Origin of the sequence: Anaerocolumna xylanovorans DSM 12503 (genome assembly GCF_900143645.1) — a bacterium.
GTDB lineage: Bacteria > Bacillota > Clostridia > Lachnospirales > Lachnospiraceae > Anaerocolumna > Anaerocolumna xylanovorans.
Window position 1 is genome coordinate 403,699 of the sequence record NZ_FRFD01000005.1, and the last position, 57,671, is coordinate 461,369.

49 protein-coding genes and 1 other annotated feature (2 of these 50 only partly in view) are annotated in these 57,671 nt (G+C 39.5%); of the genes, 41 read left to right on the forward strand and 8 right to left on the reverse strand.

Features of this window, described 5'->3' with window-relative positions; all coding sequences use genetic code 11:
• The 12 genes from BUF11_RS10170 to lspA form a co-directional block, all read left to right on the forward strand.
• On the forward strand, window positions 1-444 hold the 3' end of the coding sequence (locus tag BUF11_RS10170) for a radical SAM protein (RefSeq protein WP_073588719.1). 786 nt of this gene lie to the left of the window's left edge; only the last 444 of its 1,230 coding nucleotides appear in the window; its start codon lies off the left edge, out of view; its stop codon occupies window positions 442-444.
• Window positions 445-571: 127 nt separating this feature from the next.
• Window positions 572-1,663, forward strand: coding sequence for a glycosyltransferase (locus BUF11_RS10175; RefSeq protein WP_073588720.1), 1,092 nt, complete (start codon window positions 572-574; stop codon window positions 1,661-1,663).
• Between the two features lie 153 nt (window positions 1,664-1,816).
• Window positions 1,817-2,995, forward strand: a complete 1,179-nt coding sequence (locus tag BUF11_RS10180) for a class I SAM-dependent methyltransferase (protein WP_175562032.1) — start codon at window positions 1,817-1,819, stop codon at window positions 2,993-2,995.
• A 30-nt stretch (window positions 2,996-3,025) separates the two neighbouring features.
• Window positions 3,026-3,970 carry a glycosyltransferase family 2 protein gene (locus BUF11_RS10185; protein ID WP_073588721.1) on the forward strand — a complete coding sequence of 315 codons (945 nt, stop codon included), beginning with the start codon at window positions 3,026-3,028 and terminating at the stop codon, window positions 3,968-3,970.
• Window positions 3,971-4,036: 66 nt separating this feature from the next.
• Window positions 4,037-5,431 (forward strand): glycosyltransferase family 8 protein, encoded by a 1,395-nt coding sequence (locus BUF11_RS10190; protein WP_139243377.1) that lies wholly within the window; start codon window positions 4,037-4,039, stop codon window positions 5,429-5,431.
• 9 nt (window positions 5,432-5,440) lie between these two features.
• Complete coding sequence (locus BUF11_RS10195) at window positions 5,441-6,412, forward strand: glycosyltransferase family 2 protein (protein ID WP_073588723.1); 972 nt, start codon at window positions 5,441-5,443, stop codon at window positions 6,410-6,412.
• Between the two features lie 114 nt (window positions 6,413-6,526).
• A complete protein-coding gene (locus BUF11_RS10200) occupies window positions 6,527-8,785 on the forward strand; it encodes a hypothetical protein (RefSeq protein WP_139243379.1) in 2,259 nt (752 codons plus the stop codon).
• A 19-nt stretch (window positions 8,786-8,804) separates the two neighbouring features.
• A complete protein-coding gene (locus tag BUF11_RS10205; protein WP_073588725.1) occupies window positions 8,805-11,675 on the forward strand; it encodes a LicD family protein in 2,871 nt (956 codons plus the stop codon).
• Window positions 11,676-11,698: 23 nt separating this feature from the next.
• Window positions 11,699-12,445: an adenylyltransferase/cytidyltransferase family protein gene (locus BUF11_RS10210; protein WP_073588726.1), complete on the forward strand. Its 747-nt coding sequence runs from the start codon at window positions 11,699-11,701 to the stop codon at window positions 12,443-12,445.
• 102 nt (window positions 12,446-12,547) lie between these two features.
• A complete protein-coding gene (locus BUF11_RS10215; protein WP_073588727.1) occupies window positions 12,548-12,916 on the forward strand; it encodes a hypothetical protein in 369 nt (122 codons plus the stop codon).
• A gap of 427 nt (window positions 12,917-13,343) precedes the next feature.
• Window positions 13,344-14,366: a glycosyltransferase family 2 protein gene (locus tag BUF11_RS10220; protein ID WP_073588728.1), complete on the forward strand. Its 1,023-nt coding sequence runs from the start codon at window positions 13,344-13,346 to the stop codon at window positions 14,364-14,366.
• A 192-nt stretch (window positions 14,367-14,558) separates the two neighbouring features.
• The gene (gene lspA, locus BUF11_RS10225) at window positions 14,559-15,002 is read left to right on the forward strand and encodes a signal peptidase II (protein ID WP_073588729.1); all 444 of its coding nucleotides are present in this window, start codon (window positions 14,559-14,561) and stop codon (window positions 15,000-15,002) included.
• 126 nt (window positions 15,003-15,128) lie between these two features.
• Here the strand turns inward: lspA and BUF11_RS10230 are convergent, their stop codons facing one another.
• The gene (locus BUF11_RS10230) at window positions 15,129-16,745 is read right to left on the reverse strand and encodes a CTP synthase (RefSeq protein WP_073588730.1); all 1,617 of its coding nucleotides are present in this window, start codon (window positions 16,743-16,745) and stop codon (window positions 15,129-15,131) included.
• A 505-nt stretch (window positions 16,746-17,250) separates the two neighbouring features.
• On the opposite strand from BUF11_RS10230, the gene ftsH reads away from it, so the two are divergent.
• The 10 genes from ftsH (at window position 17,251) to BUF11_RS10280 (ending at window position 29,156) form a co-directional block, all read left to right on the forward strand.
• Window positions 17,251-19,260 (forward strand): ATP-dependent zinc metalloprotease FtsH, encoded by a 2,010-nt coding sequence (ftsH, locus tag BUF11_RS10235; RefSeq protein WP_073588731.1) that lies wholly within the window; start codon window positions 17,251-17,253, stop codon window positions 19,258-19,260.
• Between the two features lie 160 nt (window positions 19,261-19,420).
• Window positions 19,421-21,304, forward strand: coding sequence for an excinuclease ABC subunit UvrC (gene uvrC, locus BUF11_RS10240; RefSeq protein WP_073588732.1), 1,884 nt, complete (start codon window positions 19,421-19,423; stop codon window positions 21,302-21,304).
• A gap of 109 nt (window positions 21,305-21,413) precedes the next feature.
• Window positions 21,414-22,358, forward strand: a complete 945-nt coding sequence (hprK, locus tag BUF11_RS10245) for an HPr(Ser) kinase/phosphatase (RefSeq protein ID WP_073588733.1) — start codon at window positions 21,414-21,416, stop codon at window positions 22,356-22,358.
• Window positions 22,359-22,408: 50 nt separating this feature from the next.
• Entirely contained in the window at window positions 22,409-23,350 is a 942-nt protein-coding gene (locus tag BUF11_RS10250; RefSeq protein WP_073588734.1) for an ROK family glucokinase, read from the forward strand.
• A gap of 142 nt (window positions 23,351-23,492) precedes the next feature.
• Window positions 23,493-24,404, forward strand: a complete 912-nt coding sequence (gene murB, locus BUF11_RS10255) for a UDP-N-acetylmuramate dehydrogenase (RefSeq protein ID WP_073588735.1) — start codon at window positions 23,493-23,495, stop codon at window positions 24,402-24,404.
• A gap of 23 nt (window positions 24,405-24,427) precedes the next feature.
• Window positions 24,428-25,294 carry an RNase adapter RapZ gene (gene rapZ, locus BUF11_RS10260; RefSeq protein ID WP_073588736.1) on the forward strand — a complete coding sequence of 289 codons (867 nt, stop codon included), beginning with the start codon at window positions 24,428-24,430 and terminating at the stop codon, window positions 25,292-25,294.
• A gap of 3 nt (window positions 25,295-25,297) precedes the next feature.
• Complete coding sequence (whiA, locus tag BUF11_RS10265) at window positions 25,298-26,284, forward strand: DNA-binding protein WhiA (protein ID WP_073588737.1); 987 nt, start codon at window positions 25,298-25,300, stop codon at window positions 26,282-26,284.
• On the forward strand, window positions 26,259-26,513 hold the full coding sequence (locus BUF11_RS10270; protein ID WP_073588738.1) for an HPr family phosphocarrier protein: 255 nt from the start codon (window positions 26,259-26,261) through the stop codon (window positions 26,511-26,513). Before whiA ends, BUF11_RS10270 begins: the two co-directional genes overlap by 26 nt.
• A 288-nt stretch (window positions 26,514-26,801) precedes the next feature.
• Entirely contained in the window at window positions 26,802-28,196 is a 1,395-nt protein-coding gene (locus BUF11_RS10275) for a polysaccharide deacetylase family protein (RefSeq protein ID WP_073588739.1), read from the forward strand.
• Between the two features lie 123 nt (window positions 28,197-28,319).
• Window positions 28,320-29,156, forward strand: coding sequence for a helix-turn-helix domain-containing protein (locus BUF11_RS10280; protein ID WP_073588740.1), 837 nt, complete (start codon window positions 28,320-28,322; stop codon window positions 29,154-29,156).
• Between the two features lie 5 nt (window positions 29,157-29,161).
• Here the strand turns inward: BUF11_RS10280 and BUF11_RS10285 are convergent, their stop codons facing one another.
• Window positions 29,162-30,631: a sulfatase gene (locus tag BUF11_RS10285; RefSeq protein ID WP_073588741.1), complete on the reverse strand. Its 1,470-nt coding sequence runs from the start codon at window positions 30,629-30,631 to the stop codon at window positions 29,162-29,164.
• Between the two features lie 258 nt (window positions 30,632-30,889).
• On the opposite strand from BUF11_RS10285, the gene BUF11_RS10290 reads away from it, so the two are divergent.
• From BUF11_RS10290 to BUF11_RS10315, 6 genes are all read left to right on the forward strand, one after another.
• On the forward strand, window positions 30,890-34,378 hold the full coding sequence (locus BUF11_RS10290) for a DNA polymerase III subunit alpha (RefSeq protein ID WP_073588742.1): 3,489 nt from the start codon (window positions 30,890-30,892) through the stop codon (window positions 34,376-34,378).
• A 36-nt stretch (window positions 34,379-34,414) separates the two neighbouring features.
• On the forward strand, window positions 34,415-35,389 hold the full coding sequence (gene pfkA, locus BUF11_RS10295; RefSeq protein ID WP_073588743.1) for a 6-phosphofructokinase: 975 nt from the start codon (window positions 34,415-34,417) through the stop codon (window positions 35,387-35,389).
• Between the two features lie 128 nt (window positions 35,390-35,517).
• Complete coding sequence (locus BUF11_RS10300; RefSeq protein WP_073588744.1) at window positions 35,518-37,272, forward strand: ABC transporter ATP-binding protein; 1,755 nt, start codon at window positions 35,518-35,520, stop codon at window positions 37,270-37,272.
• A 75-nt stretch (window positions 37,273-37,347) separates the two neighbouring features.
• Complete coding sequence (locus BUF11_RS10305; RefSeq protein ID WP_073588745.1) at window positions 37,348-38,133, forward strand: Cof-type HAD-IIB family hydrolase; 786 nt, start codon at window positions 37,348-37,350, stop codon at window positions 38,131-38,133.
• A 154-nt stretch (window positions 38,134-38,287) separates the two neighbouring features.
• Window positions 38,288-38,803 carry a sigma-70 family RNA polymerase sigma factor gene (locus tag BUF11_RS10310; RefSeq protein WP_073588746.1) on the forward strand — a complete coding sequence of 172 codons (516 nt, stop codon included), beginning with the start codon at window positions 38,288-38,290 and terminating at the stop codon, window positions 38,801-38,803.
• Between the two features lie 2 nt (window positions 38,804-38,805).
• Window positions 38,806-39,684, forward strand: coding sequence for a hypothetical protein (locus tag BUF11_RS10315; RefSeq protein ID WP_073588747.1), 879 nt, complete (start codon window positions 38,806-38,808; stop codon window positions 39,682-39,684).
• A 43-nt stretch (window positions 39,685-39,727) separates the two neighbouring features.
• Here BUF11_RS10315 and BUF11_RS10320 read toward each other — a convergent pair whose 3' ends face one another.
• Window positions 39,728-39,994 carry a hypothetical protein gene (locus BUF11_RS10320; protein WP_073588748.1) on the reverse strand — a complete coding sequence of 89 codons (267 nt, stop codon included), beginning with the start codon at window positions 39,992-39,994 and terminating at the stop codon, window positions 39,728-39,730.
• Window positions 39,995-40,303: 309 nt separating this feature from the next.
• Between BUF11_RS10320 and sfsA the strand changes: the two genes are divergently transcribed.
• The 6 genes from sfsA to BUF11_RS10350 all read left to right on the forward strand — a co-directional run bounded on the left by sfsA (window position 40,304) and on the right by BUF11_RS10350 (window position 47,953).
• Window positions 40,304-40,987, forward strand: a complete 684-nt coding sequence (gene sfsA, locus BUF11_RS10325; protein WP_073588749.1) for a DNA/RNA nuclease SfsA — start codon at window positions 40,304-40,306, stop codon at window positions 40,985-40,987.
• A gap of 57 nt (window positions 40,988-41,044) precedes the next feature.
• Window positions 41,045-41,437 (forward strand): bacteriohemerythrin, encoded by a 393-nt coding sequence (locus BUF11_RS10330; RefSeq protein ID WP_073588750.1) that lies wholly within the window; start codon window positions 41,045-41,047, stop codon window positions 41,435-41,437.
• Between the two features lie 30 nt (window positions 41,438-41,467).
• Window positions 41,468-42,682: a glycosyltransferase family 4 protein gene (locus tag BUF11_RS10335; protein ID WP_073588751.1), complete on the forward strand. Its 1,215-nt coding sequence runs from the start codon at window positions 41,468-41,470 to the stop codon at window positions 42,680-42,682.
• A 98-nt stretch (window positions 42,683-42,780) separates the two neighbouring features.
• Window positions 42,781-42,980: a binding site (T-box leader), on the forward strand.
• A gap of 264 nt (window positions 42,981-43,244) precedes the next feature.
• Window positions 43,245-45,203: a threonine--tRNA ligase gene (thrS, locus tag BUF11_RS10340; protein ID WP_073588752.1), complete on the forward strand. Its 1,959-nt coding sequence runs from the start codon at window positions 43,245-43,247 to the stop codon at window positions 45,201-45,203.
• Window positions 45,204-45,414: 211 nt separating this feature from the next.
• A complete protein-coding gene (locus BUF11_RS10345) occupies window positions 45,415-46,248 on the forward strand; it encodes a deoxyribonuclease IV (RefSeq protein WP_073588753.1) in 834 nt (277 codons plus the stop codon).
• A gap of 115 nt (window positions 46,249-46,363) precedes the next feature.
• On the forward strand, window positions 46,364-47,953 hold the full coding sequence (locus BUF11_RS10350) for a peptide chain release factor 3 (protein ID WP_073588754.1): 1,590 nt from the start codon (window positions 46,364-46,366) through the stop codon (window positions 47,951-47,953).
• An 86-nt stretch (window positions 47,954-48,039) separates the two neighbouring features.
• Here the strand turns inward: BUF11_RS10350 and BUF11_RS10355 are convergent, their stop codons facing one another.
• Genes BUF11_RS10355 through BUF11_RS10365 form a run of 3 tightly spaced genes read right to left on the reverse strand, consistent with a single transcriptional unit; the run spans window position 48,040 to window position 49,757 of the window.
• On the reverse strand, window positions 48,040-48,678 hold the full coding sequence (locus tag BUF11_RS10355; RefSeq protein WP_073588755.1) for an NADPH-dependent FMN reductase family protein: 639 nt from the start codon (window positions 48,676-48,678) through the stop codon (window positions 48,040-48,042).
• Window positions 48,675-49,178 (reverse strand): flavodoxin family protein, encoded by a 504-nt coding sequence (locus BUF11_RS10360; RefSeq protein WP_073588756.1) that lies wholly within the window; start codon window positions 49,176-49,178, stop codon window positions 48,675-48,677. Before BUF11_RS10360 ends, BUF11_RS10355 begins: the two co-directional genes overlap by 4 nt.
• A gap of 12 nt (window positions 49,179-49,190) precedes the next feature.
• Complete coding sequence (locus tag BUF11_RS10365; protein WP_073588757.1) at window positions 49,191-49,757, reverse strand: TetR/AcrR family transcriptional regulator; 567 nt, start codon at window positions 49,755-49,757, stop codon at window positions 49,191-49,193.
• Window positions 49,758-50,249: 492 nt separating this feature from the next.
• On the opposite strand from BUF11_RS10365, the gene infC reads away from it, so the two are divergent.
• From infC to rplT, 3 genes are all read left to right on the forward strand, one after another.
• Window positions 50,250-50,744: a translation initiation factor IF-3 gene (gene infC, locus BUF11_RS10370; RefSeq protein ID WP_073588758.1), complete on the forward strand. Its 495-nt coding sequence runs from the start codon at window positions 50,250-50,252 to the stop codon at window positions 50,742-50,744.
• 171 nt (window positions 50,745-50,915) lie between these two features.
• Window positions 50,916-51,113, forward strand: a complete 198-nt coding sequence (gene rpmI, locus BUF11_RS10375) for a 50S ribosomal protein L35 (RefSeq protein WP_073588759.1) — start codon at window positions 50,916-50,918, stop codon at window positions 51,111-51,113.
• Window positions 51,114-51,141: 28 nt separating this feature from the next.
• Window positions 51,142-51,498, forward strand: coding sequence for a 50S ribosomal protein L20 (rplT, locus tag BUF11_RS10380; protein WP_073588760.1), 357 nt, complete (start codon window positions 51,142-51,144; stop codon window positions 51,496-51,498).
• A 203-nt stretch (window positions 51,499-51,701) separates the two neighbouring features.
• Here the strand turns inward: rplT and BUF11_RS10385 are convergent, their stop codons facing one another.
• Window positions 51,702-52,889 carry an Acg family FMN-binding oxidoreductase gene (locus BUF11_RS10385; protein WP_073588761.1) on the reverse strand — a complete coding sequence of 396 codons (1,188 nt, stop codon included), beginning with the start codon at window positions 52,887-52,889 and terminating at the stop codon, window positions 51,702-51,704.
• Between the two features lie 27 nt (window positions 52,890-52,916).
• Window positions 52,917-53,573 (reverse strand): TetR/AcrR family transcriptional regulator, encoded by a 657-nt coding sequence (locus tag BUF11_RS10390; protein ID WP_073588762.1) that lies wholly within the window; start codon window positions 53,571-53,573, stop codon window positions 52,917-52,919.
• Between the two features lie 274 nt (window positions 53,574-53,847).
• Between BUF11_RS10390 and BUF11_RS10395 the strand changes: the two genes are divergently transcribed.
• From BUF11_RS10395 to BUF11_RS10410, 4 genes are all read left to right on the forward strand, one after another.
• The gene (locus BUF11_RS10395; protein ID WP_073588763.1) at window positions 53,848-54,945 is read left to right on the forward strand and encodes a GntR family transcriptional regulator; all 1,098 of its coding nucleotides are present in this window, start codon (window positions 53,848-53,850) and stop codon (window positions 54,943-54,945) included.
• A 431-nt stretch (window positions 54,946-55,376) separates the two neighbouring features.
• A complete protein-coding gene (locus BUF11_RS10400; RefSeq protein ID WP_242952356.1) occupies window positions 55,377-56,255 on the forward strand; it encodes a carbohydrate ABC transporter permease in 879 nt (292 codons plus the stop codon).
• 10 nt (window positions 56,256-56,265) lie between these two features.
• Window positions 56,266-57,132, forward strand: a complete 867-nt coding sequence (locus BUF11_RS10405; RefSeq protein ID WP_073588765.1) for a carbohydrate ABC transporter permease — start codon at window positions 56,266-56,268, stop codon at window positions 57,130-57,132.
• Between the two features lie 31 nt (window positions 57,133-57,163).
• Window positions 57,164-57,671, forward strand: the 5' end (the start) of a protein-coding gene (locus BUF11_RS10410; protein ID WP_073588766.1) for an ABC transporter substrate-binding protein. 815 nt of this gene lie beyond the right edge of the window; only the first 508 of its 1,323 coding nucleotides appear in the window; the start codon lies at window positions 57,164-57,166; its stop codon lies off the right edge, out of view.

The following is a 57,671-nucleotide window of genomic DNA, read 5'->3' on the forward strand; positions in this document are numbered from 1 at the left end:
TTAAAGATACTATTTGATAATAATTCTATAAGGTATTTTGTAAGAAAATATGATACTTGGAACTGTTATGGGATTCTGCAGGACAGGGGCTATAGTGAAGAAGAAGCACAAAGGATGTTTACATATTGTAGTGCGAGAAATTGTTATACAATAAAGAAAGATAAATTATATAGGTGTCCTAGAAGTGCTCATGCTACAGAATTAAAAATGATACCGGATTATGCAAGTGACTATGTCGATATCCTAAAGGATTCAGTGAGTAATGAAGAATTGAAAATTCACATTAAAAACTTTCTTTCATCCGACCATTATTTGAATGCATGCCGATATTGTATCAGCGCAGGAGCAGAAGTAACAGAAGTTAAGGCAGCAATACAGGTGGAAAAGTCCATAGAGTATATAGATTTCAGCTTTGAACATATAATAAGGAATTCAGATGAATAATCATATGAAAATATTATCAATGGGAATTTATAAAAACTATTAAAGAATAGATGTCTTTAAGGGATACTTATGATATATTATACAGAAACTGTTCAGGTGCAGGAAATTATTGAAGCGGAGGAGGAAAATGATAAAAATTCTACATAAGATGCCAAATAATGACATACATGGTGGAATACAAGCTTTTGTTGCCAATTATGCAAGGTATATGGATAGAAATAAATTTAAGAACGATATACTGGTTTCATGTAAAGAATATTATGAGAGTGAGTGGAATGATTCTGATATAAAATATATAGAAAAGACATCAGATAAAGGAACATTGAAAAAATCGCTTACTAAAATTCTAGAACAAGACTATGATGTCTTTCATTTGCATACATCATATTGGATGGGGTATGAGATGGAAAGTATAGCAATGGAATTAGGAATTAAAAAGGTAATTGTACACTCCCATGGCTCTTCTATATATGTAAATAGTGATATTTTGAAATCCAAAAAATTAGAATTACATAATGAGTATAAAAACAGGTTTACAGTGAATGATGCAACACATTTTTGTGCGTGTTCTCAAAAGGCTGCAGACTGGCTTTATGGGACGCAAATACCTAAAGAAAGAATTAGAATAATAAAAAATGCAATTAATATTGATAAATTTAGCTTTAATATTGAAGCTAGAAACATTATGAGGAAAAGACTAAACTTTGATGGATGTTTTGTTATAGGGAATAGCGGGAGGTTTTCAGCTATAAAAAATCATAGTTTTATGATTGAACTTTTTAATAAAATATTTAAGGAAAATCGTAATGCAAGGCTATTATTGGTCGGAGAAGGTATAGAGAAGGATAATATTCGGTATAAAATTAAAAAATATGGCTTGGAAAATATAGTTAGTATTATTGACTGGACTGATAAGGTGGAATTGTATTTAAACGCAATGGATTTGTTTATAATGCCGTCTTTTTTTGAAGGACTAGGTATGGCGGTTATAGAAGCACAATCCACAGGTTTAAAATGCCTTGCAAGTGATACAGTTCCGGAAGAAACTGAAATTACGGAGAATATTAAAAGATTGCCCTTAGATTTAGAAATGTGGTATGAAGAGACAAAGAAAATAATGGGTGGTTATAATCGTAAATCTGCATTGGGGCAAATAAGACATGCAGGATATGACATTAAAGAGCAGGTTAAAATTATGGAAAAGTTATATAGTGAATAGCAAAAATAAAGGCTATAGCAATGTATTTGCCATAATTTTATAGAGATTTGAATATGTAATTATGTTACTAATAAAATGCATCGGTAAATTTATATGCTTTTTAACTTTAAAAATGTAGTGATAGATTGATTTATGATAGGAGCGACAATAATAATGTTGAATAATTTATTAATTGAAATTAAAGAAGCATATAATCTTGATAAAATTATAATATTCGGTGCAGGAAAAAGGGGAAAGACATTTTTACAGTACTTAAGAAGCTTACATATTGACGTATTTTGCTTTTGCGATAATGATATCAATAAACAATTTAAATCTATTGATGGGGTGATGTGTTATCCGCTAGATAAAGTACCTTGTAAGAACGATGAAAGTATTTTATTTATATCTCCTAAAAAGAGTAATGAAATTTTTATAGAGCTGAGTAAGAGATACAGGTGTGTCTTGCCATCAATGGCATTGGATATTATCATGTCAATACCGCAATCATATGCAGGCTTTTTTCCAATCGGACATTTTTATAGTTTATATCCGGAATTATCAGATATTAAGCAAAAAACGGAGACTTTATATAATATAGACAAACAGCTGCTGGATATAGATTTAAATGAGAGAGGCCAAATTGAGTTGCTGTCTCATATATTAAAGTATTACGCTGCAATTCCAGCGTGGAAGGATATCAATAATAAAGAAAAATCAAATTACAGATATCGTTATTATAATACAGGTTTATCACCGACTGATGCGATTGGTTTACATTGCATGTTGCAATATATTAAACCTAAAAGAATAATAGAAGTGGGGTCCGGATGGTCCTCTGCGGTCACCCTTGATACAAATGAGTATTACTTAAACGACAGTGTTCAATTAACTTTTATAGAGCCTTATCCTGATTTATTGAAATCCATATTAAAAAAGACAGACAATATTAAATTATTGGAAACAAAACTGGAAAAGCTGGATGTAAATGAATTTTTAAAGTTAGAAGAAGGAGATATATTATTTATTGATTCCACTCATGTATCAAAAATGGGATCAGATGTAAACTATTTGTTTTTTGAAATTTTACCCCGGCTTAAGAAGGGGGTATATATTCATTTTCACGATATATTTTATCCTTTCGAGTACCCATTGGAATGGATTGAAAAAGGTCAGGTTTGGAATGAGATATATTTATTAAGAGCTTTCTTGCAAAATAATAAGAAGTATAAAATTATATATTTTCAAAACATGCTGGAAAGAAAATGTCCTGAAGTTTTTCTTGATAATTGGCCCTTGGTTGATAAAAACATAGGGGGAGGAAGTTTCTGGATGCAGAAAGTGGAAGCCTAAATTTTGTGATTAATATTGGAGACGGATAAGATGAAACCCATGGTAAGTGTAATTATGCCTGTATATAACGCGGAAAATTATATCAGAGAGGCGATTGATTCAATATTAACACAGTCTTATGGTAATTTTGAACTAATTATTATTAACGATTGCCCTACGGATAATAGCATGGATATCGTTTATAAGTATACAGATAAGAGAATAAAAATATTCAATAACAAGGTCAATTCTGGGATAGCATATTCCAGGAATATTGGACTAGAGCATAGTCAGGGAAAATATATTGCGCTTATGGATGACGATGATATCTCGCTCCCTGAAAGATTGGAAATTGAAGTGGACTTTTTGGAAAAAAGGCCAGAGATTGATGTAATCGGCGGCAGGTGTGATATAATTGATGCTAATGGTGGCTTTATCCGTAGATCGGTTATTCCTTTTTATAATCCTAAATTTATAAAGGCGGTGTATCTTTTTAAAAATGCACACATGAATAGTACGGTGATGTTTCGGAGAAATATAATTGATCAATATGGTATACGGTTTCGGGATAATTATTTAGGTATGGAAGATTTCAGGTTTTGGATAGAATGTTCCAAAGTATGCAATATGAGCAATTTGGAAAATATCTTATTAAAATATCGGAAGCATTCAGAAAATGAAAGCAGCCGTATCATGGAGAAAAAATTCGAAGAACGTAAAAAGCTATATGCTGAATTACAGAGATATTCCTTGTATGAAAGCGGATTTCGATTATCGGAAAAACAGTTACAATTAATTAATAAGGTGATGACTGAAAAGAATGGAAATTGTGAATTCTGGGAGGAAGCAAAAGAGTTTCAAGCTGTGTTGCGGGATATAGTCAATCAAGCGAGACATCAGGACTTGGATTATTGTGATGAATTGCTGATTTTATGCAAGAAAACCTGGGCGGAAAAGCTGAGTAATATGAATCAGTTGTGGGAATTTGACAGATGAAAATTTGGATATGTCAGGGAATATTATGAGACATAAAAATATGGAGTTTATTGAATAAATAGGAAGGTGGATTTTTATATGATACCAGTTGCTTTTGGTGTTGATAGGGCATATATCTTACAAGCACATGTTGTTATGCTTTCTATACTAAAAAATTCAAAAGAGAATTTTGTTTTTTACATTATGACAGCGGACAATCTTCAAGATGATATAAATAGCCTAACAAATGAAATGAATGAATATAGAGAAAGATACACTATAAAAACAATAAAAATACAGGAAGATATTTTTGAAGATGCGGTTATTAACTGTAAGCACTTGTCTAAGGCTTCTTATAACCGTTTGTTATTAGCCAAGTATATAACGGAATGGGATAAATGTATCTATCTGGATTGTGATTTACTGGTAAATGGAGATTTAAAGGAGCTGTATGAAAAAAAAATTGGGGACAACTATATTACAGGAGTTTTGGATTGTCATATTATTGAAGATTCTGAACGCAATAAAATACATGAAAAATGCGTGGGACTAGCTTCCAGAGATACCTATGTAAATGCCGGAGTTCTAATTCTTAATTTAAAACGGATAAGGCAGGATAATCTTACATCTAAATTTATGGAGCAGGTATTTAAAGAAAATTGGTACGAAGATCAGGATGTTTTAAATAAATGCTGTTATGGGAAAGTAGGTATAATTCCATTAAAATATAATTTGTTTCATTTTTATCAGGGAAAAACGATCAAGCTATTAAAGCATTTAAAGTATACGGAAGAAGATTTTGATTTTGATTCGGACCGGCCATTTGTTTTGCATATGGGTGGCGTCTATAAGCCGTGGAACAGCAAAAATTACAAGGGAGCAAACACTTGGTGGAAGTTGGCAGAGGCTTTTAAACAAAATCCTTTATATGACGAGTGGGCGAAGAAATGTGAAGATAATATGGCCAATATGGATATAAGATACCTCATTAATAAATGCCGAAATTATAATAAAGTTATCATATGGGGGTTTACTAACAACGGTAAACAAATATGTGATGCATTGATGAATAATGGACTTGGGAATATATGTAGCTTTTGTGATAATGATTCAAGACATTCTAATCAATTCTACCGTAATATACCGGTTAAACAATTCAATGAAGTTAGTACCACGTCGGAAGAAATTTTATGGATAATAAGCTGCCAAAAGAGCTTTGATGATGTAAAGCAACAATTGGAAAATTACGGTGTAAATCGACAATGCATTGAACATTATAAACATAAAGGAGCAATGTATTATCGTGTATTATCGCCTGATAAATACTATAGTGAGATAGAGCAAATGGTGATTAGCGAATATGGTGAAGAGAACTTAAATGAAAAAGTGATTGAGATGGATGAAAAGCTTAAAAGATATGATAAAAATACGGTGGATTTATTCAATAACCGATATAGGTTAACTGATTGGCTGTATGCCTAAGAAGTAGAGATGGATAAAATCAGAAACAATATAAGAGAGGTATGTATATTGAACCCAAAAGTAAGTGTTATCATGCCTGTTTACAATGCAGAGCATTATATTAAAACAGCTATTGACTCCATTTTAGAGCAGTCGTATAAAAATATAGAACTTATAATTATAAATGATTGTCCTACCGATTCGACAATGAGAATCGTAAGAACATATAAAGATGATAGAATTTATGTTATTAATAATCCTCAAAATAAGGGGATAGCATATTCACGGAATGCAGGACTGGATTATGCTACCGGAAAATATATAGCTATCATGGATGATGACGACATATCTCTGCCTGGGAGAATTGAAAAACAAGTTAAATTTTTGGAGGAGAGGGAAGATATTGATATCGTTGGCGGAAAAGTACAAGCAATTGATGAAAATGATAATATTATTAACACGGACAAAATTGTGTTTAATAATCCCTTATATATAAAAGTAAATTTCCTTTTTCGATGTATATACCATAATAGCGAAGTAATGTTAAGAAGAAAGGTTATTGATAATTATGGTATGAGATATCAGGAAAAATGCTATGGAATGGAAGATTTTCTGTTTTGGATTGAGTGTTCTAAGGTTGCCACAATGTCTAATATTGATGAATTACTATTAAAACATAGATATTATAATGGAAGTGAAACTTCAAGAGTAAAAAGAGATGAAAAGGGAAAGCGAAAAGAGCATTTTGCCTATTTACAAAGGTTGTCACTTGGTAAAAGCGGCTTTACTCTTACAGATGAAGAACTTGAATTATTAAACAGGCTAATGAACGAGGAGAATAATTATGCTGCTCACATGCAGGAAATTAAGAGTGCCCTTAACATCTTTAAAAAGATGATCCATCAGTCAAAAGAATTGAGTATGGATTTTCAAACAGAGCTTGATATTTATTTACGCCAACAGTTAATGAGGTGGATAAGAAGGTGTGTTGATATATGGTAAAAACAGAAAGAAATATATTGATGTTAATACGAAGGAGCCAATTACATGTATTCATTTGATATTTTTGATACGCTTATAACCAGAACAACAGCCACCTCGAATGGCATTTTTGCAATGATGGAACAGTATTTACAAAAAAACAAAGAATATAAGGATATTGATGAGCATATAAGGAATCATTTCTATTATCTGCGTATATCTGCTGAAAAACTTGCAAGATCTAATTATTGTGATAATTTCATTAATGACATTACGCTTGCACAGATATACGAAATAATAGGGGCATGCGGGCTCCTATCAGAAGAACAGCTAGAGCGTATTAAGGCATTGGAAATTAAGGTGGAATTAGAGAATATAATTGGAATATCGTCGAATATTGAAGAGGTAAGAAGTTTAATAGAGGCAGGAAATAAAGTTGTTCTTATATCGGACATGTACTTGGGAGAAGAAATTATACGTAAAATGTTAATAAAGGCCGATGCGGTATTTAAGGCAATTCCTATATACGTATCTTCTGATTATAGTAAAACGAAGGAATCAGGAAAATTATATGAACTGGTTGCGGAGAAAGAAAACAAAGGCTTCTATAAACAGTGGGTTCATCGAGGAGATAATTTAGATGCGGATATATTAAGTGCGGCATCATATGGAATACAGGCAGAACATTACCAATTTGAGGAATTACAGCCATATGAAAAACAATTAGTATATTCTTCTGAAAATAATGTGACAGTCCAACTTTTAATTGGTACGGCTAGAAATGGGCGAATTTTTTATACGGAAAATAAGTTGGAAATTAAAGCAGTATTGGACAAAAAGGCTTTTGAAATAGGCAGCAGTATTGGTGCCCCAGTGCTTCTGCCTTATATTATATGGATTTTGAAGCAGTGCGAGAAAAAGGGGATAAGAAGATTATATTTTGTTGCCAGGGACGGATATGTTTTAAAAAAAATAGCCGACAGGGTAATTGAATTGAATAAGCAGGATATAAAGACTTCTTATTTTTATGGTTCAAGAAAAGCGTTGAGAATGCCTTCTATAGATACGATAAACGATGACCTGGGTAGAATTATTAAAAATTCATCCATTCATATGATTCATTCTTTAGAGGAAATTGCAGACTTATTTGAAGTTCCATTGGCGGTACTAAGATGCTATCTGCCCAAATATGAGAAACTGGAAAAGAAAATACTGACAACAAGTGCAGTAGAAGCTATAATTGGAATTCTTAGCGAAGATATTCATTTTGGGCAGCAGGTATATGAGATACAGCGGGAAAAAAGAAAACTTCTGGTATCTTATATTAAACAGGAGGTTGGAGTAATAGATCACACTGTTGCGTTTGTGGAATTATTTGGGAGCGGATTGACACAAGAGTGTTTGGCGAAGATATGTAAAGACATATCCAATGAACCGATTCAGTCTTTTTTCTTTAACAAAGTTCGACTCAGTAAGAAGGAGTTTGGAATTAGTTATGTTTACATGCCGATAGATGAACCGCTTGCTTATATAGTAGAAGAATTATGCAGAGCTCCTCATGGACAAACGATTGGATATAAAGATGAAGATGGAACAATAGTCCCTGTGCTTGGAGCAGATGAACAAGCTGCATTAGAGCGGCATGGCTATAATCGATATATTGATGGTGTTATGCAATTTGTTGATTTATACAATGGAGTACTAAACTATAATATAAATGTCGATGAACATATCCCGTTTTATTTACAATATTTAAAATATATTACACAGACCCCTGACGAAGAAACATTAAATTATTTTGGAGAAATGCCATTCAATCATACAGGACGTGATAGGGAAGAAGCTTTATTTGCACCGAAACTTAGCCGGGAGCAATTGCAGCAGATATTCCTAACCAGGTATAATGAGCCGATTGAGATGTATTATAAGGGAAGTTCTCTTGAATACTCATTGCTGCGCTGCAGTGAGGAGGAAAAGGAACTGGTATTACAGTACAAAAGAAAAAACAGGGAAAATAACTGGAACAGAACTCCCAATAGTTGTCCCGGAATCGACGCTGGCTGGGGCGAGAACCATACTTTTGCAGATGAATATAATTTAATTGAGAAAAATATCATTCTATACGCAGCTGGTAAAAGAGGACAACTGCTCCACTCACAGCTTATGCATAGACCGGAATACAATATTCTTGCATGGATTGATACAAACTATGAAAAATATCAGGCACAGAAATTAGATATTCAGAATCCTGCAGTTATTAGAGAATTAGAATATGATCAGGTGGTTATCGGTGTTCTTGACAAGAAAGTAGTGGATGAAATAATTACGGTTCTACTGGAGTTAGGCGTGCCGAAGAAAAAAATTCTTTGGATTAAGCCGAGACCAAGGCTATAATCATCGGGAGTGAAGTAAAATGGCAATTTTAAATACACAATTTGAACAACGGACGAATCAGCCTTCAAAAATATCCTATAATGATCAGAAAATAATAAATTATATTGAAAAAAATCCTGATGGTGATTTTACAGAGATAATAAAACAGGATAACAGTTGGCCAGCTTTTTTTCAATTGAGTGAAATGCGGTGGGGATTGTATAGTTGGTATGATTTCGGAAAGAATTCGACTCTATTGGAGATAGGGGCTGGTTTTGGTGCGTTAACAGGTTTGTTCTGCCATAAGTGTAAGAATGTAATTGCTACTGAGAAATCTAAAGTAAGAGCAGAAGCATTAGCAAAAAGGTTTGAAGATATTCATAATCTGGAAATTTGCATTGGCGATGTATCAACAATGAATTTCCAGCAAAAGTTTGATTTTATTGTTCTTACTGGAATTCTGGAAAGACAGGGAAGAGGAAGCAGCGATAGAAAAGTATATTCAGAATACCTGCAGAAACTGAAAAATCTGCTTGCACCAAATGGAAAGATTCTGTTGGCGCTAGAAAATCGCTTTGGCTTAAAATATATCTGCGGTGCAGAGGAACCGCACACCGGAAGGCCTTTTGACGGGCTGAACCATTATCCTTTTGGGACAGGGGGTTACTCCTTTAGTAAAGAGGAATTAACAGTTATCCTGAAGATGGCCGGCCTGGATGTTTACAAGTTCTATTATCCGCTGCCAGACTATAAGACTCCTCAGATTATTTATTCCCAGAATTATCTGCCGCAGACAAGAGTGGGAGAAAGACTGGTTCCTTATTACGTTAAGAAGGATTCTCTGGTGGCAGTCGAGACAGATTTATATGATGATATTGTTGAGAATGGTGTGTTTGAATTTTTTGCAAATTCATTTTTAGTGGAATGCTCAATTAATGCAAAACCCTGTTCAGTAGATTTTGCAACAGTGACGCCGGACAGAGGACATGAGAGGGGAACTGTCACAGCTATCCATAATAATAAGACCGTTACGAAGCAAGCAATATTTTCAGGAGGCATTACGAATATTCGAGGATTATATAATAATATCCAGGATATCCGGAATAGGGGGATTCCTGCTGTCGATATAAAGCTGGAGGGAGATACCGCCATAATGCCGTTGGTAAAGGAGCAGATGGCTTCTGCCTGTCTTAAAAAGAAGGTATTGCAGAAAGATATTGACTTATACGAATATTTTGAACGCCTGTTTACTTATATTGCGAAATCTTCGGAGCCTGTTTCACCTGACTGTAATGCGATTCTTCAGGCAGTGGAAGAGAAGAAACTAATGAGGAAAGAAGACGCAGGGGACTTAGACTTTGGAATTATATTGTCCAAGGCTTATATTGAAATGATTCCTATGAATGCATTTTGGGTAAATGATGATTTTCTTTTTTTCGATCAGGAATTTGTTTATTACAATTATCCGGCAAATTATGTGCTATTCAGAGCATTAAAGAATACCTATGCTTTCATACCAGAAGCCGAAAGCTTGGTTATGCTGGATGAGATGAAAAAGCATTTTAACTTGGAACGGGTATGGGATATTTATGAGAAGCAGGATATAAGCTTTCTTATTCAGATCAGGCGGCTGGAGGAAAATAAGACATTTTATGATTGGAGCCGTATCAACAGGGAACGCATTTATAAGAAGGCGGAGCTGCTTAATCACAAGGATGAGATTATTGCGGATTATAAAGTATCCGATAAAATGAAGAAAATCTGGGCTATCCAACTTCGTTTGCTGGATATAATAGAAAACGTGTGCAGGGAAAATCAGCTGCATTTTTATATTATCAGGGGAACTCTGCTGGGGGCGGTAAGACATAAAGGGTTTATTCCATGGGATGACGATGTGGACATCGCATTGCCAAGAGAGGATTATGATAAATTTCTAACATTACCATCTGATATATTTGGCGGAGATGTGTTTTTACAGACAGCTGAGAATGATATGGAGTGTTTTTTTGGAGCGTACGCGCGATTAAGGGACAATCATTCAACTGCCATGGACTTGAAGAATTGGGGGCGTGGCTGTAATCAGGGAATTTGGATTGATATCTTTCCATTGGATGCCTATGATATAAATGAAAAATTCCGAAAAAAACAGCGTAAGAAGGCAGACCGGCTTTACGAATTACTGTATGCTAAAACATATGGAAAAGAGATGTATACATTTGGAAAATTAAACAGAATAAAATGGAATTGGTACAGGCTTGTATCTAAGTTCAAAAGCAAACAGAAATTAATCCAAGAATTAAATACATGCTGTTCCTACAGCGAAAACCCAAGTCAGGAATTGATGGGAATATGCACCCATTATCAGGGAATGAAGGTTTTTTATAAAGAGGACTTTAAAGAGATTGTATATTTGGAGTTTGAAGACCGGAAGCTTCCGGCACCGGCAGGCTATAAGCGTTGTCTGGAAATGACTGTTGCAAAAAACTATATGGTATATCCTCCGGTGGAAGAAAGAATACCTCATCACCAGGAACTATTTATTCCAGATATCCCTTTTCAGACATTTAATAAAAGATATGCGCATTCTTTTAGGGATGCTGCAGGTAAAGATATTATTTTATTTGGTTCCGGTCTGATGGTTGAAGATTATATGAAACAATTTGGGAAAAAGTATCCGCCAGCTTTCTTAGTAGATAATAATCCGGAAAAGTGGGGAACCATTAAATGCGGAGTAGAAGTACGTAATCCGGTTGAGATATTAAGTGTCCCGGCAGCCCAAAGAAAGCTGTTTCTGTGCAATGTTTATTATAAGCAGATTGAAGAGCAATTAAGCGATATGGGGATTACAGAATATTGCATATATGTACAAAACAGAGAGTGGATTCTAGAGGATGAGAATAAGGAAGGGTAATCCTTACGGAGAGGATGAGAAGAATGAAAAAATATAATATCGGTTATATGGCAGGAGTGTATGATTTATTCCATGTAGGACACTTAAATATGATAAAACGAGCGAAAGACAATTGTGACTATTTGATTGTTGGCGTTTTGGTGGATGAACTGGTAGTGCATTTTAAGAAAAAACTTCCCTTTATTCCTTTTGAAGAAAGAATTGAAATTGTAAGTTCTGTTAAAGGAGTGGATGAGGCGGTTCCCGTAACTTTCGAAAATGCAGGTAAGCTGGACTCCTGGAAGTTGTATCACTTTGATTGTCAATTTTCAGGGAGCGATTATGCCGAAGTGCCAGGATGGTTATATGATAAGGAAAGGCTGGAAGAAGTAGGTTCAACTATAGAATTTTTCCCTTATACCGAGAGCACCAGTTCGACATATATAAAGAAATTAATTTGTAAGGAAATTAGCGGAAAGAAATTATTTCTATTTGGAGCAGGCAGAATAGGACAAAAATTTCTTCAGTTTTTAAGAAACAGCAATGAAGATGACAAGTGGAATGTTATTGGATTTCTGGATAATAACCCTGAAAAAAACATGAGCTTGATTGATAGAACGATAGTTTTTCAGCCGGATTACCTTACTTCATTTCCTGACCTTAAGAGTATTACTGTTGTTATTACAACGAAGGAATCGGATGAAATTATCCGCCAGTTAAGAGAGATGGGAATTCATAATATTATTCCATACAATGAATTTTCAGGATATACGCCCTATTTATACCGGTAAAAACATCCGATATAAATAATAGAATATATTAAAGGAGGTTTTTTGCACCGAGTTATTTAGAATGATTCTGGTACAGAAAAAATACCAATGCAGGAACAATCGATGAAACAGCAGCAGATTGAGGTGTTAGGCGAGTTTTATGACTACTCAAAAAAGCTTATCCCCGCTGTTGAAACTGTAATTTCAGAATTAAAAGGTAACAGACAGGAAGATACAGAAGAATTCTTAAATATGGTCATTCATGGAATTAATTGGACGATCGAAGTGTTAAACCATACGATGGATATAATTAATGCCGGCGAAGCAATAATTGATAAAGAGCAGATTAATGAAGGAATTCTTGGGCTTGAAAGGGCAATAAGAGAAAAAGATGATAATGGCGCTGCAGAGGTGTTAAAGGATAAGATTCTGCCCTTTCTTCTGGTCTTAAATGCCAGAGCTGCAGTAATAACAAATCAGTTATTGAATTAAGCCAAGACTGTAATTCTATATCATATTTTCGCGAAAAAGGAGTTTTTAGTGCATCCCCGCCCTAAAAACTCCAATTCTTAAGAATTCTTACCGGATTAATCCAGAAGTACCAGATAAACGTGGACTTTGCACCATCAGAGCAGGCTGACGATATGGAAAGCTTTCGTTTAATAGAAGTGATATAGCAAAGACATTTGCTATATTTGTATTATAGCACCACTACAATTATAGTACAATATTGGTAAATCGACGATAATTTACAAAATACTTGTGCAAAATGCCATCCATTAATTTACAATTTATTTGTAAAGCAGGACTAAAGTACTAGCTTTTTCTGCCAAGCAAATGGGAAATTTATGGTCATTTATTACAAAAACAAGAAAATACATCCTTGTAATTAAATTATACCCCTGAATGAGGTCGAAGTATGATAACTATAAGTGTTTGCATGATTGTAAAAAATGAAGAAAAAGTCTTAAAAAGATGCCTTGACAGTCTTGCGGGATTAGCGGATGAGATTATACTCGTGGATACCGGATCGTCTGACAGGACAAAGGAAATTGCCGAAAGCTATGGCTGCAAGGTGTTTGATTTTGAGTGGGTAGATGACTTTTCAGCTGCCAGGAATTTTTCTTTTTCGAAGGCCATAATGGATTATATCTATGTTGCAGATGCCGACGAAGTGATTGATGAAATTAACAGGGAGCGGTTTTTTAAGTTAAAGCAATGCTTGCTGCCGGAAGTTGACATTGTCCAAATGTTGTATACCAATCAGCTTGAGTTTAATACCACCTATAATTTCAATGCGGAATACAGGCCAAAGCTGTTTAAAAGACTGCGTCAGTTTACCTGGACAGATCCCATACATGAGACAGTTATGTTAGATCCTGTTATATATGACAGTGAGATTGAGATTTTGCATATGCCCGAAAATAACCATGCTGTAAGAGATTTTGGTATTTTTCAGAGACTGATTCAGAGGGGGATTTCCTTTTCGGACAAATTAATTGGAATGTATGCCAGAGAGTTGTTTATTGCCGGAAAAGATGAAGATTTTCTGATGGCAGAGCCGTTTTTTGAAAGCCTTCTAAAACAGGAGATTTCTGAAAGCAGGATGAAGCTTATCCAGTGCATCCTGGTTCGCTGCGGACGTATAAAAAATGATTCTGAACTTATACTAAAGTATGGTCTTAAAAATATAGCGTCAGGGAAAGCAAGTGCCGAAGTGTGTTATGAAGTCGGAGAGTACTTTTATAATCAGGCAGATATCAATGAAGCGGTTATCTGGTATATGAATGCTGCCTTTGAAACAGAGGCGGAATTAAATATCCACTATAGCAAGGATTTTCCCCTGGAAAGGATCGCTTCCTGTTATGAAATGGCAGGGAACATAAAAGAGGCGCATGATTACAGAAGGCAGGCTGCCAAACTTCGGGATAGTTTAATTTAGACAGAAATATTTTCTGATTACAATCTCAATCTCTTTTCTGAATATCCAATCTATGATTGGATATTTGTTGATTTGGCAGTTGGAAAATTGCTTTTTAATTTTCAAGTATCTCTTGATGTGCATGTAAAAATTTACTATAATAAGAGAAGAGGAACATGAAGACATGTTATTTGCAGATACAGGAGGAAGAGTATGGTATATTTGATTATAGTTGCAGTGATATTCCTGGCAGAATTGAAGATAAAAGATTATATTGAGAAGAATAAGGTGATGCATAAAAAGGAGGAAATACTAAATGGCAATATTGTGATAGAACGCTATCATAATAAGGGTGCCATGTTGAATTTCCTTGAAAATGATGTGAAGATTGTAAAAACCATGTCTTTGACCTTCTTTGGGGTAATCCTGCTGATTTTTATTTTTCTTCTTCCGAGAAAAGGGGATAAACTTCTGAAAATTGCGTTATCGCTTATACTGGGAGGAGCTTTGAGTAATATATATGATCGTTTTACCAGAGGATATGTAGTTGATTATTTTAGCTTTAAATTCTTAAAGAAGATTGTCTTTAATATTTCAGATATCTGCATTTTTCTTGGATCAGCATTAACAGCAATACGCTCGCTTTTTAAGAGATGATAATATAAAGACAAACCATATAAAAAAATTAAAGGAAGTATATAACTTTTAGAACAAAAAAGGCAACTGGAGGTATGAAGCCAAACCAGTTGCCTAATTTTTATTAACTTTTATTTATTTCATCTCTTAGTTTGTATGCCCCTCCTGATACTTAATTGCTGCACCTACAAATCCATCAAACAGAGGATGGGGCCTGTTGGGCCTGGACTTAAATTCCGGATGGGCCTGGGTAGCTACGAACCAGGGATGGTCAGAGAATTCCATCATTTCCACAATACGGCCGTCCGGTGATAAACCGGATAATTTAATACCGCCGCGTATGAAATCTTCACGGTAGTAATTGTTAACCTCATAGCGGTGTCTGTGGCGTTCATGAATGACTTTATCTCCGTAAAGCTTGTATGCTTTGCTGGTTTCATCCAGAACGCAAGGATATGAGCCAAGTCTTAGGGTACCTCCGATATCTTCAATGCCGTCCTGTTCGGGCATCAGATGAATTACCGGATGGGTAGTAGCCGGGTCTAATTCGACGCTGTGAGCATCTGTAAAGCCGATGACATGGCGTGAGATTTCCACGATGGCAAGCTGCATACCAAGGCAAAGTCCCAGGAAAGGAATTCCATTTTCACGGGCATAACGGATAGCAGAGATTTTTCCTTCAATTCCTCTGTCACCGAAACCACCGGGAACTAAAACACCGCTTACACCGTCTAAGATTCCGGCAGCATTCTCATCTGTCAGGGTTTCAGAAGGAATCCATTTGATATTTACAGAAGCCTTATGGGGAACTGCTCCATGCTTTAAGGATTCAACCACACTGATATAGGCATCATGAAGCTGGGTATATTTTCCGACTAAGGCGATAGTGACTTCTTTTTCAGGATGCTTGAGTGCATCAACCATGTTCTCCCAGGAGCTTAAATCAGGAACAGGACATTCAAGGCCTAAACAATCACAGGCTATGTTAGCCAAATGCTCTTTTTCCATTGCAAGAGGTGCTTCATATAAGGTTTCAACATCAAGGTTTTGGATAACATGATTGCTGGGAACATTGCAGAATAAAGCTATTTTTTCTTTGATGCCGGGTTCTAGGGGGTGCTCGGTACGGCATACAATGATATCCGGGCGGATACCCATACCCTGAAGCTCTTTTACACTGGCCTGAGTGGGTTTGGTCTTCATTTCACCGGATGCCCTTAAATAGGGAATTAGAGTAACGTGGATAAGAATAGCATTTTCATGACCGACATCATGCTGGAATTGGCGGATTGCTTCTAAAAAGGGCTGGCTTTCAATATCACCGACGGTTCCGCCGACTTCAATGATGGCAATTTGAGTATCTTTGCATCCGTCATTGTGGTAGAAACGGTTTTTAATTTCATTGGTGATATGAGGGATAACCTGAACGGTTCCTCCTCCAAAATCTCCCCTTCGTTCTTTGGAAAGGACGGACCAATATATCTTACCGGTTGTAACATTGGATTTCTTGGTTAGGCTCTCATCAATAAAACGTTCATAATGCCCCAGATCCAAATCTGTTTCAGCACCGTCATCTGTTACGAATACTTCACCATGCTGAATGGGGTTCATGGTACCCGGGTCGATATTAATATAAGGATCGAATTTCTGCATGGTAACCTTGTAACCCCGTTCCTTCAATAACCTGCCTAGAGAAGCGGCGGTTATACCTTTGCCTAATCCTGAAACAACACCACCGGTAACAAAAACATACTTGACACCCATTACATGATTCCTCCTTTGATATTTGAATAGAGTATGTAGAGACCTTGTTTATAATGAAAAACGCCTTAAATAGTCGACGTTACCAGTTCTCCATCGTTTTAAGGCATTGTGCTAATTTTAAACAATCACCAGCTATTATACTATTATTATCTGAAGAAATCCAGTGCAAATTTCAAAAAAGTAAAAAAACTTCATAGTTTTTTAATTTATACAAGAAAAATTTCATGACATACATATTGATTTATGCAGAAACTCACATTATAATGAAGTGGAGCTTTTAAGACATTAGTTGTTATTATATAAAGAAGATATCGGTAAAAGACTGAAAAATATAATAGAAGGGATAAGAAAGATCAGTAATAGAGTTATAAATCCATACAGGCACAATCCATATATATCCGTATGGATAAGTGCAGAGTCGGATTAGGGGAACCTGCCGGCAAAATGCGGCAGAAGTATAACAAAAATCTGCCGGACGATAATAAGGATACGAAGGAGGTTGGGTATGGATAACAAAAACAGGAATAATAACAAGCCCGGAGCAAACAACAATAATAAGAAGCCATTGCTGTATATTCTGCTGGCTGCCGTTATAACCTTAATATTATTCTCTTTTCTGGCAAAACAGCTCCAGGAAGGCAGCAATATAGAAATAACCTATAATAAATTTTTAAGTATGTTGGACGAAGGCAAAATAAAAGCTGTAAAGCTGGAGTCTGACCGGATAGTAATAGAACCCAAGGAACAGCCAAGTGACGTGTATAATATCAAATATTATACAGGCCGGATTGATGATGAACAGCTGGTAACAAGGCTGCAAAAGGCAAAGGTTGATTTCAAGGGAGATGTTTCCGATACCAAAAGCTCCATTCTGGATATCATCATTGCATGGGTGGTACCATTTTTACTTATCTATGTTGTGTGGTACTTCCTCTTCCGCATGATTTCAAAAAACAGCGGCGGTATGATGGGAGGAGTAGGAAAAAGTAACGCGAAGGTTTATGTGGAGAAAGAGACGGGTGTTACCTTTAAGGATGTAGCCGGTCAGGAGGAAGCCAAGGAATCTTTAAAAGAATTGGTGGATTTCCTTCACAATCCCGGTAAATATACCCGTATTGGCGCAAAGCTTCCCAAGGGCGCTCTGTTGGTAGGACCTCCGGGAACCGGTAAGACCCTGCTTGCCAAGGCGGTAGCAGGAGAAGCAAAAGTTCCGTTCTTCTCGCTGTCCGGTTCTGATTTTGTGGAAATGTTCGTCGGTGTCGGTGCTTCCAGGGTAAGGGATTTGTTTAAGCAGGCACAGCAGATGGCACCCTGTATTATTTTTATTGATGAGGTTGATGCCATCGGTAAGAGCAGAGACAGCCATTACGGCGGCGGTAACGATGAAAGAGAGCAGACTTTAAACCAGCTGCTTTCTGAAATGGATGGTTTTGATTCTTCCAAAGGTCTGGTTATCTTAGCTGCCACCAACCGGCCGGAGGTTCTGGATAAGGCGCTTCTTCGTCCGGGACGTTTCGACAGAAGAATTATTGTAGATAAGCCGGATTTAAAAGGAAGAGTAGATATATTAAAGGTTCATGCCAAGGATGTACTGATGCATGATTCCGTGGATTTAGAAGGAATTGCACTGGCAACCTCCGGAGCAGTAGGTTCCGATCTTGCCAATATGATAAATGAAGCTGCCATTCTTGCAGTAAAGCAGGGCAGAAATGTAGTAACCCAGGAGGACTTATTTGAATCCGTAGAAGTGGTTATTGCCGGTAAGGAAAAGAAGGACCGTATCCTAAGCAAGGAAGAGAAAAAAATCGTTGCTTACCATGAAGTCGGGCATGCACTGGTTACAGCACTTGAAAAAGATGCGGAGCCGGTCCAGAAGATTACCATTGTACCAAGAACCATGGGCTCTTTAGGTTATGTCATGCAGGTACCGGAGGAAGAGAAGTATTTAATGAGCAAGGATGAGCTCATCACCAGAATTGTTACCTTATATGGCGGACGTGCCGCAGAGGAGCTTGTATTCCATTCCATTACGACTGGTGCCTCCAATGATATTGAAAAGGCAACAGAGTTAGCCAGAGCTATGGTAACCCAGTATGGTATGAGCGAAAGATTTGGGCTTATGGGACTGGAATCCGTTGAAAGCCGCTATCTGGATGGAAGACCGGTATTAAATTGCGGAGATGCTACTGCGGCAGAGATAGACCATGAGGTAATGAACATCTTAAAAGAGTGCTATGTAAAAGCCCAGAAACAATTGGCTGGAAACAGGGAAGTACTGGACAGGATAGCAGACTACCTTGTGGAGAAGGAAACCATCACCGGAAAAGAGTTTATGGAAATTCTTAACCAGGTAAGGGAAGAAAAAGGACTTAGCTTCATCGGCAAAAAAGCGAAAGAGAAGGATGGCGAAACAGCCGGTGATAAAGAGAAAACTTCTATAGAGGAAGAGGCAGAAAGCAATCCTTTTAGCAGCCACATAATAAATCTTGATATGAATAAAGAAACAACCGACTGATAATACCGGAGAGACTGCCCAAAACGGTTTTACAGGTAAAGAAAAGATTCGGTGTATGGTCCTGTGAAAGTATCTTGTTCGGATGACAGCCATACACCGAATTATTTTGTTTTGTAAGGAAATCAATTTCCTATTTCTTTCAGGCAGAAAGGAGCAAGGGATGTATTTTAACATAGAAGAAGAACTAAAGAAATTACCGGCAAAGCCCGGAGTTTACATTATGCACGACAAGCATGACACTATCATATATGTCGGCAAAGCCATCAGCCTTAAGAACAGGGTAAGGCAGTACTTTCAAAACAGCAGAAATTTAACACCAAAGATCCAGCAGATGGTTGCAAGAATCCAGTATTTTGAATATATCATTACGGATTCTGAATTAGAGGCCCTGGTACTGGAATGTAACCTGATTAAGGAGCACCGCCCCAAATATAATACCATGCTTAAGGATGATAAAAGCTATCCTTATATCAAGGTTACCATACAGGAAGATTTTCCGAGAGTTCTCTTTGCCAGGCAGAGGGGGAAGGATAAGGCAAAGTATTTTGGTCCCTACACCAGTTCTAAGGCGGTAAAGGATACCATTGAACTTATCCAGAAGCTTTACTTAACCAGAACCTGCAACCGCAATCTTCCCAAGGATATTGGAAAAGAGAGGCCCTGCCTATATTACCATATTAAGCAATGCAAGGCACCTTGCCAGGGTTATATTTCAAAGGAAGGGTACAAGGAATCCGTAAACCAGGCGCTGGAATTTTTAAACGGCAACTTTGCACCGGTCTTAAGACAATTAGAGGGCAAAATGCTTGAAGCTTCTGAAAAGATGGACTTTGAAGAAGCAGCGGGCTACAGGGATCTGCTAAGCAGTGTAAAGCAGATATCCGAAAAACAGAAAATTACAGGACAGGAACAGGAAGACAGGGATGTACTGGCAGTGGCCAGTGCAGGAGATGAAGCAGTGGTACAGGTATTCTTTATACGGGGAGGAAAGCTTATCGGAAGAGAACACCATTATCTGACCAATGTCATGAGTGAAACCAGGAGCAGTCTCATAACCAGTTTTATCAAGCAGTTTTATGCCGGAACTCCTTATGTACCAAGGGAGCTTTATGTCAGCGATACGGTGGAGGAAGAGGGAATCCTCGAAGAATGGCTTACTGCCAAAAGAGGGCAGAAGGTCCACATCAAGATGCCGGTAAAGGGAGAAAAAGAACGGTTAGTAGAACTGGCCAGAAAGAATGCGTCCCTTGTATTGCAGCAGGATGCAGAAAAGATAAAGAGGGAAGAAGCCAAAACCACAGGAGCGTTAGCTATTCTTGGAGAAATGCTTAACATACCCGGCCTGCGCCGCATTGAGGCATTTGATATTTCCAACATCAGCGGTTTTGATTCAGTTGGTTCTATGGTAGTATATGAAAATGGAAAACCAAAGCGCAACGACTATAGAAAATTCAAGATAAAATCTGTTAAAGGACCGGATGACTATGCTTCCATGCAGGAGGTGTTAATCAGGAGGTTTACACATGGTATGAAGGAGCAGGAAGAATTAAAAGAAAAGATGTTGGACGAAGAATATGGAAGCTTTAACCGGTATCCGGACCTTATCCTTATGGACGGCGGAAAGGGGCAGGTACATATTGCCTTAAAAGTTCTGGAAGAATTAAGGCTTTCCATTCCTGTATGTGGTATGGTAAAGGATGATAACCACAGAACAAGGGGACTCCTGTTTGACAATGAAGAACTTCCTTTGTCGCCTGCTTCCGAAACCTTTAAACTGATTACAAGAATACAGGATGAGACGCACCGTTTTGCCATAGAATATCACAGAAGCTTAAGGGGCAAAAATCAGGTTCATTCCATTTTGGACGATATTGAAGGAGTCGGTACAGCAAGAAGAAGAGCCTTAATGAAGCATTACCAGTCCTTAGAGGCTGTGAAAGCTGCCACGGTGGAGGAGCTTGCGGCAATTGAAACTATGAACATACGGGCAGCAAAACAGGTATACGGCTTTTTTCATAAGGAAGAGGAAAATGGTGTAGATTAAAGAAATATTACAGCATTTATGTTTATATTTGCATGCAGCCTTTGGCTGTGATAAAATAACATGGATGAAGCAGCCCCGGATGAAGGGCGTTTTGCGGGAAGGGAGAGTTATGTATACGGTACAATTATCAAAATTAATTGAAAAGATGAACCTTGAAAATCTCACCCCTGAATTGGATATCAGGCACATTAAGCTGTCACAGCCGGATGTAAACAGACCGGCGTTGCAGTTGGCTGGTTTCTTTGATTATTTTGATTCGGAAAGGGTTCAGGTAATCGGGCATGTAGAGAGTGCTTTTTTGCAGAAAATGACAGAAGATGATCTTGGGATTTTTTCCAAGCTTATGGACTACAAAGTACCCTGCATCGTATTTTGCAGAAATATGGAGGTTAGGGAAGAACTTATAAAGCTTGCCTATGAAAAAGGAATTCCGCTCTTAAGAACTGCCAAGACTACCTCCTCTTTTATGGCAGAGGTAATCAGGTGGCTTAATGTCGAACTGGCTCCCCGTATTTCCATTCATGGTGTATTAGTGGATGTCTATGGTGAAGGAATATTAATCACCGGTGAAAGTGGAATCGGAAAGAGCGAAGCGGCTTTGGAGCTTATCAAAAGAGGACACCGTCTGGTAACGGATGATGTGGTGGAGATTAAAAAAGTCAGCGATGACACCTTAATCGGAACGGCTCCGGATATTACAAGGCATTTTATTGAGCTTCGCGGTATCGGTATCATAGATGTAAAGACCCTTTTTGGTGTGGAAAGTGTAAAGAATACCCAGTCCATTGATTTGGTTATTAAGCTGGAGGAATGGAATAAGGATCAGGAATATGACCGTCTGGGACTGGAGGAGCAGTACACGGAATTTTTAGGGAATAAGGTAGTGTGCCATTCCATACCTATAAGACCCGGCAGGAATCTGGCAATTATCGTAGAATCTGCCGCTGTTAACTACAGGCAGAAGAAGATGGGCTATAATGCTGCGCAGGAGCTGTACAACAGGGTAACCAATAATCTGATGAAAAAATCAAGACCGGATGATGAGGAATATTAAAGCATTCACAATATAAGAAAACAGTAAGAACAGAAAGGCAGAAAAATACTATGGGAAATTTATGCTTTGGCATTGATATCGGGGGAACTTCCGTAAAGCTTGGAATATTCACAAAAGAGGGAGAACTTTCGGATAAATGGGAGATTCCCACAAGAAAAGAGGAGAAAGGAAGCTTTATTTTAAAGGATGTGGCTGCTTCTTTGGAGAAAAAAATCGAGGAAAAATCCTTAAATAGAGATGATATCATCGGAATCGGAATCGGAGTTCCGGGACCGGTAAGAGAAGATGGTACTGTTCTGCAGTGTGTAAATTTAGGATGGGGAATCATTAACGTAGCACAGGAAATGAAAACTCTTACAGGTTTTGACACCAAGGTCGGAAATGATGCCAATGTAGCTGCCCTGGGCGAGATGTGGCAGGGAGGCGGAAAAGGCTACAAGGATCTGATTATGGTAACCTTGGGAACCGGCGTAGGCGGCGGTGTTATTCTGGACGGAAAGATTGTAACCGGAAGTAATGGAGCAGCGGGGGAAATCGGACATGTTACCGTAAGTTATGATGAGCCTGAAAGCTGTAATTGTACAAAACATGGATGTCTGGAGCAATTTGCTTCTGCCACAGGTATTGTAAAGGAAACAAAGAGGATGCTTGAGGGCAGTGATGAACCTTCTTCCTTAAGAGAAGTGCCTGTACTTTCTGCAAAAGCAATTTTTGATGCAGCAAAAAAAGGAGATGTGCTTGCCCTTCGTTCAGTTGATCAGTTGGGAAGATATTTAGGCATTGCTCTTTCCCATGTGGCGGCTGTGGTGGATCCGGAAGCCTTTGTAATCGGCGGAGGAGTGTCAAAAGCGGGAGAGATGCTAATTGAAGTAATCAAAAAACACTATGAGCAGAATGTAATGCTTGCCCTGAAGGGAAAAGAATTTAAGTTAGCTACCCTGGAAAACGATGCAGGTATTTACGGCAGTGCCAAATTAATTCTGGGAAAATAACGTGGCGGAATGGTATTGCGAAACCACCCTGCTTATTGTATGATAGAAGCAAAGTAGTTCCAGGTATATCAAATTAGAATAAATCATATATTAAATAAGACAGTTAACGAAAGGGAAGGATATTCCCTTATGTGGAGTAAATATGAGTGAGGTATTTTATCAGAGATTACAAAGCCTGTTTAAGGGAGAACAAATAAAGACAGAAGAACTTCTTGCAAGACATACATCCTTTCAGATAGGCGGACCGGCAGATTATTTTCTGTTACCGGAGGAAGAAAACCAGGTGGCAGAAGCAATAAAGCTGTGTAAAGAAGAAAAGATGCCTTTCTTTATTCTGGGAAAAGGAAGCAATCTCTTAGTCAGTGACCGGGGATATCACGGAGTTATAATAAAACTGGCTAAGAACTTTAGCCGTATAGAGATAGAAGGAAATAAAGTGACTGCACAGTCCGGAGCTTCCCTTTCTAAAATGGCGGAGGAAATAGCAAAAAGAAGTCTGACAGGCTTTGAATTTGCAAGCGGAATTCCAGGAACCTTGGGCGGAGCTGTTACTATGAATGCCGGTGCCTATGGCGGGGAGATGAAGGATATCATTTGCGATGCCACTGTGCTGGATACAGACGGGCGGATACGTTTCCTGAACAAGGATGAACTTCGCCTTGGTTACCGTCAAAGTATTGTGCAGGAGGAGAAAATGGTAGTTCTTTCTGTTTCTCTGCTCTTAAAAGAAGGAAAAGAAGAAGACATTCGGGCTGCTATGGCTGAACTTACAAAAAAGCGGAAAGAAAAACAGCCTCTGGAATATCCCAGTGCAGGAAGTACCTTTAAAAGGCCGGAGGGTCATTTCGCCGGCAAACTGATTATGGACTCCGGACTTAGGGGATACAGTGTCGGAAATGCAGAAGTTTCAGAGAAGCACTGCGGCTTTGTAATAAACAAAGGAGGCGCAACGGCTTTAGAGGTATATACACTGATTCAGGATGTCATCCGTATCGTCTATGAAAAACAGGGAGTCAGACTGGAACCGGAGGTACGGCTTTTAGGAGAATTCTAAGGAAAGAAAGGCCAGGATAACCAATGAGACTAGTTATTGTAACAGGAATGTCAGGAGCGGGCAAAAGCTCGGCACTTAAAATGCTGGAGGATGCAGGGTATTTTTGTGTAGATAACCTTCCAATACAGCTTATTTATAAGTTCGTCCAGATTACCTTTAGCGGAAATGAAAAATTCGATAAGGTAGCATTAGGAATTGACATTCGCAGCGGACAGGCCCTGGAGGAATTAGGTGGTATCTTAAAGGAAATTACGAAAGACGGTTATCATTACGAAATACTTTATCTGGATGCTTCAGATGAAGTTTTGGTTAAACGGTATAAAGAAACCAGAAGGATCCACCCCTTATCGGGCGGGGGACGGGTGGAGCAGGGTATCGGCACAGAAAGAAAGAAGCTTGAGTTTATCAAGAAAAAGGCAGATGTGATTATTGATACCAGCCAGCTGCTTACAAGGGAATTAAAAAGCCAGATAGATAAAATCTATACACTGAACGAAAAATATAGTAATTTTTATATTACGATACTATCTTTTGGATTTAAATATGGAATCCCCATGGATTCCGATTTGGTATTTGATGTCCGGTTCTTACCCAATCCTTTTTATGATGCAAGGCTAAAGCATCAGACAGGGAATGACAGTCCGGTCAGGGATTTTGTACTGAAGGCTCCCCAGGCAGCCGAATTTTTAGATAAGCTATATGATATGTTAAACTTCCTGATTCCTAATTATATCATTGAGGGTAAGAATCAACTGGTTATCAGTATAGGCTGTACTGGCGGAAAACACCGTTCTGTAACGCTGGCAAATGAGCTTTATAGCAGGCTTAAAAGCCTGAAATACGGCTTAAAGGTTGAGCACAGGGATATCGAAAAAGATGCAAGGAGATAAGCTATGTCATTTTCCAAAGAAGTGAAGGATGAGCTGTCCAGACAGCTAAGTCCTGCCAGACACTGTATGATAGCCGAAATTGCAGCGGTAATCAGCCTGTGCGGACGAGTACTTATCAATGACAAAGATTGCATTACTTTGAAAATTCATACAGAAAACATAACCGTTGCAAGAAAGTACTTTACATTAATAAAGAAAACCTTTAATATAAATACAGAAATTTCAATCAGACGGAACTCTTATCTTAAGATGAGTAAGATGTATACTTTAAGCATTGTCGGGCATGATGATGCTGTCAGAATCTTAAAAGCTACCAAGCTAATAGATGAGTCCATGGAAATTGGTGAAAATCTGTCTGCCATCAGTAATCTTGTAATACAGAACGTCTGCTGTAAAAGGGCGTTTATCAGAGGGGCTTTTTTAGCTGCAGGCTCGATTAGTGATCCTGAAAAGACATATCATTTTGAAATTGTTGCACCAAATGAGGACAAGGCAATACAGATCAGAGATATCATTAATAGCTTTTCTGTTGATGCGAAAATTGTCAGAAGAAAAAAGTATTATGTAGTTTATGTAAAAGAAGGTTCTCAAATAGTGGATTTGTTAAATATCATGGAAGCTCATGTAGCACTCATGAATTTAGAAAATGTACGTATACTAAAAGAGATGAGAAATTCAATTAACCGGCAGGTGAATTGTGAAGCAGCCAATATCAATAAAACAGTAATGGCCGCCTCGAAGCAGTTGGAAGATATCAGATATTTGAAGAATACTGTGGGGTTGGGAGAGTTAGCAGAAGGGCTGGAGGAGATCGCCGAACTTCGGTTGGAATACCCTGAAAGCTCTTTGAAAGAATTAGGTGCATTGCTTAATCCGCCTATAGGTAAATCAGGTGTTAACCATAGATTGAGGAAACTTAGTATATTAGCTGATAACTTAAGGGAACAAAAGGAGGAAGTAAATTATGGTAACAAAGAAAATATTGATTAATATTCCAACGGGGTTGGAGGCAAGACCGGTTGCATTGCTTGTACAGGTTGCCAGTCAATATGAAAGCAGTATCTATGTTGAATGTGATGAGAAAAAGGTTAATGCCAAGAGTATTATGGGAATGATGAGCCTTGGACTTATTGCAGGAGAAGAGGTTACTGTTACTGCTGAGGGGGCAGACGAGGAAGTTGCTATGGAGAATATCGAAAAATATTTAAGCAGTAAATAGACAGCAAAAACTGTTGATAATAAGGGACATACGGAAAGAGGGCTGATATATGGTTTTGCAGTATATGGCTCTCTTTTGCTGTGTAAAAGGCTTTTGTAATAAAATATCATATTAATGTAATAAAACCTTAAACATTTCCTGTATTTTCTATGTTATAATATAAAAAGAATGTTTCTGGAACAGGAAAAAATATCTATCATAACTAATACATAAAAAGGGATACTAATTATAAAGAAAAGTAGTGTAAAATAAAAGACAAAAGCGCTGTTTAGAAAGGAAGCTACCAGGATGTCTAATAAGAGAAATAATAAAAAATACAATAAACTAGGTCTGCTGATTATCGAAGCAGTGTTAATTTGCGTGATTGTTGCCGGATATTTTATCTTTATGAAGAACTTTGTTCATGATGATGATAAGAATCCGGATAAAACAGGACAGAATACATCCGGAGATGCAACTCCTTCCGGAACAAATTCAGGCGTAACAGAAACACCGACACCAACAGAACAGACAGAAGAGGAGAAAAGAGAAGAAGAAGCAGAAAAGCTTCTGGGACAGGCAGATTTGTATGCCATGCAGTATGACTATGACAAAGCAATTTCCTTAGTTAAAGGGTTTGATAACTATACACAGGTTAAAGTGCTTACAGATGCCTTGGCAGGCTATGAGGAGAAGAAGAGTACTTTAAAGCGCTTTGGGGCATATGATTCCGCAGAGCAGATTAACCACATCTTCTTTCATATACTGGTAGCAGATACCAGTAAGGCCTTCGACGGAGACTATAAGCAGAAGGGTTATAACTATTATATGACCACCGTATCGGAATTTAATGCGATGTTGGAACAGCTTTATGACCAGGGCTATGTACTGGTTAAGATTCATGATGTTGCCCATAAGGTAAAGGATGCAGACGGTAAAGAGAGCTTTGAAGCGGGAGATATCATGCTCCCTCCGGATAAGAAACCCCTTGTAATATCCCAGGATGATGTGAATTACTATGAGTATATGACAGGGGACGGTTTTGCAAGAAGAATCGTATTGGATAAGGATAACAATCCTACCACGGAAATGGTTATGGACGATGGCAGCGTAAGCATCGGAGATTATGATATGGTGCCGCTTCTTGAGAAGTTTGTAAAGGAACATCCTGATTTTTCCTATAAGGGAGCAAAGGCAATTCTGGCATTAACCGGCTATGACGGCTCATTAGGCTACCGCACCAATGATCCCAAATCGGCAACCTACAAAGAGGATCAGGAAACGGTAAAGAAGATTGTAAAGGTAATGAAAGAAAAAGGCTGGGAATTTGCTTCCCACAGTTATGGGCACAGAGACATGGGAAAGGCTACGTATTCCTTCACCGTAAAGGATACCGACCGCTGGGAGAAGGAAGTCGGAAGCCTGATAGGACCTACCGACATCTATATTTTCCCCTTTGGTCTTGATATAGAAACCACCATGGGACATTACAGCAGTGATAAATTTAAATATCTGAAAAAATTGGGCTTTGATTATTTCTGCGGAGTGTTTAAGGAACCTTGGATGCAGATAAAGGATGATTATGTAAGAATGACCAGAAGGCCTATGGATGGACAGGCCATGTTGGAATTCCCGGAAAGACTGGAGGATTTATTTGATTTAAGCAAGGTAATAGATAAAGACAGGCCTAAATGGGAGAAATAAAATAGAGGACAATTCTTGGAACAGAGGTAGTGTGAAAAATAATAAGATTTTTTACACACAAATTTGTGCCTGCGAAATCCTCGGCCCAAATTTGAGGTGCACTGAAAAGGGCATGGGATTAATATGGAACAGCTGTCATATGAATTTGTTAAGATGTCAAATGATAAATTACCGGTAAAAATTCTCCATAACTATACCAATGAAAGCTACAAAGGCTGTGTGCTTCATTGGCATGAACAGCTGGAGTTCTATTATGTTATCTCCGGTGGTGTATTTATCCTCTGCAATGGCAGGCAGGGGTGGCTTAAAGAGGGAGAAATCGGCTGTATAAACTGGTGTGAGCCACACCGGGGAGCCAGATTCTTAGACAATACGGAGCATTATATTATACAGATAGACCTGGAGAAACTACTTGAAAGCTCCAGCTTCTCCCCTGGTTCCGTATATTTGAGGTATATTCCTACGTTTTTGGGAAGGGATTCGGTATTAGCGGCATTTTTTCAGGAGATTATACAGGAATATTTTAAACAGGAGGAAGGATACGAGCTTCAGATTTATGGTACTCTGTGGCATATCCTGTCCTACCTGCTGCGCAGCTTTATGCTGGCTGATAAAGATAAGACAGAGGATAATCCATCAGGCATTACCCTTGAATTGACTAAGAAGATACTTTTCTTTATTGCCTCTCATTACAAGGACAAACTGACCTTAAAACAGATAGCGGAAGAGGCGGGGTTATCGGAGTCTTATATGTGCCGGATATTTAAAAAGCATACCGGATTTACCGTACTGGATTACAGAAATGAAATACGCTGTGAAAGAGCAGCGGTTTTTATCAGCAATGGAGTTCCGGTAAATGAGGCAGGCTTTTTAGTAGGCTTTGATGATTACAACTACTTTTCAAGGATGTTTCGCAGGAAAAGAGGGATATCCCCGGTTAACTACAAAAAAACATTATGATAGCTCTACCACCATAATCCCTGTTTCGTTTTATAGCGGTTGATTAATTCCTTGGCACCTTCTTCTCTGCCGGTCTTAGTCAGCCGTTTTACATAATTATCAAGGGCATGCCAGGTGTGATATGGTCCGTTTTCCTTCATTACGGTCCACAAAGGGTCGATTTCTGCTCTCGACTTCATCATTGCCCTGTCATGCCAGTCAAGAATGATTCTGGCACCTTTATCACAAAGCTCCGGGAGTTCCTCTTTACGGTCAAATTGTTCATAAGGATCTTCTTTGATGTTAAAGAGCATCTCACGGTCAAATAAATGATATCCGTCATGGTAGGTTCTGATATATAACCAGTCACCAAAACGTGCAGATCTCTGGCATACATGTGCCATCTGGGAAATCACCAGACTGTCCCACCCGGCATCAGCACCTTCTGTTATCACAGGAGAGAAGCTTTCGCCGTCCCAATTTTCGTATTTTGGAGTACCTAACAGGTCCGCCATGGTAGGAAGCAGGTCAAGGCTGTAGTGAAGGCTGTGGTCAATATGTCCCCTCATTCCGCCCGGCCATTTCATCAGAAATGGAATTCGGCAGGTTGCCTGGTCGGCGGTACCATGCTCGGAATAGATACCAAGTTCACCCATAGTCTCTCCGTGGTCAGAGGTCAGAATTACGGCCATATCATCGTAAATTCCTTTCGCTTCTAAAGCGTCAAATACCTGCCCCATAATGTAATCCGCATAATAGATTCCACAGTCATACTCATCTATAACATGTTTCATTTCAGCCAGATTTGTAGCTTTTCCAAGCTGTTTTGGATGTTCCGGAGATTCGTAATCACTGTACATGCCAAGCTCATTGATAGAATGAGGCCCAACATGTTTTAAATGCTTTTGAAACACTTCTTCCGTAATCCAGCTGTTTAAAGGCTCATCTTTAAAGGGATTGGGAAAGCCAAGGGGAGTACGGTAAGGAGTATGAGGATCCCAGAGGTGCAGATGTAAGAACCAATCGTCTTTACTTCCATTTCTCTCAATCCAGTCGAGAGCTACCGGGAGAATTTCCTCCCCCGATTCACCTCCCCTTTTTCCAATATCATAAATCTCCTGGAAACCTGCATGGAACCACCAGGATGAATGGCGCTCTGCAAAGGTACTGATAGAAACCGTATGCATTCCGGCCTGCCGGAAAATATTATGGAAGTTTTCCTGGTCATAGGAAGCGACAAAGTCCCTTGCAGGTCCCTGAAGTCTTCTATCGGCAGCAGTACCGCCGTGTCCCACAGCACCGTTTCGAATGCCGAACATGCCGCTTACCAGACTGGCTCTTGAGGGTAGACAGGGGGCATCGGAACAGTAATAGCTGTTAAAGCGGATTCCCTCTGCTGCTATCCGGTCCAGATTGGGAGTAGTATTACGGTGATATCCGTAACAGCCCATGTGATCCGGACGGAGTGTGTCAATATCAATAAATAGAATTCTCATGATAACCTCCTTTGTGAATATCAAATCTTTGATTAGTTTTACTTATTCTAATAATAGCACCGGAAAATCGCTGTATATAGAGCTATCCTTTTCAAAACTAGCACAATATTGACCTTGTATGAATTGAAAAATTCCTTTGAGGGTTTCTTATTGCAATATGGTAATCCGGGAACAAGTGAGGTATAATAATAGTTATTGATACATGAAAATGGCAGTACAACGTGCAGGTAATACAGTTTTAGAAGGGAACGGTACAATATGAGCTTTACTCATTTGCATTTACATACAGAATATAGTCTTCTTGACGGTTCCGGCAAGATCAAGGAGATGGTAGCCAGAGTGAAAGAACTTGGCATGAACAGCATGGCTATTACAGACCATGGCGTTATGTACGGAGTTATTGATTTTTATAAAGCCTGCCTTGCCGGAGGAATTAAACCGATTATCGGCTGTGAGGTATATGTAGCACCCGGTTCCCGCTTTGACAGAGAAGCCGGGGCCTCCGATGAGAGGTATTATCACCTGATTTTGCTGGCAGAAAACAACACAGGTTACCAAAACCTTATGAAGATAGTATCGGCAGGATTTTTAGAAGGCTTTTACTACAAGCCCCGTGTAGATTTCGAGGTATTGGAAAAATACAGCGAGGGGCTGATTGCACTTAGTGCCTGTCTGGCAGGCGAGGTGGCAAACTATCTGCGCAAGGGCTTTTACGAAGAAGGAAAGAGAGCGGCACTTCATTACCTTCAGACATTCGGAGAAGGAAACTTCTTTCTGGAATTGCAGGATCACGGAATATCTGAACAGGCGGATGTCAATCAGGGACTTCTTCGCTTAAGCGGGGAAACCGGAATTCCTCTGGTCGCAACCAATGACGTACATTATACCATGGAAAGTGACGCGCAGGCTCATGATATCCTTCTATGCATCCAGACACAGAAGAAGGTATCCGATGAGAACCGTATGCGGTATGAAGGCGGACAGTTTTTTATTAAATCCGAGGAGGAGATGAAAAAGCTCTTTCCCTATGCGCTGAATGCTCTTGAAAATACGCAAAAAATAGCTGACAGATGTAATGTAACCATAGAATTCGGAGAATATAAGCTGCCGAAATTTGATGTACCCCAGGGCTTTACGGCATTGGAATATCTGAAGAAGCTTTGCTATGAGGGCCTTAAGGACAGGTATCCGTCTTCCTATGAGGAGCTTTTGGACAGGCTGAATTATGAAATAGATACCATCACCAATATGGGTTTTGTGGATTACTTCTTAATTGTAGGGGATTTTATCAAATATGCCAGGGATAACGGCATCAGTGTAGGGCCGGGAAGAGGAAGTGCGGCAGGAAGCCTGGTATCCTATTCTCTGGGAATTACCAATATTGACCCCATAAAGTATAATCTGCTCTTTGAAAGGTTCTTAAATCCTGAACGGCTTACCATGCCCGATATTGATATCGACTTCTGTTATGAACGCAGACAGGAGGTTATTGACTATGTGGTCAGGAAGTATGGCAAGGACCGCGTGGTGCAGATTGTAACATTTGGAACCATGGCTGCCAGAGCGGTAATCCGCGATGTAGGAAGGGCATTGGATTTAGGATATGCCAGAGTGGATACCGTGGCAAAAATGATTCCCATGGAGCTTGGCATTACCATCGGAAGAGCCTTGGAGATTAATAAGGAGTTAAAGGGATTGTATGATTCCGATGAGGAGATAAGGTATCTTATTGACATGTCCCTGCGTCTGGAAGGACTTCCAAGACATACCTCCATGCATGCGGCAGGCGTCGTAATCAGTAAGGCCCCGGTAGTGGAATATGTACCGGTGTCCAGAGCCTCCGACGATTCCGTTACCACCCAGTTTACCATGACCACATTAGAGGAATTAGGACTCTTAAAGATGGACTTTTTAGGACTTCGAACCCTCACGGTAATTCAAAATGCAGTCCGTCTGCTAAATAAAAACAAAGGGGAAGACGAACTTCTTGATATTGATAAGATAGATTATGAAGACTCTGCCGTATATGCTATGATAGCCGCCGCTAAAACAGAAGGGGTATTCCAGCTTGAAAGTACCGGTATGAAGAGCTTCATGAAGGAATTAAAGCCCAAGAGCATGGAGGATATCATAGCCGGAATCTCTCTTTACAGACCGGGGCCTATGGATTTTATACCAAAGTACATTAAGGGTAAAAATAACGAAGGGAATATTGTCTATGAATGTTCCCAGTTAGAGCCTATTCTTTCTCCTACCTACGGCTGTATCGTATACCAGGAGCAGGTTATGCAGATCGTAAGGGAGCTGGCAGGCTACAGCTATGGACGAAGCGATCTGGTGCGCCGTGCCATGTCAAAGAAAAAGGCATCGGTTATGGAAAAGGAGAGATACAACTTTGTCTATGGCAATGAAGAAGAAGGGGTGCTGGGCTGCATAAAGAACGGTATACCGGAAGCAGTGGCAAACCATATCTTTGATGAGATGACGGACTTTGCAAAGTATGCCTTTAATAAGTCCCATGCAGCGGCTTATGCGGTAGTATCTTACCAGACCGCTTATTTAAAATGCTATTATCCCCTGGAATTCATGGCAGCTTTACTGACATCTGTAATTGACAATGCCGGTAAGGTGGCAGAGTATATCTTTACCTGCCGTCAGATGGGGATTAAGATACTTCCTCCCGATATCAATGAAGGCGATGCTACCTTCTCTGTATCAGGAGGCGCCATCCGGTATGGACTTTCTGCCATAAAAGGCCTTGGAAGACCGGTAATTGAAAGTGTTGTAAGAGAAAGGGAAGCAGGCGGTCCTTTTACCTCCTTAAAGGACTTTGCAGAGAGACTTTCCGGGAAAGAAGTAAATAAAAGGACGGTGGAAAGTTTTATTAAGTCCGGTGCCTTTGACAGCCTTTCCGGAACCAGAAAACAGAAAATGATGGTATACGTCCAGGTATTGGATGAGGTTGTCCAGAACAGGAAGAAAAACTTAACCGGACAGCTTTCTCTCTTTGACTTTGCGGAGCCGGAGGATAAGCAGGAAATGGAGATTACTTATCCGGAAGTAGGAGAATATTCCAAGGAGCAGATGCTGGCACTGGAAAAAGAAGTTATGGGCATCTATGTAAGCGGACATCCGCTGGAAAGCTATGAAGAGCTGCTTAAAAAGAATGTTACCAATACCACTCTTGATTTCGCTCTGGATGAGGAAACCGGGCAGACAAAGGTAGAAGATGGAGCGATGGCTGTAGTTGGAGGAATTATTTCTGCAAAAACTGTTAAAACTACCAGAAATAACTCCATGATGGCATTTATTACCCTGGAGGATATGGCCGGAGCAGTAGAAATTATTCTCTTTCCGAAGGATTATGAAAAGTATAAAACGAACATTTACGAGGATAATAAAATACTGGTTAAGGGAAAAATAGCAGTAGAGGAAGAAAAAGCAGCCAAGCTTATCTGCCAGGAAATCATATCTTTTGCCGAGAATCCTAAGGAAGTATGGATCAAATATAAGGATAAAGAGAGCTTTGTGCAAGATGAACAAAGACTATACAGTATTTTAAGCCAATATGATGGCAATGATCAGGTTTGCATCTATTTGGAATGTGAAAAAGCAATAAAACAACTGCCGAAATCCAAAAGTATTAAGGCAGAAAAGGTACTATTGACGAAACTCTTCGAAACTTATGGCGAACGGAACGTCAGGGTGGTAGAAATGAGTATTGAAAAAGCAAGAAAAAAGGGGTAAAATAAGAACGATTCAAGTTTCTTGGAGGTGAACGATATGGCAAAAGAGATTAAGACAATAGGAGTACTGACAAGTGGCGGAGATGCCCCCGGAATGAATGCAGCAATCAGAGCTGTAGTCAGAACTGCATTGGCTAACGGATTAAAGGTTAAAGGAATACGCAGAGGATTCAGCGGCCTGTTGGAAGAAGATATTGTGGATATGGACGGAAAGAGTGTATCCGATACGATACAACGCGGCGGCACTATTCTTTATACTGCCAGAAGTAAGGAATTTATGACTTCGGAAGGACAGGATAAAGGAGCTGAAATCTGCAGAAAGCATGGCATTGACGGTGTAGTTGTTATCGGAGGAGACGGTTCCTTCCAGGGAGCAGAAAAGCTTGCCGCAAGAGGTATTAACACTATTGGACTTCCGGGAACAATTGACCTTGATATTTCTTGTACCGATTATACCATCGGATTTGATACGGCAGTAAATACTGCTATGGAGGCTATTGATAAGGTAAGAGATACCTCAACATCCCATGAAAGATGCAGTATCATTGAAGTCATGGGAAGAAATGCCGGTTATATTGCTTTGTGGTGCGGAATAGCCAACGGAGCAGAGGATATCCTGATTACGGAAAGATATGACCACAACGAACAGAACATCATTGATAATATTATCCATAGGAAGCAGATTGGTAAAACACACCATATCATTGTAAATGCAGAAGGTATCGGTGATTCCTACGGAATGGCCAAGCGAATCGAAGCTGCTACCGGAATTGAAACGAGAGCAACAATAATCGGCCATATCCAGCGTGGAGGAAGTCCTACCTGCAGAGACAGAGTTTATGCCTCTATCATGGGTTCCCTTGCCGTTGATTTACTTTGCAAAGGTGCCAGCAACCGTGTGGTAGGTTACAGAGACGGTGAATTCGTTGATTATGACATCAAAGAAGCTCTGGCTATGAGCAAGGATATCGATCAGTATATGTATGACATGGCAAAGAGGTTATCCAGATAATCTATCTAAACAAATCTAAGCCTGACCAGTTAGCACTTTCTAAAATTAGGTGTTGCAAAGGGGTCAGGCTTTTATTATGATTAAAGTGAAATAAACTTAATTTATAATGGAAAGGCACAGGTAAATAAATGAATTCCCGAGCAAAAAAGTTTTTATCCTACTATAAACCATATAAGGGATTGTTTCTTTCGGATATGTTTTTCGCACTTACGGCAGCAGCCATATCTCTTGTGTATCCCTTAATCGTAAGATACATAACAAATGACCTTTTGGGAAAATATGATATATCACAGATTTTCTCCACAATTATAAAGCTTGCATTAGTTATGATAGGGTTGGCTATACTTGAATTTGTATCCAACTTCTATATCGCCTACCAGGGGCATGTTATGGGAGCAAAAATGGAATATGATATGCGAAACGATATCTTTGAGCATTATCAGAAGCTTTCCTTTAATTTCTATGATAACCAGAAAACCGGGCAGCTTATGTCCAGAATAACCAATGATTTATTCGATATCACAGAGCTATGCCATCACGGTCCGGAGGATATTGTAATATCCATTATCAAATTCGTGGGTGCTTTTGTTATTTTGATACAGATAAATCTTCCTATTACGATTATTGTGTTTGCCTTTATCCCCATCATGTTTACCTTTGCTTATCATATGCAGCATAAGATGAACAAGGCTTTTCGCAGGAACAGAGACAGGATATCAGAAATTAATGCCCAGATAGAAGATAACTTATCCGGTATTCGTGTGGTAAAATCCTTTGCCAATGAAAAACGTGAAATTGACAAGTTCCATGATGGAAATATGCGTTTTGTAGAGAGTAAGAGAGACAGTTACTGGCAGATGGCAACCTTTCATTCAGGGCTTGGCATGTGTACGACTTTTATTAATATCGCTGTTATCGTGGGCGGTTCAGTCTTTATCGCAAAGGATATTATTGCTCTTTCAGATCTCTTAACTTTCCTGCTCTACATCAATAATATCATAGAACCCGTAAGAAAGCTCATTAACTTCACGGAGCAGTTCCAGAACGGTATTACCGGATTTGACCGCTTTATGGAGATTATGGAGATACAGCCGGATATCGTGGACAAGAAAGAAGCGGTGAACTTAAAGGATGTAAAGGGAAACATTGAGTTTAAAAACGTTTCTTTCAAATATAATGAAACAAAATCCGAGGTATTCCGAAATATTGATTTAAAGGTGGGCGCTGGTGATTATGTGGCACTTGTCGGTCCCTCCGGTGTGGGGAAAACCACCCTTTGCAGTCTCATTCCAAGATTCTATGAAGTGGCAGACGGAGAAATTCTTCTGGATGGAAAGGATGTAAGAGATATAAAGCTTCGTTCCTTAAGAAAAAATATCGGTATTGTGCAGCAGGAGGTATACCTTTTTGCCGGAAACGTTATGGACAATATCCGTTATGGCAAACTGGAAGCAACGGATGAGGAAATTATAGAAGCTGCTAAAAATGCCAATGCCCATGAATTTATTATGGAATTGCCGGACGGTTATAATACCTATATCGGGCAGAGAGGTGTGAAATTATCAGGAGGACAGAAGCAGCGTATCAGTATTGCAAGAGTCTTTTTAAAGAATCCGCCGGTATTGATCTTTGACGAGGCAACCTCTGCACTTGACAATGAAAGCGAAAAGATCGTTCAGGAATCTTTAGAAAAGCTTGCTAAAAACAGAACTACCTTTGTAATTGCCCACAGGCTTTCTACCATACGCAATGCCGGTAATATTATTGTGCTTACGGAGGAGGGCATCGCAGAAAGAGGCAGCCACGAGGAATTGCTGAAAGAAGACGGAGTATATGCAGGACTTTATAAACTCACACAGAATTCAGAGAAGGCATTTGTTTAGAGGTGCATCATAAGATTCACTTTCTATTTGAGCAGTACCGCAAGCAGGCTTGCGGTATGCACGAAAGAGGTTAAAATGGACAGAAAAATAATATTTTTTGATATAGACGGTACACTCTATGACCAGGAGGTGGGGGTAAGCGAACTTACAAAGCAGGCAATAAAGGAGCTTTTAAGAAAAGGACATATCCCGGTAATCTGTACGGGCAGGGCAAGAGTTATGGTTCCGGATTACCTTATTGATTTGGGATTTCCGGGACTGGTGGCAGGAGCCGGAACCTATGTTGAATACAACAAAAAAGTGATTCACAATAAGGTCATGGGACCGGATGAGGGAGAAGAAACCATAGCTATTCTTAGAGAGTGCGGTATTCATTTTATCCTGGAGGGACCCGAATATATTTATATTGATGAAGCAGATAAGTCAGAAGAGTATCAAGAGGCAGTTGCATTTGCAAAAAAATATACCTGTTCTAAGCTTGGAAATGCTAATAACAAAGATTATGTTATCAATAAGTTCACCTGCTATCCTGCGGCAGGCAGCCGAATGGATATGGCGGATGAGAAGCTGAAAGAAAAGTATCATTTGATTTATCATATTGACGGGAACTTTGAAATGACGCCAAAGGGCTATGACAAATCAACAGGAATACAGATATTTCTTAAACATCTGGGGGCGGACAGGGAAGATACTTATGCTTTTGGAGACAGCACCAATGATACCGAAATGCTATCCTTCGTCCAATATGGTATTGCCATGGGAAACAGCTATCCGGAAGTATTAAAAGCAGCCAAATATAAAACATTATCCATCAAAGAGGATGGAATTTACTACGGACTTAAAAAATTTGGATTAATATAAATAATTGGGGAACTATAATGTGATTTATTTCGTCTAATCTATGATAGTATACGAAGACTGTCCGGATTAGATAGAGGAGCCTAGTAACGAGGTATCCAATCAGAGTTGGATATCCGGGAATGAGGTTATCATCGTATATTAGGGGGACACTTAAATGTACCAGGAAAACCAAGAGGTCTATGATATCGAGGCCTTGATGAGAAAGTATGGTAATGATGTTTTGCGGACAGCTTATATGTACGTAAAAGACAGTCATCTGGCAGAGGATATCTTTCAGGAGGTATTTATAAAAGTAAACCAGAAACTTCACACCTTTCAGGGGGAGAGCAGTATAAAAACCTGGATCATTCGAATAACGATCAATGCCTGCAAAGATTATATAAAAAGCGCATGGAACCAGAAAGTGACACAACTGACCGAAGTGCACGAAAATACACTGGCCGGAGAAGATGATTACCGGGCCGTTGAACAGGCAGATGAAAGCAGGATGGTAAGAGACGCAGTAATTAATCTGCCTCAGAAATACAAGGATGTGCTTTTGTGTGTATATTATCAGGATATGACGGTTACAGAAGCCGCAAAGCTTTTAGGAATAGCGGAAGGAACTGCAAAAAGCCGTTTATCCAGAGCGAAAGAGAAGCTAAGGCTTAGCCTTGAAGGGAGGATATGACAATGGAAAAGAAAATAACTGGCAAAAATCCTTCACCTGACAGGGATGATATGGAATTAAAAAGACATTTAGAAGCAGCTTTTGAAACGGATAACTTTGTCGTATCCGAAGACCTGATTCAAAGGACACTTTCAAGAATCAGAGAAGCTGGGACTTTTGATACGGATAATGCAGCAGAGGATGCACAGAAGAAAAAGAGATTTCCTGTCAAAAGGTTTGCAGGAGCCGCCGCTGCAGTTTTTATCCTGGCAACGGCAGTATGGGCTTACCAAAACAATATGACCGGAGAAAAAATGGACAGCGGTTCTCTGACCGCACAAGATAAAAGTTATACTATGCAGGCGATAGAAAGTGCAGAGCCTTCCCAGACAGCTGATGCAGGTACCGGCGATAATGGAAGCGCAAGTCCTAAAGCCGCGGAAGGTACCGCTGGCAATGCAGACCAGACTACCGGTGCAGATGAGAGGAAGGATATTAGTTTTAGTATGGCAAAGGAGGCACCTGGTACCGGAACAGATTTGCCGTCTTTAAAAGGTGCGGACTCCTCCATAACAGTAAGTGCTATTGAGAAGGATGATATACAATCCTTTATTCTGCTGAACCAGGAAGGAAGCCAGCAGCAGATGAGTGTTGACAGTGCCGTGAAGCTGTATGACTTATTGGGAAATTATACAATACAGGCTGCCGATACAAAACCGTCAGGAAAGTATGTATATTGCTTTGTGGTAACAAGCAAAGAGGAAAAGAAGGTTACTTATCAATTCTATAAGAATAGTATATTAGATGTTACAGATGAACGTGCAGAAGATGACACAGTTACTTACACAGTTACTCGTGGAGAGGACTTGTTAAGTAAGCTGGAAAACCTTATAAAAGAGTAAAAAAAGAAAGGGAATTTACAATTGTAAATTCCCTTTCTTGCTGTCATTTTTCTGTTGAAGGTTTTTCTTCCTCATCCCCGGTGCTTGCTGTCTCTCCGGAGGTAATATTTATAGAGACATATTCTCTAGTCTCCTTTTTGTCAGAGGAGGGAGTATCTTCTTCCGCGTCGAAGTCTTCAAAGTCGTCTTCAAAATCATCGAAATCATCATCGGAATCCTTATTTAAGATGTTTTTGTAAAGATAATAAGCACCGCAGGCCAATGTAGCGACGGAGACAGTACCAAATAAAAATTTACCAAATTTCTTCATAATGAACATACTTCCTTTCGTTTTACAGTATATGCATATGCTTATCAAAATTATACACATAGAGAGATACTAATCTGGCATTTTCAATATTCATTATAAGACAAGTTGGTATAAAAGAAAAGTAAAATTTGCTAATTAAAATAGATATTGCCGGGAAATTGCAGAGATGCTATAATGGAGGACGCATAGGAAAATTTAGAAAAATGGTGCCAGGACAGAAAGAAGGATTATTGTGAAAAATAAAAAGCTTTTTTCACTTTTGATTTGGGCAGTTTCGCAAGTAAACTTGCGAAATGCATGGGGGTTAGCGTGAGATATAATAGTATTAAGAAAGGTATTTTTGTTTCACGGCCCAACCGTTTTATCGCATATGTAGAAATTGACGGGGAGACTGTAAAATGCCACGTCAAAAATACAGGGCGCTGTAAGGAGCTTTTAATACCTGGAGTTACTGTCTACCTGGAAGAAGCCCTTAATCCTAAACGCAGCACCAGATATTCGTTAATAGCCGTACAAAAAGGCATACATCTCATTAACATGGACTCACAGGCGCCCAATAAAGTGGTTTATGAGTGGCTTAAGGAAGGAAATCTTTTAAAGGACACTCTAAAGATAAAGCCTGAACAGGTATATAAGAATTCCAGATTTGATTTTTATCTGGAAACATCCGGAAAGAAAATATTTATGGAGGTGAAAGGCGTAACGCTGGAAGAGGAAGGGACAGTACTTTTCCCGGATGCTCCTACCGAGAGGGGAGTCAAGCATATCCGAGAGCTGTGTGAGTGTCTACAGGAAGGATATGATGCATATATTTTATTTGTCGTACAAATGGAAGCTGCAAAATATTTTAAGCCAAATGACAGGACCCATAAAGAATTCGGAGAAGCACTGCGCAGAGCAAATAGCCAGGGTGTAAAAATCATTGCCATGAATTGCATAGTTACGCCAGACAGCCTTAAACTGAAAGAAGAAATTCCGGTAATTCTTGATTAATGTGGAATATTTTTATTAATCAGAAAATGAATATGAAATACCAAAGGAGAAAATGATATGTACGAGATGAAAGATGAATATTATATTGGTGTGGAGAAAATTGATATGCAGCATAAGGAACTATTTCATATCGCAGATGAAGCCTATATGCTGTTGAAAAAAGAATTTGTTGCAGATAAGTTCGACAATATTGTTGCAATTATCGTAAGATTAAAAGAATACGCCATTCAGCATTTTGCAGATGAAGAAGCTTACATGCTAAGCATAGGCTATAAAAAATTCCTGTCCCATAAGACAGAACATGATGATTTTATTGAAAAAGTAAACGGCATTGATTTTGACAGTATGGACCACAATCAGACAGGAACTCTCTTAGACATTATGGAGTTTTTAAATGACTGGCTGGTTCACCATATTCTTGAAAAAGATAAGTTGATTGGAACGTTATAAAGAAAACTCCACATAAGGAGGACAAAAGTTGTGAATATAGGTTTATTTACAGAAACATATTATCCCGAAATCAATGGGGTCGCCAATTCGGTATTCATATTAAAAAGAGAATTAGAAACATTGGGGCATACGGTGTATGTGTTTACTACCACAACACCGGGGGCTCCGGAATACGAATACAATGTTTTTCGCGTGCCAAGCCTTCCCTTTATACTGATTACGGAAAGACGCATCGGAATGTTTTATCAGCCCAAACTGGCAGGAACTATAAAAAAACTGAATCTGGATATTATCCATACCCATACAGAATTTTCCCTGGGCATATTCGGCCGTATCATGGCAAAGGAATTAAAAATCCCCATGATACACACTTATCATACAATATATGAAGATTATACCCATTATCTGACTCATTTTAAGAGCCTTGACGGAAGGGCAAAAGCCTTTGCAAGGATATTCACAAAAGTCTGCTGCAATACGGTAGCCCATGTAATCGTACCTACGGAAAAGGTACGGGAGCTCCTTCAAAAATACAGCGTACACAGGGATATTTCTGTCATACCCACCGGAGTGGATTTAAAGAAATTTGATCCGTTTCTTTATCAGCCGGAAGAAATTAAGCGGTTAAAAGGGGAGTATTCCATTGGGAAAGAGGAAAAGGTTATCCTTTATGTAGGCCGGGTTTCCAGGGAGAAAAACATCATTGAAATCGTCAATGCAATGGAAGGTTACATGAAGGAAAGAAAAACAGTGAAGTTCCTGGTAATAGGAGGGGGGCCGGAAATGGATGAATTACGGTCCAGAACCAGAGCCCTTAAGCTGGAGGACAGAATAATATTTGCCGGTGCAAAGCCCTGGGATAAGATAGGCTTATACTATCAGCTGGGGGATGTGTTTGTAAGTGCTTCTAAGAGCGAGACACAGGGATTAACCTACATTGAAGCCATGGCAGCAGGGCTTCCGGCGGTAGCAAAAGAGGATGACTGCTTAAATGACATTCTGATAGATGGAGTAAACGGATATAAATTCAATAATAAAGAGGAATTAATGAGCGGGCTTGATAAAGTACTCTTCGCAGATAAAATAACTCCTTATGGTGAAAATGCCAGAAAACTTATGCAGAAGTTCTCCACAGAAGCTTTTGGAAAAAGCGTGGAAGCAGTTTATGCGGAAGTATTGGAAGAGAGGCATTCTTCCGAACAGACGGACTATTCAGAAAATAAAAAGATTAATTATCTGTTTTAAGGAAATACCCAAAAGCATTCGTTATGTGTTCGTACCAGACGCCTTAAAATTCCACTTGACAAAAAAAAATGGAATGCTATAATGAGGTTTATCAATAGGAAAATACAATGACGAGAAGAGTAAGATGTGAAATGTTACAGAGAAGGATATGAAGTGCTGAGAATATCCTATCAGGAAGCGTCCGAAGACTACCTCCGAGTGGCTCCAATCCAGCCCGGCCGATACCGTTATCATCAAATGAAGTGGGAATTTACAATCCAATGAGGGTGGAACCGCGAGATATATGCTCGTCCCTTTCGTACTGTTTAAAGCAGCCGAAAGAGATGAGCTTTTTTGATGCTTTTATACAGGTTAGTTGTCAGGAAAGAATTTCAAAAAGTTTGCGCTTGTGAACGTTAAACACAGTTTTAGGAGCGCGGAAATGGAGGATAGGAGTGAAAGAAAATTTAAAAAATGAAAGGATGCCACGAAAAGAATCTTTCACTCTTTTTATTTGTGGCAGTATCGTGTAGCTTGCAAGCAATCTACCGGCAAGCCTGCGATATACAAGTGGGTGTAAATTATGAAGATTACGTTAAAAGACGGTTCGGTAAAAGAATACGAAAGCCAGATGGCAATCATAGACATAGCAAAGGATATCAGTGAAGGCCTGGCTAGAATGGCATGTGCCGCAGAGCTTGACGGTAAGGTGGCAGACCTTAGAACAGTAGTAGACAAAGACAGCCATTTAAGCATTCTGACCTTTGAAGATGAAGGCGGTAAGGCAGCTTACAGGCATACTGCCTCTCACGTACTGGCAGAGGCGGTAAAGCGCCTGTATCCCAGTGCCAAGCTTGCAATCGGTCCTTCTATTGACACCGGATTCTACTATGATTTTGATGTAGAGCCTTTTGACAGGACAGCTCTGGATGAACTGGAAAAGGAAATGAAGAAGATCATCAAGGAAGGTGCCGAGATTAAGCGTTTTACTCTTCCCAGAGAAGAAGCAATCCGCTTTATGGAAGAAAGAAATGAACCCTATAAAGTAGAATTAATCAAGGATTTACCTGAAGGTGAAGAAATCTCTTTCTACAGCCAGGGTGAATTCACAGACCTTTGTGCAGGACCTCACTTAATGAGTACCAAGGGAATCAAGGCAATCAAATTAATTTCCTCCTCAGGTGCTTACTGGAGAGGTTCCGAGAAGAATAAGATGTTAACCAGAGTATATGGAACAGCCTATACCAAGAATGCTGACATGGATGCGTATCTTGAACATCTGGAAGATATCAAGAGACGTGACCACAATAAGCTTGGACGTGAGATGGAACTTTTCACAACAGTGGATGTGATCGGGCAGGGACTTCCCCTTATCATGCCAAATGGTGTGAAGATTATCCAGACACTGCAAAGATGGATTGAGGACGAAGAAGAGAAGAGAGGCTATGTCAGGACCAGGACTCCTTTCATGGCAAAGAGTGATTTATACAAGATATCCGGTCATTGGGATCACTATAAAGAAGGCATGTTTGTCTTAGGTGACGAAGAGAAAGATAAGGAAGTATATGCCCTTCGCCCTATGACATGTCCTTTCCAGTATTATGTATACAAATCTGCACAGAGATCCTACCGTGACCTGCCCTTACGTTACGGCGAGACTTCAACCTTATTCCGTAATGAGGATTCCGGTGAGATGCACGGACTTACCCGTGTCCGCCAGTTCACCATTTCTGAAGGACATTTAATTGTAAGACCTGATCAAATGGATGAAGAGTTCAAAGGCTGTCTTGACCTTGCAAGATACTGCTTAAAGACACTGGGCTTGGAGGAAGACGTAACCTACCGTCTGTCCAAATGGGACCCCAGCAACAAAGAAAAATATATCGGTACGGAAGAAATCTGGGAAGAGACCCAGGGAAGAATCCGTAATGTATTAACGGAATTAAACATTCCTTTTACCGAAGCAGACGGAGAAGCTGCCTTCTATGGTCCGAAGGTAGATATTCAGGCAAAGAATGTATACGGTAAGGAAGATACGATGATAACCATCCAGTGGGATGCTATCATAGCAGAACAGTTTGATATGTACTATATTGACCAGAACGGTGAAAAGAAACGTCCATATATTATCCACAGAACCAGTCTGGGCTGCTATGAAAGAACACTTGCCTGGCTTATTGAAAAGTATGCAGGGCAGTTCCCTACCTGGCTGTGCCCGGAGCCGGTAAGAGTGCTTCCTATCTCCGAGAAATATCATGAGTATGCAAAGAAGGTAGAAGCAGAGCTAAAAGACAACGGAGTTCGCTGCAGTGTTGACGAACGTGCGGAGAAAATCGGTTATAAGATCCGCGAAGCCAGACTTGACCGTGTTCCTTACCTGTTGGTGGTAGGACAAAAAGAAGAAGAGGAAGGCCTTGTATCCGTAAGAAGCCGTTACCTTGGGGATGAAGGACAGAAGGAACTTTCCGTTTTCGTTAATGATATCTGCAAGGAAATCAGAACAAAAGAAATCAGAAAGATTGAAGTAGAGCAGCAGGCATAAAGCAGTTGCTTTGTTATAGCAGGAATTGCTTCAAAGGGAAGCGTTAAGTAAAGAGGTTCTATATTTTTCCTCTGACACAGGTTGAAAGTACTTGAAAAGCCTTTCGCCTATGCAGGGAGAAATGTATAGAACTTCTTTTGGCATAAAATTCATTTGGAAGAAACCTCGTATACATCAAGACTATAAGCAAATGTAGAAAGCGGATAAGAAAATGTTAAAAATAGGAACACATTTATCAGTAGCAAAAGGTTATGAAAGAATGGGTAAAGATGCCCTTTTGATAGGGGCTAATACCCTGCAGTTTTTTGCACGTAATCCAAGAGGAGCGAAAGCAAAGGTCCCGGATTATATAGATATGTCCAAATTCAAAGAGCTGATGGAAAAGAACAATTTTACGACAATCATGGCCCATGCACCCTATACCCTGAATGCCTGCTCTTCCAATAGTCATCTTAGAGAGCTGTCTGCCCGGATGTTTGCAGAAGACCTTGAGCGGATGGAATATTTTCCGGGGAGTTTCTATAATTTCCATCCGGGAAGCCGTTTAGGACAGGAGGAAGAAGAGGCAATAAAGCAGATTGCTGATATGCTGAATCAGGTGATGTCTAAGGACATGCATACGACAGTTCTCTTAGAAACCATGGCGGGAAAGGGAAGCGAGATGGGAAGGCGCTTTGAAGAGATACAGGAAGTGCTCAAGCGTGTACGCTTACAGGATAAGGTCGGAGTCTGCATGGATGCCTGCCATATGTGGAATGCCGGCTATGATGTGGCAGAAGAGCTTGATAAAGTAGTGGAGGAATTTGACCGGGTAATAGGAATTCAGAAACTAAAGGCCTTTCATCTTAACGACAGCATGGATGGCAGAGGCGACCATAAGGACAGGCATGCAAGAATCGGCATGGGGAGTATGGGAGCAGAAGCCACAAAAGGCATCATAAATCATCCGAAATTAAAGGACCTGGTATTTATTTTAGAAACTCCTACGGACCTTCCCGGGCACAGGGAAGAGATTGATTTCCTAAAAAGTGCTTATCAATGGTAAATATTATATTTATAATGACCTTGACAAGGAATGGAAATGTATTATATGATTAAGTAGTTTTGAGGCGTTTTCCGCGGGAAAGCTGCCTTAACCCTAGAAAGCTGGAGGAATTGTTTTGGAAGACTATACCAAGGAAATAAATAAAAGACGGACCTTTGCTATCATATCCCATCCCGATGCCGGTAAAACCACATTGACGGAAAAGCTTCTGCTTTATGGAGGCGCCATCAATCTTGCCGGATCTGTAAAGGGAAAGAAAACTGACAGGCATGCCGTGTCCGATTGGATGGAAATAGAAAAACAGCGTGGTATTTCCGTAACCTCGTCTGTTATGCAGTTTAATTACGGTGATTATTGTATTAATATACTGGATACCCCGGGACATCAGGACTTCTCAGAGGATACTTACCGTACTTTGATGGCGGCAGATTCTGCTGTCATGGTAATTGATGCTTCTAAGGGTGTGGAAAACCAGACCAAGAAACTGTTTAAGGTCTGTGTTATGAGAGGAATTCCCATCTTTACGTTCATTAATAAGATGGACCGGGAAGCGAAGGATACCTTTGAATTATTGGATGATATTGAGACAGTTCTGGGAATTAAGACCTGTCCTGTCAATTGGCCTATTGGCTCCGGTAAGAACTTTAAGGGAGTATATGACAGGGAGTCAAAGCACATTCTGCGCTTTTTTGCCGCAAACAGCGGACAAAAGGAAGTAGATACCATAGAGGTGAATTTAGGAGATGAAAGTCTGGATTCCCTTATCGGAAAAGAAAACCACGGCATCTTAAACGAAGAAATAGAGCTTTTAGAGGGTGCCGGAAGCGAATTTGATTTAGATGAGGTAAGGCAGGGAAGATTAACACCGGTTTTCTTTGGTTCTGCCCTCACCAATTTCGGCGTAAAAACCTTTTTAGAGCATTTCTTAAATATGACCACGCCTCCCCTTTCCAGAAAATCCTCCGAAGGTTACGTTGACCCCGCAGAAAATGGATTTTCTGCCTTTGTGTTTAAAATTCAGGCCAATATGAACAAAGCCCACAGAGACAGGATTGCCTTTATGAGAATCTGCTCCGGTAAATTTGAAGCCGGCATGGAAGTAAATCACGTACAGGGAGGCAAAAAAATCAGACTTTCCCAGCCACAGCAATTAATGGCCCAGGAGAGAAAGATTATCGAAGAAGCTTATGCAGGAGATATTATCGGTGTGTTTGACCCGGGTATTTTCTCAATCGGGGATACCCTGTGCTTATCCGATAAAAAGTTTGAGTACGAAGGGATACCTACCTTTTCACCGGAACATTTTGCCAAGGTAAGGCAGGTAGACACCATGAAGAGAAAGCAGTTCCTAAAAGGCGTTACCCAGATAGCCCAGGAAGGTGCTATCCAGATATTCCAGGAGTATAATACCGGAATGGAAGAAATCATTGTCGGTGTGGTTGGCGTACTTCAGTTTGATGTATTGAAGTTCCGCCTGGAATCAGAATATGGTGTGGAAATCCGCTTAGAGCCTCTTGGCTATGAGTATATCCGCTGGATTGAGAACAAGGGATTGGATGCCAGCAAGCTAAATGTTACCGCTGATACCAAGAAAGTAAAGGACTTAAAAGGAAATCCGCTGCTTCTTTTTATACACAACTGGAGTATCCAGACTGTGCTTGACCGTAACAAGGAGCTTAGGCTGTCTGAATTCGGAAGAGATTAATAATATAGAAATTAACCAAAGGGGAAGTCTTATACAAAGCAGCCATATAGGGTATGGATGTTTTGCATAAGACTTCCCTGTATTAACTAAAGCCTTCTTAAGATGTCTTTTTTTCGTAATCCATTCTTTTTAGCTGACTGATTCCAGAAAAAATGAACAGCATTAAATTTCCACGCAAATCTTGGAAAGTTGGGGCTGAATACTATGGTTGCACCGGTATTGTGTGAATTAATAGTATCTGCCAGATGGTTTAGGTTTTCCCCCAGATTCTTTAGGGGACCGTGTCCGAGAGGAACCTTCTCAACAAAATGCATCATTTCACCGGCACCCTGCCCGATTGCCTGCCCGAATTGCAGACCAGTGCGCATACACCAATTCTGCAGGATTTTAATAGCGATATGGTTTTGTTTTCCTTCGTAAAATCCGTTATTAATGATGGCATATACATAAATAGTCTTTTGGCATTCCTTCTTTATATATTCTTCAAGAGTGGCAAGCATTCTGAATAAGTGGGAGGGGATAGCGTCAATATATAGCGGAAATGCAAAAATAAGCGCATCCATACGGCATAGTTCCTGGTATTGTTCGCTGACAAGAGGTTTCTTGCTGATATTGTAATGTGAGATCTCATTTTCGGAACTTATCATTGGCTCAAGTTTTTTGATAAAGAATGACGAAGCACTGTCCTTTGATTTTGGACTTCCGTCTATTATAGCGATTTTCAATGTAATTCCTCCTTTACCGACTGCAGATTATGATAAAAATAAACTCTATTTTCATGGCAATGAAAATTAATACTGTTAGCTGCCACCAATTCCTTTGCAGTTTCCCGCTCCGCTTCGGTTATGTCATTGCCATAAAAATGCACTGACAGGGTAAAGTGGTTATTGTAGCGGTTTTTATGGTGGGTTTCTCCATTCTTATGCATAAAATAGGGAAGCAGAAAAGAAATACTTCTGTCAAGCACATTCCGCACAAAGGGGCTGTAGCTTCCATAAAGGCAGCTGCTGATAATAATAAGTTCATCGCATTTGGATAATAATTGCCCCATATTTCTGTAATCGTCTTTTATCACGCACATCCCAGGCGTTTTAATCCAGCACCCGAAGCATCCAATACAATTTTTAATAGTTCCGTTATCGGAGATAACAGTTGTGTCTGAATCCACCGTCAGGCCCAGTGCTGTAAATTCCTGCGGACTCAAATCATGAATTAGTATTCTCATAATAACCTCCTTCTATTTAATGATATTTATAAAAACCTGCTGCCAGTCTCCGGAATAATGGATGCTGCTATTGGTGAGTAAAGCAACAATACCATGAACCACAGACCAGAGAGAAGCAAGCCCCTCGGGATAGGCTTCTTTTGGCGAGCCATTTTTCTCAAACATTTTATAAGCGGTCGTCCGAAACAAAGCAAAGGGAGGATAATCATCCGGATTCTTCTTGTCAAGATTAATGGTTAATCCGGAATGGTAAAAGAGAAATTGAAAATACTGCGGATTTTCTATGAAAAATTCAATATAAGCCAGGCCAAGTGATGAGACAGCCTCGGTGCCGTCCTCCTTTTCGGCAATAGAGGCCTGCAGTTTATTCATAAACTGTCCTGTTACATATTCGCCCATGGCATTAACAAGGGCATCAATATCTTTGAAGTGGCTGTAAGGGGCAGTGTGGCTTACATTGCATTTTGCTGCAACCTTTCGTAAGGAAAAGCTGTTTAAACCTTCATTATTAATGATTTCAATACCGGCTTCGATAAGTTCGGTCCGCAGATTGCCATGATGATAAGGTTTTTCGCTCAACTGTGTATATCTCCTTTCTGATAAACTTGACACTGTAAAGATTATAATATAGAATCTTTACAGTGTCAAGATATAAGATTATGTATAAATAAATTTAAAATTGTAGATTATGTTTATTGAAATAAAATATATAATAGAAAATAGAGCAAACTATGAAATAATATATTGACATAGCAGAAGAACTATGTTACACTAATAAAGCTTGTGAATTATCTTTATGGTAATTCGACGATACAATAAAGCAGAGTATCCACTCTCACCTTAGCACCGGTTCGTGACTTGGGTTTATATTTCGGAACTGCATTAGTTTGCAGAGAATGACAGTCGGGTAATGAGGAGTTTTCCTTAAGTCAGCTTGGCTTCATATGACGAATAATACGGTGGATAGTCTTTGCTATCCATTTTTTATATGCCCATGTGTCCGGCGGAGCCGGATTACACTAACTTATTATATAAACAAACCTATGGAGGTGCAGTACTATTAGTGAATTAATGATTAACGAGCAGATCAGAGACAAGGAAATCCGTTTAATCGGAGAAGAAGGCGAGCAATTAGGAATCATGCCTGTCAAAGATGCCATGAAGTTAGCCAAGGAAGCAAATCTGGATTTGGTAAAGATTGCTCCTACCGCAAAGCCACCTGTATGTAAGATTATCGATTATGGTAAATACAAGTATGAGCTGGCAAGAAAAGAAAAAGAAGCGAAGAAGAAACAGAAAGTAACTGAAGTAAAGGAAATCCGCTTATCACCCAACATTGATGACAATGACTTAAATACCAAGGCAGGTCAGGCCAGAAAATTCCTGACAAAAGGTGATAAGGTAAAGGTTGCCCTTCGTTTCCGCGGCAGAGAGATGGCACATATGTCTTCCAGTAAACAGATTTTGGATAGTTTCTTTTCAAAGCTTGAAGACATTGCAATCGTTGAAAAACCGGCAAAGTTAGAAGGCAGGAATATGATAATGTTCCTTGCTGAGAAACGTTAATTACACTTGGTAAATTTCCGTGATGCAGGAGGATGGGCTAACATCCGTTAGCCTGTGTTTCTTAATACTAAAACAAGGTCATGATGGATTTTGCAGGTGTCATAATAATAAAATAAAACAATAGGACAACCATTAGGGAACTTATTGTAACATAATGAAGGAGGAAATATCATGCCTAAGATTAAAACCAGTAGATCAGCAGCAAAGCGCTTTAAAAAGACAGGTACAGGAAAATTAAAGAGAATGAAGGCATACAAGAGCCATATCTTAACAAAGAAGAGCACAAAGAGAAAAAGAAATCTTAGAAAAGCAACTATAACGGGTGCGACTAAAGTTAAAAATATGAAGAAGATTATGCCTTATCTATAAGATTGGGTGCGAAGGAGGGAAATAGAACATGGCTAGAATTAAAGGCGGCTTAAATGCTAAGAAAAAACATAAGAGAGTATTAAAACTGGCAAAAGGTTACAGAGGAGCCAGATCAAAACAATATAGAGTAGCAAAACAATCCGTAATGAGAGCATTAACCTCTTCATTTGCAGGAAGAAAGCAGAGAAAGAGACAGTTCAGACAGTTATGGATCGCCAGAATCAATGCAGCTGCAAGAATGAATGGAATTTCTTACAGCAAATTAATGCACGGCTTAAAGGTTGCCGGCATAGAGATTAACAGAAAGATGTTATCTGACATGGCTATTAACGATCCTGCCGGCTTCACAGCTTTAACAGAGCTTGCAAAGTCCAAGGTCGCTTAATCTATAAAGAGAATACAAAAAAGAGCCTTTTAATCATTAAAAGGCTCTTTTCTTTTAATCTTTTATTAGGAGGTTATGTTATGAATCTAAAGGAAAGATCTAAAAATCTTAAGGCAGTCATTCCGGCAATAGTGCTTGCAATGAAGAGTAACAGCATGGATTCTGATGGCACTCCTGGTCGTTAAATTGATTTGGTGTTAGGTTTACTTCATCAAAAGACTGGTCACATCCTGCCTCATACTTCGTGGGGCATCTGACGTGGGATATCCGAGCCTCATAAGCATCTGTATGGTTCCGCCTTCTCCGTACTGTTTCTGTATATCTGCATATACCTCTTTCATTTCATCATATTCTTCCAGAACCTGACTTAAAGGCTGCATCACAAGTCCCATACTGTGAGCTTTCAGAATACAGTAACTGTAGGCCATGCCGCTTTCTACCTGACTGAAACGGCTGTTATCTTTTGAAATCAGCAAAAGATAAGAAGGAGTATTGGCAACGGATTTTTTTGTGGAGGAGATAAAAGTATCTTTTTGAGCCTTACCGCTGTTCATAGAAGGGAATATAGTTACGATACCTTGCAGGATATGCTTCATAAACCCGGAAGTTCCCTGGCCCTCCACGGAAAAGCCGTAGCGGTACTTATTTTTCTGGTATTCGTTGGAACGGAATATGACTTCGGTTTCCGTCATAACCCGGCTGGTATTGGCTTCAATTTGGGCAGCCTTTACGGCAAAATCGCCTAAAACGGCAAGTTCTGATTTATTACTGCGGATATTTGCTGTTATACCGTCAAAATCCTTTGTATCTTCTAAAGAACTCATATCTTCTAAGGGCAGAACTTTATTCTGATAATCTCCTCTGTTGGTATCGGGCAGAAAAATAGCATCATACAGCATGGTTTTTACGGGAGCTGCCTTACTTAGTGTAATTTTTGCTACCGGGTACGCATCCATGCTTTCATATAAATGGTCTTCGTCATAGGTACCCTCTGGGAAAAGACTTATGGTAACAGGGGTGCCAAGTTCATCTCCGGTAATTTTTACATATTCCAAAAAGGTTCCCTGACTTATCATCATCTGCCTTGCAAGCGGGTCCACCTCTTTCGTGACGCGGGAGCTGTCTGCATACAGGTAGAAAACAGAAGAATCCTTCTTATCCAGCCTGATCTTCCAAGGCTGCATATTATGTCCGTTTGCAGCCAACAGGCCACAGGCAGAGAGTTTAAGCCTCGGGTCTTCAAAGCGGTTCTGGTAGGCATTACTCCAAGGTTTTAAATAGTCGGAAGGCATAAAGATGCCGCTGATTGCAAAGAGGGTAATTAATACAGCCACAAGCAGGATAATGGGGGATGAAATGATAATCATTAATTTCTTCTTTCCTTTCTTCATAAATACCTCTTTTCTACTGTCAAATCATCAGTTGTTCTTATTTAGTATGGAACCAAGGATAAGGGAATAGGAGCCATTTATCAGCTCTTCGCCTGTGAGGTTATAATAGTTCTTTAAATAATTTTCCTTCTTATCAGCAGTATTAAATATCCCAAGGGTGCAGGACCATAATATCAGAGCTGTTTTTTCAGGATTAAGGACAGAGAGAAATGTTCCATCTGATATTCCTTCTCTTAAAAGTTTAATTAAGTGCTTAAGTACTTCCTCGCCCAATTGGTAGCATTCCTCTTTGGACTTTGAGGTAATGGTACTGGAAAAATCAATCTCCCTGTTCTGGTATTCCATTATGGCCTGGAAATGGTGGGGATACTCTTTGCTAAAGGAGTAGAACTTGTAAAACAGAGCCTTTAAACCTTCCAGTGGATTCTTGCTGCCGCTGTCAGCATTTTCTGAAACCAGCATAGCGAGAAAAAGACGGTAGCCCCTTGTCATAATCTCAAAATATATCTGTTCCTTGCTGCTAAAATACATATACAGCGTTCTTTTGCTGAACTGGGCTTCCTTTGCCACATCATCCATTGTGGAAGCACTATAGCCCTTGGTAAAGAAGACATGTTCGGCAGCCTGAATAATATCATCTTTTCGGATTTCTTTTTCTTTTGCTTTTCTTTCAATAGTGCCCATTTCATCGCCTTTCACTTAAGTGCATAAAAGTAAACTGATAGTTTACTTCATATTAGACTTTTATATGAAATATGTCAAGTCATTTGTTTTGTATTTTTTAGATTTGTAACTCGATTCTTCAAAATATTCTTTATGGAATTGCCCTAAGATTGATAAGGGGATGAATTGACAAGTCAAGCGCAGCATGCTAGAATGTAATAAATGATATATCATTAATAATCAAAATCCGCATTTGATTGGAGTGTGCGCCAAAGCGCGCCACATGGAGGCTGGCATGAAACAAAGACCGTTGTATGAAGAAATTTATAATGAGATATATGATGCTATCCGAAAAGGAGAGTATTTAAAAGGGGATAGAATACCATCCGAGAAGGAACTGGCAGAGAAGTATCATGTAAGCAGGATTACAAGTAAAGCAGCGTTGGAAAAGCTCTCCGAACAGGGCTACATAAGACGTTTACCGGGCAAGGGGTCTTTTGTTACGGTACCAAAGGAAGAAGAAATGGCAGGTTCGAAGAATATACCCAGAAGAGGAAGATTAATCGGCGTTATCATGGATGGATTCGGTGCCAGTTTCGGTTGTCAGATTTTGCTGGGAATTGAGAATGAGTGTGAGAAAAGAGGGGTTAATTATGTACTCCGCTGTTCCTTTGGAAAATTAGAGGAGGAATCCAAAGCCATTGATGAAATGATAGCTTTAGGAGTGGAAGGGATAATTATTATGTGCGTCCACGATGAAAATTATAATTCCAAGGTATTAAAGCTTGTAGTGGAGGATTTCCCGGTAGTGGCAATTGACAGAAGATTAAAGGGGATACCGGTATCCTTTGTAGGGACGGACAATGCTGCTGCTTCCAAGGAACTGACAGGGTATCTGCTTGACAGGGGATACCGCAATATCTGCTTTGTCTCCCCGGATGCCATTGACACACCGACAATAGCAGAACGGCAGAGCGGATTTGTGGAATGCTGCATGGAACGGGGACTTATAACCAATGAATCAATGTGGATGACTGATTTAAGGGCTACTCTTCCAAAACACAGAACAGAAGAGAACTTAAAAAAGGATATTGAGAGAATTTCTGATTTTGTAAAGGAACATAAGGAAACAAATGCATTTTTCGTTGTAGAGTATGAACTTGCAAGAATCGTTTACCGCGCCTTATGTAAGCTTGGGCTGGAAAAAGAGAGACCGGTTGTATGTTTTGATGAGGTCAGCAATATTATGAATGAATTCAAGTTCACACATATACGGCAGGACGAAGACGCAGTCGGTGTGAAAAGTGTGGAGCTGCTGGATGCTAAAATCAAAGGTGATAAGAGCATTAAGACCTTGCTTGTTCCATACGCTTTGATAGAAGCAAATGAATAAAGGAAGTAACTGTCCGGTCACGAATAAAAACAGTAAATTTATACAAACTATTTTAGGTAAATCAGCAGCTGCTTAGCGCAGCTATTGGTTTACCTGTTTTTATTGGACTGAATAAGAGCGGCACTACCCGGATAGCTGTGTTTAGCATATGAAAATAGAAACAATGATATAAATGATATAAATAATATAATAAATATTATTTATATATTGACAATGGAACTTTTAGATGCTAATATATGTGTATAATAGCTGAAAGGAAATAATCCTTATGGAATATACATGTCATAATATACAATAAGACATCCGTATTATACGGAGAAAAGGATAAAATGACGGCGAAGTATTTTGTTATATGATATATCAAATATAACAAGATGGCGGAAAAAGAAGATTGAAAGAAAATGTAACAAAGAATGAAGGGGGACATACAATTGAAAGATAAAAATAGGATAATGAGAAAACAAAATCTCATAGGAAGGTTATTCGTAGCGCCGCCGGTATTACTGTTTCTTATATTTACACTCCTTCCCATGGCAATGGCTATCGGCTTGAGCTTTACAGATTATGATATCATCAATGCTCCGAAATTTTCCGGACTACATAATTTTAAGAAAATGATCCATGATGAATTTTTCTGGATAGCCCTAAGAAATACCTGTTATTATACGGTTCTTTATGTACCCCTGGGCTTGCTGTTATCTCTTGGTACAGCCTTGTTCCTGAATTCGGAAAGAAGAATGGTGGGCTTGTTCCGTACTTTGTTTTATTTGCCGGTCCTTTCTTCATCGGTTGCCACAGCCACACTGTGGTTTTGGATTTTAAATCCCCAGCTCGGTCTTCTTAACGGAATTCTTGGAATTTTCGGAATAGACGGACCTGCCTGGCTTTATGATTCCAAGCTGGCGATGCTATCCATTGTTATGATGAGCTTATGGGCCGGATTTGGCGGGAACATGATGATTTTCCTGTCGGGGCTTAAGGGAATACCGGGAACCTACTATGAGGCGGCTAAAGTAGAGGGAGCGGGAAGACTGCAGAGATTTCGTTATATTACAATGCCTTCTCTTACAAAAACGACCTTTCTGGTATCAACCATGCTGATAATCGGCACCTTTCAGGTATTTGACCAGGCCTTCGTACTGACAAAGGGCGGACCGGGAAATGCTACTATTACCCTGGTATACTATATATACAACAACGGCTTTAACAATCTGAATATGGGATATGCTTCTGCCATATCTCTGGTCTTATTCCTGATAATCGTTACAATGACAATAATCAACCAGAAGATAAATAAGGCTGAAATATAGGAGGATAGATATGCGGACAAAGAAAACATTTGGTGATATATCATGGTATGCGGGAGCCTGTCTCATTGCATTGGTAACGGTTTATCCGCTTTTATGGATGGTGGCGACCTCCTTAAAGCCGGAAAAAGAGATATTTTCAAATTCTCTTTCCCTGCTGTCAAAGAATTTTTCTATGAATAACTATAAGGATGTTTTTGATACGATTCCGTTCTTACGGTATTTTATCAATTCCATGGTACTGGCGGTAAGCGGCGTTGTTACCAATGTATTTTTAGGAGCTCTTGCCGGTTATTCCTATGCAAAGTTAAAGTTTAGCGGAAGAAAGCTCTCCTTTGCAATTCTCCTTTCTTCCATGATGATTCCGGGAATTGTTACGATGATACCGCAGTTTCTGGTATTGAAGTATTTTCCGCTGGTTGGAGGAAATAATATTTTCGGACAGGGCGGCAGAGGATTTATCAATAATTATGCGGCAATTATATTGCCCGGTGCAGTAGGTGCCTTTGCCGTATTCTTTATGAAGCAGTTTTTTGAAACGCTGCCGGATGACCTGGCGGAAGCTGCAAGAGTTGACGGATGCAGCGAATTTAAAATATTCTGGAAAATTTATTTGCCGCTGATAAAGCCGGCAGCTATGACACTTGGCATTATGACATTCCAATCCGGATGGAATGCCTTTATGTGGCCGATGATTGTACTGAACTCCAAGGAAATGATGACCATTCAGGTGGGTCTGTCAACTTTCCAGTACCAGTATAATACCAGCTACGGTCCGCTTATGGCGGGAACCGTTATTGCCACCTTGCCAACCTTGCTGCTCTTTGTATTTGCGCAAAAGTATTATATACAGGGAATTGCTTTTACCGGCAGCAAATAATTTTTATATTTATTAAAAAGGAGGAAGATATATGAAAAAGAATGCAAAAAGCAACTTAAGAAAAGCCGCTGCCTTGCTTCTTACTATGGGGATGGTGGCAGGTATGTTATCCGGCTGCGGTTCTTCGGACAAGAAGAATGTTCAGGATACATCATCCGGAGATAACAGCACGGATGGTAAAACAGTAGAAATTACAATGTGGGGTTCCTGGGGAGGCGATCAGGTAGGACAATTGGATAAGCAGCTGGATGCCTATAACAAATCACAGTCCAAATATCATATCACCTATGCGGTACAAGACAGCATGGAAGAGAAGCTTTTAACTGCAATCGTAAGTAACGAAGCACCCGATGTGGTATTGTGGGACCGTTTTAATACCAGTGTATATGCACCGAAAGGCGCTTTTACCCAGCTCGATGACTATGTAAAGAAAGACAGCATTGATATGAGCAAATTCTACAGTCCTGCTACGGATGAGCTGACCTATGACGGAAAGCTTTATGGAATTCCTTTAACAGTGGATACCAGAGTTATATTTT

Bases quoted from the DNA above. Each gene is read 5' to 3' on its own strand.
- BUF11_RS10175 (WP_073588720.1), top strand. From the start codon at position 572: ATGATAAAAATTCTACATAAGATGCCAAATAATGACATACATGGTGGA.
- BUF11_RS10180 (WP_175562032.1), top strand. From the start codon at position 1,817: ATGTTGAATAATTTATTAATTGAAATTAAAGAAGCATATAATCTTGAT.
- BUF11_RS10185 (WP_073588721.1), top strand. From the start codon at position 3,026: ATGAAACCCATGGTAAGTGTAATTATGCCTGTATATAACGCGGAAAAT.
- BUF11_RS10195 (WP_073588723.1), top strand. From the start codon at position 5,441: ATGGATAAAATCAGAAACAATATAAGAGAGGTATGTATATTGAACCCA.
- BUF11_RS10200 (WP_139243379.1), top strand. From the start codon at position 6,527: ATGATGGAACAGTATTTACAAAAAAACAAAGAATATAAGGATATTGAT.
- BUF11_RS10205 (WP_073588725.1), top strand. From the start codon at position 8,805: ATGGCAATTTTAAATACACAATTTGAACAACGGACGAATCAGCCTTCA.
- BUF11_RS10210 (WP_073588726.1), top strand. From the start codon at position 11,699: ATGAAAAAATATAATATCGGTTATATGGCAGGAGTGTATGATTTATTC.
- BUF11_RS10215 (WP_073588727.1), top strand. From the start codon at position 12,548: ATGAAACAGCAGCAGATTGAGGTGTTAGGCGAGTTTTATGACTACTCA.
- BUF11_RS10220 (WP_073588728.1), top strand. From the start codon at position 13,344: ATGATAACTATAAGTGTTTGCATGATTGTAAAAAATGAAGAAAAAGTC.
- lspA (WP_073588729.1), top strand. From the start codon at position 14,559: ATGGTATATTTGATTATAGTTGCAGTGATATTCCTGGCAGAATTGAAG.
- BUF11_RS10230 (WP_073588730.1), bottom strand. From the start codon at position 16,745: ATGGGTGTCAAGTATGTTTTTGTTACCGGTGGTGTTGTTTCAGGATTA.
- ftsH (WP_073588731.1), top strand. From the start codon at position 17,251: ATGGATAACAAAAACAGGAATAATAACAAGCCCGGAGCAAACAACAAT.
- uvrC (WP_073588732.1), top strand. From the start codon at position 19,421: ATGTATTTTAACATAGAAGAAGAACTAAAGAAATTACCGGCAAAGCCC.
- hprK (WP_073588733.1), top strand. From the start codon at position 21,414: ATGTATACGGTACAATTATCAAAATTAATTGAAAAGATGAACCTTGAA.
- BUF11_RS10250 (WP_073588734.1), top strand. From the start codon at position 22,409: ATGGGAAATTTATGCTTTGGCATTGATATCGGGGGAACTTCCGTAAAG.
- murB (WP_073588735.1), top strand. From the start codon at position 23,493: ATGAGTGAGGTATTTTATCAGAGATTACAAAGCCTGTTTAAGGGAGAA.
- rapZ (WP_073588736.1), top strand. From the start codon at position 24,428: ATGAGACTAGTTATTGTAACAGGAATGTCAGGAGCGGGCAAAAGCTCG.
- whiA (WP_073588737.1), top strand. From the start codon at position 25,298: ATGTCATTTTCCAAAGAAGTGAAGGATGAGCTGTCCAGACAGCTAAGT.
- BUF11_RS10270 (WP_073588738.1), top strand. From the start codon at position 26,259: ATGGTAACAAAGAAAATATTGATTAATATTCCAACGGGGTTGGAGGCA.
- BUF11_RS10275 (WP_073588739.1), top strand. From the start codon at position 26,802: ATGTCTAATAAGAGAAATAATAAAAAATACAATAAACTAGGTCTGCTG.
- BUF11_RS10280 (WP_073588740.1), top strand. From the start codon at position 28,320: ATGGAACAGCTGTCATATGAATTTGTTAAGATGTCAAATGATAAATTA.
- BUF11_RS10285 (WP_073588741.1), bottom strand. From the start codon at position 30,631: ATGAGAATTCTATTTATTGATATTGACACACTCCGTCCGGATCACATG.
- BUF11_RS10290 (WP_073588742.1), top strand. From the start codon at position 30,890: ATGAGCTTTACTCATTTGCATTTACATACAGAATATAGTCTTCTTGAC.
- pfkA (WP_073588743.1), top strand. From the start codon at position 34,415: ATGGCAAAAGAGATTAAGACAATAGGAGTACTGACAAGTGGCGGAGAT.
- BUF11_RS10300 (WP_073588744.1), top strand. From the start codon at position 35,518: ATGAATTCCCGAGCAAAAAAGTTTTTATCCTACTATAAACCATATAAG.
- BUF11_RS10305 (WP_073588745.1), top strand. From the start codon at position 37,348: ATGGACAGAAAAATAATATTTTTTGATATAGACGGTACACTCTATGAC.
- BUF11_RS10310 (WP_073588746.1), top strand. From the start codon at position 38,288: ATGTACCAGGAAAACCAAGAGGTCTATGATATCGAGGCCTTGATGAGA.
- BUF11_RS10315 (WP_073588747.1), top strand. From the start codon at position 38,806: ATGGAAAAGAAAATAACTGGCAAAAATCCTTCACCTGACAGGGATGAT.
- BUF11_RS10320 (WP_073588748.1), bottom strand. From the start codon at position 39,994: ATGAAGAAATTTGGTAAATTTTTATTTGGTACTGTCTCCGTCGCTACA.
- BUF11_RS10330 (WP_073588750.1), top strand. From the start codon at position 41,045: ATGTACGAGATGAAAGATGAATATTATATTGGTGTGGAGAAAATTGAT.
- thrS (WP_073588752.1), top strand. From the start codon at position 43,245: ATGAAGATTACGTTAAAAGACGGTTCGGTAAAAGAATACGAAAGCCAG.
- BUF11_RS10345 (WP_073588753.1), top strand. From the start codon at position 45,415: ATGTTAAAAATAGGAACACATTTATCAGTAGCAAAAGGTTATGAAAGA.
- BUF11_RS10360 (WP_073588756.1), bottom strand. From the start codon at position 49,178: ATGAGAATACTAATTCATGATTTGAGTCCGCAGGAATTTACAGCACTG.
- infC (WP_073588758.1), top strand. From the start codon at position 50,250: ATGATTAACGAGCAGATCAGAGACAAGGAAATCCGTTTAATCGGAGAA.
- rpmI (WP_073588759.1), top strand. From the start codon at position 50,916: ATGCCTAAGATTAAAACCAGTAGATCAGCAGCAAAGCGCTTTAAAAAG.
- rplT (WP_073588760.1), top strand. From the start codon at position 51,142: ATGGCTAGAATTAAAGGCGGCTTAAATGCTAAGAAAAAACATAAGAGA.
- BUF11_RS10385 (WP_073588761.1), bottom strand. From the start codon at position 52,889: ATGAAGAAAGGAAAGAAGAAATTAATGATTATCATTTCATCCCCCATT.
- BUF11_RS10390 (WP_073588762.1), bottom strand. From the start codon at position 53,573: ATGGGCACTATTGAAAGAAAAGCAAAAGAAAAAGAAATCCGAAAAGAT.
- BUF11_RS10395 (WP_073588763.1), top strand. From the start codon at position 53,848: ATGAAACAAAGACCGTTGTATGAAGAAATTTATAATGAGATATATGAT.
- BUF11_RS10405 (WP_073588765.1), top strand. From the start codon at position 56,266: ATGCGGACAAAGAAAACATTTGGTGATATATCATGGTATGCGGGAGCC.